44 protein-coding genes and 4 pseudogenes (2 of these 48 only partly in view) are annotated in these 57,671 nt (G+C 68.8%); 21 read left to right on the forward strand and 27 right to left on the reverse strand.

Annotated features, from left to right (window positions below):
- Nucleotides 1–160, forward strand: the end of a protein-coding gene (locus ACFWWR_RS14810; protein WP_384303495.1) for a TetR/AcrR family transcriptional regulator. 419 nt of this gene lie to the left of the window's left edge; the window shows 160 of its 579 coding nt (coding positions 420–579); the start codon falls outside the window, past its left edge; it ends in the stop codon at nt 158–160.
- Between the two features lie 17 nt (nt 161–177).
- Here ACFWWR_RS14810 and ACFWWR_RS14815 read toward each other — a convergent pair whose 3' ends face one another.
- The gene (locus ACFWWR_RS14815) at nt 178–1,878 is read right to left on the reverse strand and encodes an FAD-dependent monooxygenase (RefSeq protein WP_384303497.1); all 1,701 of its coding nucleotides are present in this window, start codon (nt 1,876–1,878) and stop codon (nt 178–180) included.
- Between the two features lie 173 nt (nt 1,879–2,051).
- Between ACFWWR_RS14815 and ACFWWR_RS14820 the strand changes: the two genes are divergently transcribed.
- Nucleotides 2,052–2,426 (forward strand): nuclear transport factor 2 family protein, encoded by a 375-nt coding sequence (locus tag ACFWWR_RS14820; RefSeq protein ID WP_383870998.1) that lies wholly within the window; start codon nt 2,052–2,054, stop codon nt 2,424–2,426.
- Nucleotides 2,427–2,538: 112 nt separating this feature from the next.
- Here ACFWWR_RS14820 and ACFWWR_RS14825 read toward each other — a convergent pair whose 3' ends face one another.
- The 4 genes from ACFWWR_RS14825 to ACFWWR_RS14840 all read right to left on the reverse strand — a co-directional run bounded on the left by ACFWWR_RS14825 (nt 2,539) and on the right by ACFWWR_RS14840 (nt 6,353).
- Nucleotides 2,539–3,204 (reverse strand): response regulator, encoded by a 666-nt coding sequence (locus tag ACFWWR_RS14825; RefSeq protein WP_383870995.1) that lies wholly within the window; start codon nt 3,202–3,204, stop codon nt 2,539–2,541.
- Complete coding sequence (locus tag ACFWWR_RS14830; protein ID WP_384303500.1) at nt 3,201–4,466, reverse strand: sensor histidine kinase; 1,266 nt, start codon at nt 4,464–4,466, stop codon at nt 3,201–3,203. Before ACFWWR_RS14830 ends, ACFWWR_RS14825 begins: the two co-directional genes overlap by 4 nt.
- A 109-nt stretch (nt 4,467–4,575) precedes the next feature.
- Nucleotides 4,576–5,421: an ABC transporter permease subunit gene (locus ACFWWR_RS14835; RefSeq protein WP_384303502.1), complete on the reverse strand. Its 846-nt coding sequence runs from the start codon at nt 5,419–5,421 to the stop codon at nt 4,576–4,578.
- Nucleotides 5,418–6,353 carry an ABC transporter ATP-binding protein gene (locus ACFWWR_RS14840; RefSeq protein WP_384303596.1) on the reverse strand — a complete coding sequence of 312 codons (936 nt, stop codon included), beginning with the start codon at nt 6,351–6,353 and terminating at the stop codon, nt 5,418–5,420. Before ACFWWR_RS14840 ends, ACFWWR_RS14835 begins: the two co-directional genes overlap by 4 nt.
- Nucleotides 6,354–6,935: 582 nt before the next feature.
- Here ACFWWR_RS14840 and ACFWWR_RS14845 point away from each other — a divergent pair.
- Nucleotides 6,936–9,425 carry an MFS transporter gene (locus tag ACFWWR_RS14845; RefSeq protein WP_383870983.1) on the forward strand — a complete coding sequence of 830 codons (2,490 nt, stop codon included), beginning with the start codon at nt 6,936–6,938 and terminating at the stop codon, nt 9,423–9,425.
- A 214-nt stretch (nt 9,426–9,639) separates the two neighbouring features.
- Here ACFWWR_RS14845 and ACFWWR_RS14850 read toward each other — a convergent pair whose 3' ends face one another.
- From ACFWWR_RS14850 to ACFWWR_RS14860, 3 genes are all read right to left on the reverse strand, one after another.
- Nucleotides 9,640–10,614: an Lrp/AsnC family transcriptional regulator gene (locus ACFWWR_RS14850; RefSeq protein ID WP_383870980.1), complete on the reverse strand. Its 975-nt coding sequence runs from the start codon at nt 10,612–10,614 to the stop codon at nt 9,640–9,642.
- 4 nt (nt 10,615–10,618) lie between these two features.
- Nucleotides 10,619–11,074, reverse strand: coding sequence for a MarR family winged helix-turn-helix transcriptional regulator (locus ACFWWR_RS14855; protein ID WP_384303504.1), 456 nt, complete (start codon nt 11,072–11,074; stop codon nt 10,619–10,621).
- A gap of 435 nt (nt 11,075–11,509) precedes the next feature.
- On the reverse strand, nt 11,510–11,998 hold the full coding sequence (locus tag ACFWWR_RS14860) for a MarR family winged helix-turn-helix transcriptional regulator (RefSeq protein WP_383870974.1): 489 nt from the start codon (nt 11,996–11,998) through the stop codon (nt 11,510–11,512).
- 72 nt (nt 11,999–12,070) lie between these two features.
- Between ACFWWR_RS14860 and ACFWWR_RS14865 the strand changes: the two genes are divergently transcribed.
- Nucleotides 12,071–12,862 (forward strand): SDR family NAD(P)-dependent oxidoreductase, encoded by a 792-nt coding sequence (locus tag ACFWWR_RS14865; RefSeq protein ID WP_384303506.1) that lies wholly within the window; start codon nt 12,071–12,073, stop codon nt 12,860–12,862.
- A 446-nt stretch (nt 12,863–13,308) separates the two neighbouring features.
- Here ACFWWR_RS14865 and grpE read toward each other — a convergent pair whose 3' ends face one another.
- The 3 genes from grpE to ACFWWR_RS14880 all read right to left on the reverse strand — a co-directional run bounded on the left by grpE (nt 13,309) and on the right by ACFWWR_RS14880 (nt 16,501).
- A complete protein-coding gene (gene grpE / locus ACFWWR_RS14870; RefSeq protein ID WP_384303508.1) occupies nt 13,309–13,893 on the reverse strand; it encodes a nucleotide exchange factor GrpE in 585 nt (194 codons plus the stop codon).
- The gene (gene dnaK / locus ACFWWR_RS14875) at nt 13,890–15,773 is read right to left on the reverse strand and encodes a molecular chaperone DnaK (RefSeq protein WP_383870965.1); all 1,884 of its coding nucleotides are present in this window, start codon (nt 15,771–15,773) and stop codon (nt 13,890–13,892) included. Before dnaK ends, grpE begins: the two co-directional genes overlap by 4 nt.
- 242 nt (nt 15,774–16,015) lie before the next feature.
- Nucleotides 16,016–16,501, reverse strand: a complete 486-nt coding sequence (locus tag ACFWWR_RS14880; RefSeq protein ID WP_384303510.1) for a J domain-containing protein — start codon at nt 16,499–16,501, stop codon at nt 16,016–16,018.
- Between the two features lie 145 nt (nt 16,502–16,646).
- Between ACFWWR_RS14880 and ACFWWR_RS14885 the strand changes: the two are divergent.
- Nucleotides 16,647–16,862 (forward strand): annotated as a pseudogene (locus ACFWWR_RS14885) (Hsp20/alpha crystallin family protein); the annotation flags it as partial.
- Between the two features lie 475 nt (nt 16,863–17,337).
- Here the strand turns inward: ACFWWR_RS14885 and ACFWWR_RS14890 are convergent.
- The 3 genes from ACFWWR_RS14890 to ACFWWR_RS14900 form a co-directional block, all read right to left on the reverse strand.
- Entirely contained in the window at nt 17,338–18,663 is a 1,326-nt protein-coding gene (locus ACFWWR_RS14890; protein WP_384303512.1) for an MFS transporter, read from the reverse strand.
- A gap of 680 nt (nt 18,664–19,343) precedes the next feature.
- Complete coding sequence (locus tag ACFWWR_RS14895) at nt 19,344–20,453, reverse strand: sugar ABC transporter substrate-binding protein (RefSeq protein ID WP_383870956.1); 1,110 nt, start codon at nt 20,451–20,453, stop codon at nt 19,344–19,346.
- 1,566 nt (nt 20,454–22,019) lie between these two features.
- Nucleotides 22,020–22,376: a DUF6817 domain-containing protein gene (locus tag ACFWWR_RS14900; RefSeq protein ID WP_384303514.1), complete on the reverse strand. Its 357-nt coding sequence runs from the start codon at nt 22,374–22,376 to the stop codon at nt 22,020–22,022.
- Between the two features lie 48 nt (nt 22,377–22,424).
- Between ACFWWR_RS14900 and ACFWWR_RS14905 the strand changes: the two are divergent.
- Nucleotides 22,425–22,628 (forward strand): annotated as a pseudogene (locus tag ACFWWR_RS14905) (LysR family transcriptional regulator); the annotation flags it as partial.
- Nucleotides 22,629–23,042: 414 nt separating this feature from the next.
- Here ACFWWR_RS14905 and ACFWWR_RS14910 read toward each other — a convergent pair.
- Nucleotides 23,043–24,308 (reverse strand): MFS transporter, encoded by a 1,266-nt coding sequence (locus tag ACFWWR_RS14910; protein ID WP_383870950.1) that lies wholly within the window; start codon nt 24,306–24,308, stop codon nt 23,043–23,045.
- A 97-nt stretch (nt 24,309–24,405) separates the two neighbouring features.
- Here ACFWWR_RS14910 and ACFWWR_RS14915 point away from each other — a divergent pair, with 97 nt between their 5' ends.
- The 3 genes and pseudogenes from ACFWWR_RS14915 to ACFWWR_RS14925 all read left to right on the forward strand — a co-directional run bounded on the left by ACFWWR_RS14915 (nt 24,406) and on the right by ACFWWR_RS14925 (nt 26,269).
- A complete protein-coding gene (locus tag ACFWWR_RS14915) occupies nt 24,406–24,786 on the forward strand; it encodes an ArsR/SmtB family transcription factor (RefSeq protein ID WP_383870947.1) in 381 nt (126 codons plus the stop codon).
- Nucleotides 24,787–25,080: 294 nt separating this feature from the next.
- Nucleotides 25,081–25,533 (forward strand): annotated as a pseudogene (locus ACFWWR_RS14920) (hypothetical protein); the annotation flags it as partial.
- A 61-nt stretch (nt 25,534–25,594) separates the two neighbouring features.
- Nucleotides 25,595–26,269 carry a hypothetical protein gene (locus tag ACFWWR_RS14925; protein WP_384303516.1) on the forward strand — a complete coding sequence of 225 codons (675 nt, stop codon included), beginning with the start codon at nt 25,595–25,597 and terminating at the stop codon, nt 26,267–26,269.
- A gap of 384 nt (nt 26,270–26,653) precedes the next feature.
- Here the strand turns inward: ACFWWR_RS14925 and ACFWWR_RS14930 are convergent, their stop codons facing one another.
- The 4 genes from ACFWWR_RS14930 to ACFWWR_RS14945 all read right to left on the reverse strand — a co-directional run bounded on the left by ACFWWR_RS14930 (nt 26,654) and on the right by ACFWWR_RS14945 (nt 34,267).
- A complete protein-coding gene (locus tag ACFWWR_RS14930) occupies nt 26,654–27,328 on the reverse strand; it encodes a hypothetical protein (RefSeq protein ID WP_384303518.1) in 675 nt (224 codons plus the stop codon).
- Nucleotides 27,329–27,812: 484 nt separating this feature from the next.
- Entirely contained in the window at nt 27,813–27,944 is a 132-nt protein-coding gene (locus ACFWWR_RS14935; RefSeq protein ID WP_383870941.1) for a hypothetical protein, read from the reverse strand.
- Nucleotides 27,945–29,096: 1,152 nt separating this feature from the next.
- On the reverse strand, nt 29,097–32,549 hold the full coding sequence (locus tag ACFWWR_RS14940; RefSeq protein WP_384303520.1) for a family 78 glycoside hydrolase catalytic domain: 3,453 nt from the start codon (nt 32,547–32,549) through the stop codon (nt 29,097–29,099).
- Nucleotides 32,550–33,292: 743 nt separating this feature from the next.
- The gene (locus ACFWWR_RS14945) at nt 33,293–34,267 is read right to left on the reverse strand and encodes a helix-turn-helix transcriptional regulator (protein WP_384303522.1); all 975 of its coding nucleotides are present in this window, start codon (nt 34,265–34,267) and stop codon (nt 33,293–33,295) included.
- Between the two features lie 136 nt (nt 34,268–34,403).
- Between ACFWWR_RS14945 and ACFWWR_RS14950 the strand changes: the two genes are divergently transcribed.
- Complete coding sequence (locus tag ACFWWR_RS14950) at nt 34,404–34,799, forward strand: RidA family protein (RefSeq protein ID WP_384303598.1); 396 nt, start codon at nt 34,404–34,406, stop codon at nt 34,797–34,799.
- Between the two features lie 149 nt (nt 34,800–34,948).
- Here ACFWWR_RS14950 and ACFWWR_RS14955 read toward each other — a convergent pair whose 3' ends face one another.
- The 4 genes from ACFWWR_RS14955 to ACFWWR_RS14970 form a co-directional block, all read right to left on the reverse strand.
- Nucleotides 34,949–37,141: a SpoIIE family protein phosphatase gene (locus ACFWWR_RS14955; protein ID WP_384303524.1), complete on the reverse strand. Its 2,193-nt coding sequence runs from the start codon at nt 37,139–37,141 to the stop codon at nt 34,949–34,951.
- A gap of 92 nt (nt 37,142–37,233) precedes the next feature.
- A complete protein-coding gene (locus ACFWWR_RS14960) occupies nt 37,234–39,123 on the reverse strand; it encodes a propionyl-CoA synthetase (protein ID WP_383875742.1) in 1,890 nt (629 codons plus the stop codon).
- 185 nt (nt 39,124–39,308) lie between these two features.
- Nucleotides 39,309–40,220 (reverse strand): alpha/beta hydrolase, encoded by a 912-nt coding sequence (locus ACFWWR_RS14965; RefSeq protein ID WP_383875740.1) that lies wholly within the window; start codon nt 40,218–40,220, stop codon nt 39,309–39,311.
- A gap of 701 nt (nt 40,221–40,921) precedes the next feature.
- On the reverse strand, nt 40,922–41,884 hold the full coding sequence (locus ACFWWR_RS14970; RefSeq protein WP_383875739.1) for a LysR family transcriptional regulator: 963 nt from the start codon (nt 41,882–41,884) through the stop codon (nt 40,922–40,924).
- A 128-nt stretch (nt 41,885–42,012) separates the two neighbouring features.
- Here ACFWWR_RS14970 and ACFWWR_RS14975 point away from each other — a divergent pair, with 128 nt between their 5' ends.
- Both ACFWWR_RS14975 and ACFWWR_RS14980 read left to right on the forward strand, forming a co-directional pair.
- The gene (locus ACFWWR_RS14975; protein WP_384303526.1) at nt 42,013–43,173 is read left to right on the forward strand and encodes an iron-containing alcohol dehydrogenase; all 1,161 of its coding nucleotides are present in this window, start codon (nt 42,013–42,015) and stop codon (nt 43,171–43,173) included.
- 65 nt (nt 43,174–43,238) lie between these two features.
- The gene (locus ACFWWR_RS14980; RefSeq protein WP_384303528.1) at nt 43,239–44,249 is read left to right on the forward strand and encodes an enoyl-CoA hydratase/isomerase family protein; all 1,011 of its coding nucleotides are present in this window, start codon (nt 43,239–43,241) and stop codon (nt 44,247–44,249) included.
- Between the two features lie 455 nt (nt 44,250–44,704).
- Here ACFWWR_RS14980 and ACFWWR_RS14985 read toward each other — a convergent pair whose 3' ends face one another.
- Nucleotides 44,705–45,718 (reverse strand): NADP-dependent oxidoreductase, encoded by a 1,014-nt coding sequence (locus ACFWWR_RS14985; RefSeq protein ID WP_383875735.1) that lies wholly within the window; start codon nt 45,716–45,718, stop codon nt 44,705–44,707.
- A 160-nt stretch (nt 45,719–45,878) separates the two neighbouring features.
- Here ACFWWR_RS14985 and ACFWWR_RS14990 point away from each other — a divergent pair, with 160 nt between their 5' ends.
- On the forward strand, nt 45,879–46,388 hold the full coding sequence (locus ACFWWR_RS14990) for a winged helix-turn-helix transcriptional regulator (RefSeq protein ID WP_384303530.1): 510 nt from the start codon (nt 45,879–45,881) through the stop codon (nt 46,386–46,388).
- 265 nt (nt 46,389–46,653) lie between these two features.
- On the opposite strand, the pseudogene ACFWWR_RS14995 reads toward ACFWWR_RS14990, so the two are convergent.
- Nucleotides 46,654–46,863: pseudogene (locus tag ACFWWR_RS14995) on the reverse strand (hypothetical protein); the annotation flags it as partial.
- A 120-nt stretch (nt 46,864–46,983) separates the two neighbouring features.
- A complete protein-coding gene (locus ACFWWR_RS15000; RefSeq protein ID WP_384303532.1) occupies nt 46,984–47,550 on the reverse strand; it encodes a TetR/AcrR family transcriptional regulator in 567 nt (188 codons plus the stop codon).
- Between the two features lie 698 nt (nt 47,551–48,248).
- Here ACFWWR_RS15000 and ACFWWR_RS15005 point away from each other — a divergent pair.
- From ACFWWR_RS15005 to ACFWWR_RS15020, 4 genes are all read left to right on the forward strand, one after another.
- Nucleotides 48,249–49,040 carry an SDR family NAD(P)-dependent oxidoreductase gene (locus ACFWWR_RS15005; protein ID WP_383875732.1) on the forward strand — a complete coding sequence of 264 codons (792 nt, stop codon included), beginning with the start codon at nt 48,249–48,251 and terminating at the stop codon, nt 49,038–49,040.
- Nucleotides 49,041–49,357: 317 nt separating this feature from the next.
- On the forward strand, nt 49,358–50,419 hold the full coding sequence (locus tag ACFWWR_RS15010; RefSeq protein ID WP_383875731.1) for an alkene reductase: 1,062 nt from the start codon (nt 49,358–49,360) through the stop codon (nt 50,417–50,419).
- A gap of 63 nt (nt 50,420–50,482) precedes the next feature.
- Nucleotides 50,483–51,400, forward strand: coding sequence for an alpha/beta hydrolase (locus ACFWWR_RS15015; RefSeq protein ID WP_383875730.1), 918 nt, complete (start codon nt 50,483–50,485; stop codon nt 51,398–51,400).
- 611 nt (nt 51,401–52,011) lie between these two features.
- Nucleotides 52,012–53,577 (forward strand): long-chain fatty acid--CoA ligase, encoded by a 1,566-nt coding sequence (locus ACFWWR_RS15020; RefSeq protein ID WP_383875729.1) that lies wholly within the window; start codon nt 52,012–52,014, stop codon nt 53,575–53,577.
- Between the two features lie 196 nt (nt 53,578–53,773).
- Here the strand turns inward: ACFWWR_RS15020 and ACFWWR_RS15025 are convergent, their stop codons facing one another.
- Nucleotides 53,774–54,241 (reverse strand): winged helix-turn-helix transcriptional regulator, encoded by a 468-nt coding sequence (locus ACFWWR_RS15025; protein ID WP_383875727.1) that lies wholly within the window; start codon nt 54,239–54,241, stop codon nt 53,774–53,776.
- 103 nt (nt 54,242–54,344) lie between these two features.
- On the opposite strand from ACFWWR_RS15025, the gene ACFWWR_RS15030 reads away from it, so the two are divergent.
- The 4 genes from ACFWWR_RS15030 to ACFWWR_RS15045 all read left to right on the forward strand — a co-directional run.
- Entirely contained in the window at nt 54,345–54,845 is a 501-nt protein-coding gene (locus tag ACFWWR_RS15030; protein WP_383875726.1) for a PaaI family thioesterase, read from the forward strand.
- A gap of 957 nt (nt 54,846–55,802) precedes the next feature.
- A complete protein-coding gene (locus ACFWWR_RS15035) occupies nt 55,803–56,396 on the forward strand; it encodes a TetR/AcrR family transcriptional regulator (RefSeq protein ID WP_383875724.1) in 594 nt (197 codons plus the stop codon).
- 442 nt (nt 56,397–56,838) lie between these two features.
- Entirely contained in the window at nt 56,839–57,261 is a 423-nt protein-coding gene (locus tag ACFWWR_RS15040; RefSeq protein ID WP_384303534.1) for a hypothetical protein, read from the forward strand.
- Nucleotides 57,262–57,402: 141 nt separating this feature from the next.
- Nucleotides 57,403–57,671, forward strand: the start of a protein-coding gene (locus ACFWWR_RS15045; RefSeq protein ID WP_384303536.1) for an alpha/beta fold hydrolase. Its footprint extends 1,753 nt past the window's final position; 269 of the gene's 2,022 nt are visible here — the first part of the coding sequence; its start codon is at nt 57,403–57,405; its stop codon lies beyond the right edge, outside the window.

A 57,671-nucleotide genomic window follows, 5' to 3' on the forward strand; every position in this document is an offset into this window, starting at 1 on the left:
CGGCGACCCCGACATCGATGCCGCGCTCCTCCGCGATGTCGCGGTCGCCGTGTTCGAAGGCGCGAACGTGCCCAACGACCGGAACAGACCGGCACACGACATGATCCGTTTCCTGATGGAGTCCATCCTGGCCGGGCATTCACCGATCAGGAGGGCATGACCGCTGATCGCTGCGGGTCAGAGTTGGCGAATACCGACTTCCGCCGCGACCGCCGGCGTCACCATGACCGAACCCGCGTCCGGATTCCCGGCCTCTGTCCCCCGCAGCCGGTCGAGCACCGCGGCCGGGTCGGCCGGAGTCTGCTCGCCCCGCCACCCGACGTGCCCGTCGGGGCGGACCAGCACCAACGGCCGTTCGTAGAGCCTCGCCGCGGCCGGATCGGTAAGGCGCAGCACCGTCAAGGGGAGCCCACGCTGCTGCGCGGCTTCCACCAGCGAAGACGGGTCTGACGCTCCCGAGACCACGAGCACGAAGCCGCGGCCGAAGTGGTCGAGCACCGAGCTGCCGTCGGGGAGCCAGGCGTGCGGTGCGCGGCAACCGGGCCAGGTCGACGGGACGTAGTCGTCCGGATCGTCGGGCGGTTCCGGGGTGCCGTCCGGCACGCAGACCGGGGAGCCGCTGTAGCGGTATCCGAGCTGCACTCCCGTGCAGAGGAACTCCCTGCCCCTCGCCCGGCGGATCATCTCTCCCATCTCGCTGCGGGCCCGGTCGCCCTCCGCGTCCGCGCGGGCGAGTACGGCGCCGGGGTCGAGCTGGGAGTCGGACTTCCAGTTGCTCGATGCCTCCGTGACGTTGCGGACTGCGATCGGCCGCCGCTCCAGTTCGTAGCTGTCGAGCAGCGCGGGGCCTCCCCAGCCCTGGAGGACCGCGGCGAGCTTCCAGCCGAGGTCGACGGCGTCGCCGATCCCGGTGTTGGCACCGAAGCCTCCCTTGGGCCACAAGAGGTGCGCCGCATCACCCGCGAGGAACACTCGTCCCGCACGGTAGTTGCGGGCCACGACGCAGTGCCCGCTCCAGGGCTGGGCGGTGAGTCTCTCCACACCGATCGGCGCACCGACGGCTTCATGCACCCAGGCGACCGCGTCCCCGGGCTCCGGCTCTTCGTCCAGGTAGACCGAGAGCCGCCACTCGTCCACGCCGTTGACGACCGTGATGTACGGCCTGCGCGCCGACGACAGCGTGTGGATCTGCACCGACTGGCCGCCCAACCGCTCCCGGAGCAGGTCCAGCAGTTGCGGCGCACGAAAATGCACCGCGAAGTTCTGGCCCTGCGCGAACATGCCCTCGAGCTCGATGCCCAGTGCTCGCCGAACGCTGCTGCGGCCACCGTCACAGGCCACGAGGTAGTCGCCGGCCAGTGTCTCGGAGGCGCCGCTCTCCAGGTCACGCACCACGGCGAGGACACCGTCGGAGTCCTGCCCGAACGACTCCAGGCGCGTGGCGAACCTGATCTCGACCGAGGGGAGACTGCGCGCCGTCCGTTCGAGCAACGGCAGGAACGAGAACTTCGAGAGGAACGCGGGGCCCTCCGGCGTCAGCGGGCCGTACGCGCCGGGGGAGCGGTTCGTGACCCCGAAGTCGAATTCGGCGAGTACGTGTCCCGTCACTGACGTGGCGAACACCGTACGGTGCGGATAGTCAGTGGGCGGTGCCGACTCCGCGCGTGCCTCTTCCGCACAGCCCCAGCGCCGAAGGTGTTCCATGGTGCGGGAAAAGATCGCCTCGCCCGCCGGAAAGGGCACGCAACCGTCGCCTTGGTCGATCACCGTCACCGGCACACCACGCCACCCCAGCTCGATCGCGAGCGAGAGACCCACGGGCCCCGCCCCAACGACCAGGACACGCCGAGATCCGGCTCTTTCGTTGCGGTCAGACACAGGTGACCTGCCTTCCTGAACACGGCTTGGATCAGTTGCGACCCAATCTCTTGAACCCGAGTCAGAGTCGCATGCTCGGGCCGTTCTGTGGAAGAGCCTAAGAAACGGGTGCCTATCGACAAGGTCGACACGGTGCTACGCTTGACCCGGGTTCAAGAGATAGGAGAAACGTCGTGGTCTCTCCGGCCGATCGAAGCGATGCTGTGGGCCACTGTCGTGCCCTGGTCGTCAGCTACCACCGCGACATCGACAGTGGCCGGGCCACCGCCGGGATCGGCGCGTTCGCCGACGACGCCGAGTTCGAGGCGCACGGCCGGGTCTTCCGCGGGCGTGACGAGATACTCGGGTTCCTCAAGGCGAGAGAGGCCAACTCCGGGCGGCAGACCGTCCATGTGCTGGCCAACGAGGTCGTCACCGGTCAGGACGATGGAAGTGACGACAAGCGGGTCGAGTTGCAGACGATGGTTCTGCTGCACGTCCGGCAGCCCGACGGCGCCTACGCCTTGGACCGTGTTCTCAATACCGGTGCGGGTTCCGGAGCGGCGTGAGCTGGGGGCGCTTTTGCAATGACGCTTGCCTGACGTAAATCGGGAGCGGCCCGGCTGGACCGTCCTCACGCGCAGGCAGTTGTACTTCGGCGTGGGCTACCGGCACGCATGGTCATGCGCCGGGGTGGGCGTAGCCGGTCTGGTAGGCGATCACGACGAGTTGGGCGCGGTCGCGGACGCCGAGCTTGGTCATGATGCGGTTCACGTGGGTCTTGGCGGTCCATGGCGAGACGTGGAGCTGTTCGGCGATGTCGTCGTTGGAGAGGCCTTCGGCCACGAGGAGAAGCACTTGGCGCTCGCGTTCGGTCAGCGTCGTCAGCTCCGGGGCCGGAGTGCTCCTCCTGTCGGGTGTGGCGAGGTAGTGGGCGATGAGCGCCCTGGTCGCCCTGGGGGACAGCAGTGCCTCTCCACGGGCGACCAGCCGGATGGCGTCGAGGAGATCGGAGAGCTCCACGCCTTTTCCGAGGAACCCGCTGGCCCCGGCACGCAGCGCCTGGAAGACGTGCTCGTCGGCTTCGAAGGTCGTCAGGATCAGCACCCGTACGCCCGCGAGGTCTTCGTCCGCCGAGATGGCGTGCGTGGCGGCCAGGCCGTCCATGTCGGGCATCCGGATGTCCATCAGCACGACATCGGCACGGGTGCTGCGGGCCAATCCGACCGCCTCTTCGCCCGTCGCCGCCTCTCCGACGACCTCCAGGTCCGGCTCCGACTCGATGAGCATGCGGAAGCTGGTGCGGACGAGGGCCTGGTCATCGGCGAGCAGAACGCGGATCGTCATCCCTGCCTCCCTTTGGCGGTGGTCGCGCGTAGGGCCGTGCCGGACCCATCTGACGTGCGGGTGTGGGGAGATGGTCCGGCTGCGGGCAGAGGTAGATGCACGGCGAGGCGAAAACGACCGTCGGCGTCTGCTCCGGCCTGGAGGCTGCCGCCGACCGCGTGGGCGCGCTCGCGCATGCCTGTCAGCCCGTGTCCGGTGCCCACGACCGACTCCGGGTCGGGGCCGAGGCGGAGAGGGTTGGTGATCCGCACGCGCAGTTCGTCCGTCCCGTAGTCGACGAGCAGGTCCGCCTCGGCGGTCGCGCCGTGCTTGTGTGCGTTGGTCAGCCCCTCCTGGATGACGCGGTAGGCGGCCAGGTCGATGGCGGTCGGCAGGGGGCGCGGGTGGCCGGCCTGTCGGTGGCGGATGCTCAGGCCGGCGGCGGTCAGCGATTCGAGGAGCCCTCCGAGGCGGAGCAGGCCGGGCACGGGTTCGGTCGGCTGTGCTTCGTCCGTATCGTCGTCGGACTGTCGTAGTACGTGCAGCAGTGGGCCCAGTTCGTCCAGGACCGTGCGGCCGGCGTCACGGATGTGACCGAGCGCCACCTCGGCCTGATCCGGTCGGCCTCGCAGGAAGTGACCGGCGACCCCTGCCTGGATGGTGATCAGGGCGATGTGGTGGGCGATCACGTCGTGGAGTTCCCGCGCGATGCGCAGCCGCTCTTCGGCGACTCGGCGGCGGGCTTCCTCTTCCTTGGTCGCCTCTGCCCGCAGCGCTCGCTCCTCCATCGCGGCGACGTAGTCCTGCCAGGTGCGTACGGTGGCCCCCACGGCGGCGAACATCCCGGTCCACGCGAACACGGCGCCGGCCTCCGGGCTGGAGGGCGAATCCGTCGCATGGGTGATGACGGCGTACAGGGCGACGGCCGTGCCCGATACGGCGATCAGGGCGATCCGCCGACGGACCGTTCGGGCCACGGTGTAGACCGCGATCAACGTGGCGATCTTCAGCACCCGCGACGGATACGACGCGAGGACGGTGAAGGCCACCTCCCCGAGCACAGTCAGCGCCAGGACGGGCAGCGGTGCCCTGCGGCGGGCCAGCAGAAGCAGGAACGCGGCCGCCGCGGCCACGGCGTCAGCGCCCGACGGACGTACGCCGTCAGGCCACCGTCCGAACAGCAGAGGCAGCAGGCCGGTACTGCCCACGACGGTGGCGAGGACGGCATCCAGCAGGCGCGGGTGCGCGCCGGTCACCCGTCGCAGCGACGCCGGTCCGATCACGGCTTCACCGTTCCTCAATACAGATCCTCGGTGTTGGACAGATGCGGCCGTCTGTCTTCACGCCTGAAGGCGTTCGAGCGGGTTGGCGGTGTGCCCGTGGCAACCGGGGTCACGCGTCGCGTCGCTTGAACAATACGGCCGCGCCGGCCAGGAGCACCACGATGTAACCGGTGAACACCGCGAGCCCGGACCCGGATGACAGCGAGTCACTGGCCGTCCGCACCGTCATGACCGCGTTCGCCGCGTTCGACGGCAGGTACGGGCCGATGGCGTCGTTCCAGCTGCTCGGCAGTAGCTGGATGAGGCCGGGCACCACGAACAGCGCGCCCACCACGAGGGTGATGGCACCGGCGGTGTTGCGCAGCAGGACGCCGACCGCCAGGCCGATCAACCCGGCACCGGTCAGGTAGACCGCGGCGCCGACAAGCGCCCGGAGCACCCCCGGATCGGACAGCGCGGTGGTGTCCAGACCGCGTGAGGACAGGACCGACTGACCGGACAGGAAGGCCCCCAGGACCGCGACCCACATGAGCACGAAGCACACCGTGGCAAAGACGATCACCTTGCCCCACAACACCGGCAGGCGTGAGGGGACCGCGGCGAGCGTGGCGCGGATGGACCCGGTGGCGTATTCCCCGGCACTCATCAGGACCCCGAGCACCGCGACGGCCAGCGCGGCGAGCATCACCCCGCCCAGGCTGATCGAGGTCGGGTCACCGAAATTATCCTCTCCGGGACCGTCTCCCGAGCCGACCACACTGCTGAACAGCAGTCCGAGGCCGATGACCAGGGCCACGGTGATCGCCAGCGTGTAGAGCGTCGAGCGCAGCGATCGCAGCTTGATCCATTCCATGTGGACGACCCGCGGAAAGGTCACCCGCTGACCGCCCGCATGCCGACCGGCGGTACCGGTCGTCTTCTGCGTGTCCTGACTGTCGAGGGCGGTGATGCTCATCGGTTCGTCCTTCCGGCGGCGAACTCGGCGGTGGTGGCGTGGTATTCGACGGCGTCGCGGGTCAGCTCCATGAACGCCTCCTCCAGTGACGCCTCCTGAACGAACAACTCGTGCAGCACCAGCCCGGCGGCCGCGGCGCGTTCGCCGATCTCGGGGGCATCCAGCCCCTGGACGTCCAGCACGCCGGGCCGGCTGTTGGTGACCGAGACGCCGTCGCCCACCAGCAGGTCACGCAGGGACGCGGCCTGCGGCGACTGCACCCGTACGCTCCGGCTGGAGGACTGGGCGACGAAGTCGGCGAGCGGGCCCGCGGACAGCAGCCGGCCGCGCCCGATCACGATGAGGTCCTCGGCGATCAACGCCATCTCGGTCATCAGGTGAGAGGACACGAAGACGGTCCGCCCCTGGTCCGCTAGATCCTTCAGGAGGTTGCGGATCCACAGCACGCCTTCGGGGTCGAGGCCGTTGACCGGCTCGTCCAGCATGACGATGTGCGGGTCGCCGAGCAGCGCCGAGGCGATGCCCAGCCGCTGCCCCATACCCAGCGAGAAGCCGCCCGCCCGTTTGCGGGCAACCTCCGTCAGGCCGACCATGTCGATCACTTCCAGCACCCGCTGTCTGCCGATGCCGTTGCTCGCGGCCAACGCGAGCAGGTGCTGATATGCCGACCGTCCTGGGTGGATCGCCTTCGCCTCCAGCAGCGCCCCGATCTCCTGCAGTGGGGCCCTGCGCTGCTCGTAGGGGAGGCCGTTGACGCGGACGGTCCCGGACGACGGCCGGTCCAGCCCCATGACCATCCGCATCGTCGTCGATTTGCCCGCCCCGTTGGGTCCGAGGAATCCCGTCACCACTCCAGGACGCACGGTGAAACTCAGCGCGTCGACCGCGAGCTTGTCGCCGTACCTCTTGCTGAGGTTGTTCACGTCGATCACCATCCACCTCCGGGTTGTTCGAGGCCTCAAGGTTCTTGCAACGCGGTCGGTTCCAGCGTCGCCCCAGGGCGCTCACTGTCCGTACCACGACGGCAGTACGCCGTTGCCCACGGCAGCGACCTTGGGGTGACGTTCGCCGTCGGTCGCCGTGATCGAACAAGGTTGACGATTGACGTGAGACGGCCGTGAGCTGCGGATTCGATGCCGTACCCGAAGGTCGTACGGTGGCCTGGCCCGCCGACTGTGACGGGTTGGGCGCGGGGACGCGTGGCCGGGGAGTACGCGCCCCTCCGCCTGGGGTGCGTCCCCAGGGACTTGCCGGCCGTGGGCTCGGGCGATGAGCGTCGTCGCTGAGCGTCTGCCCCCACCGGGTCCACCTGCCGGCCCACCCCACATGAAGGAGCGCGCCGAGTGCGACTGCACCGGACCAGCCGTTGGCCCGTCGGAAATCCCTCGCAGGACCGCGCCGGATGTCGGTTTTCCTGATTCCGGAGGCTGTGACTGGCTCGGGTGGCGGAAGCGGCCGGAAGGTATCGGCGTGTAAGCCGAGTGCGGCCTCGCCGCGCCACAAGGGAGAGTTTTGTGAACGTCGCCTCAACGGCGAACGAGCCGCGAGAACGGCAAGTGGCCACGCTGGTCATGGCCTGTCTCGGGATGTTCGTCGCCTATCTGCCAGTGACCACCGTCTCGGTGAGCCTGCCCGCCATTCAGGGCGCGTTGCACGCGTCGACCTCCCAACTGACCTGGGTCTCGTCCGCGTTCCAGCTCCCCATGGCCGCTTTCATCCTGACCGCCGGGGTCTTCGGTGACGTACACGGCCGCAAGAAGGTGTACCTGGCAGGCCTCGCGTTGGCCGGCGCGGGAGCCGCAACAGCACTGTCGGCACAGTCGGTCGAGGTCCTGTGGGTCGGTCAGGCGTGCGCCGGGTTGGGCGCGGCCGCGTTGCTGCCGTCGACGTTGGCCCTGATCAGTCATGCCGTGCCCGACCCCCGCAAACGCGGCACGTTCGTCGGGCTCTGGGCGGCGTCCCTGATGGCCGCGCTGGCCGTCGGCCCCATGGTCGCCGGTGTGATCCTCGACCACACGACCTGGCGCTGGATCTTCCTGCCGACCATACCGGTTGCGGTCATCACCCTGGCGGTCGCGGCACCCCTGGTGACCGACTCCCGCGCGCCCGGTGAGCGCCGGCTGGACTGGCCCGGCCAGATCACCGCGGCGGTGACCATCACGGCGCTGGTCTACGGTGTCATCGAGGGCGGTGCCGCGTCGTTCACCGAGGGCCGGGTGATCGTGGCCCTGTCGCTGGCGGCGGTCAGCGCCATCGCCTTCGTCCTGGCCGAGCGGCGCAGCCCCAGCCCGATGCTGGACCTGTCGCTCTTCCGCAGCGCGGCCTTCAGCGCGACGACCCTGATCGCCATGATCACGTTCCTGGGGCTGATCGGTTTCTTCTTCGTCCTCAGCCTGTACTTCGGTCTGGTGCAGCGCCTCGACACCCTGCACGCCGGTTACCGGCTGCTGGTCGTCTGTGTGGTCTCGTTGGTCGTGGGCGCGCTGGCAGGCCGCCTCATGCACCGGATCCCGCCTCGACGCATGATCACCACCGGGCTTCTGGTCACCGCGGGTTCGCTGGTGTCCTTGACCGCGATCGATGCCGGGACCGGCTTCGGTCCGCTGGCCTGGCGGCTGGCCCTGCTCGGCCTCGGTCTCGGTCTGGTGATCACCCCGATGACTGCCACGGCGGTCGCGGCGGTGCCGCACCACTTGGCCGGTATGGCGTCGGCGGGCAACAACGCCTTCCGGCAGGTCGGCGGCGTGCTCGGCCCGGCCGTGCTGGGCACCTTGCTGACGACGAAGAGCGCCGACACCCTGCCTGGCCACCTGCGCGACGCGGGCCTCACGGGACCTGTGGCCCACCGGATCACCGACGCCGTGGACGCCGGCGGCCTGGGAGCGGCGGCCCGGATGAACCTCGGCCAGGACACCGGCCGGGCCATGGGCGCGTTGGGTGAGGCCTTCCTCGACGGCCTCCACCTGTGCCTGATCGTGGCCGCATGCTTGGCCATGTTGGCCGCACTCGTCGGTGCGGTACTGCTGCGGACTCCGCGTCGCACCATGACACCTGTTGCCGGCTCTGCGGATCAGGTGGCATCCGAGGACGCCGATCCTTCCGTCGCGTTCGTGCCGGAGCGGGAGCCGGAGCAGGTGCTGGTCGGTGCCCATGCTCGAGGGTGGTCGGGCGAGCCTGGGCAGCGGCTGGGGGCAGTCGGCTCCGCAACCGGTGGTGACACGTTCGTCCCTGACGGTGGACGGGGTCCCGCCCTGTACGGCCGGACACTCGAGACGGGTGGAGAGGCGGTCGAGGGAGCCACACTGACGCTGATCTCATTGGGCGGGCGACAGCTGGGCCGGGCCGTGGCGCATTCCGGAGGGCGTTACCGTCTAGAAGCGCCGAGCGCGGGATCGTACGTTCTGATCGCGGCAGCGGAGGGCCACCAACCGCAGGCGTCCACCGTGGTGGTGGGGGAGGAGCCGCTGTCCCACGACATCCTCTTGTCCGCGAACAGCGGGCTGGTCGGCACGGTGGTCACCGCCGGGGACGGGGTGCCCGTGCAGGGGGCGACGGTGGCGGTGACGGACGTGCGGGGAGAGGCACTGGCCGCTGAAACGACCGACGCATCCGGCGCGTTCGCGTTCGGTGAGCTGCCGCAGGGTGATGTCACGGTGGTGGTGAACGCGGCGGGATTCCGGCCTGCCGCTCTCCCGGTGCGGGTATTTGGCCCTCAACTCGCCCGTCTGGACGTGGCGTTGTGGCCTGGCGCAGTACTGCGGGGCACCGTGCGGACGGGCGCCGATCGCCGGCCGTTGACCGACGCGCGGGTCACGCTCGTGGACAAGGTCGGCAACGTCATCGGCACGGCGACCACCGGGCCGGACGGCGGCTATGCCTTCACCGACCTGGACGCGGGGGACTACTCGGTGATCGCCAGTGGCTATCCGCCGGTTGCCGCGCCGGTATCCGTGGACGGGCCGGGACTTGAGTTCGACGTGGAACTTGCTCATTCGGAGCGGTGAACGGGCCGGGCGATGAGTAGCCCTCGGCTGAGAGCGAGGCAGTAACACGTACCGGTCCGGGCCCGACCGGGGCACGGAGGGTCCGGACCGGTATGGGGCGCGTCCGTGGGGACGGGAGAGCGCCCGCGCGCGTGGTCCGGGACCTCACTTCCCCCGGGTCCCGGACCACGACGTCACCACGACGTCACCACGGGGACAGGCTCCCGTGGTGTGGTCAGCGGTTCGGTTCGTAGGTGAGTTGCTTGACTTCGCGCAGAACAAGAGCCGACTCGACCGCCTGGATGCCGTCGAGGGCACCGATCTTCTCGCTCAGGTAGGTGTACAGCTCGTCGGAGCTTGTGAAGTGGGCGGAGACGACGATGTTCGCCTGGCCGGTGGTGGCGGACACGAAATCCACTTCCTGATGCGCAGCGATGCTGCGGCCCACGCCGGCCAGGGCACGGGGTGTCACGGTGAGCCAGAGCATGACGCTGACGTCCTGTCCGAGGGACCCGTGGTCGTACTGCACGTCGAAGTACAGCGCGCCGGTGGAGCGCAGGGTCTCGAGCCGCCGTTTGACCGCCGACTCCGACTGGCCGGTGGCCTTGTGCAGGTCGGCCAGGGTGGCCCGGCCGTCGTGGCGGAGTATCGCGAGCAGCGCCTCGTCGGCCGCGTCCGGAGTGACGGGGGCGTCGAGCCGCACCGGGTCCGGCAGGCGTAGAGCGGACTCCTGTTCGGGGGTGAGGGCGTTGGACTTGTTCAGCCAGCCGAGTGAGCCGCCGTAGAAGGAGTGCAGGAGGCCGTGGGCGGTCACCCTGACGATCTGCCGGGTGCGTTGGAGTCGACCGAAGAGCAGCTCGTCCCTCTCCTTTCGGCTGCGGGGCTTCATACCGCAGACGACCTCGGTGCCGCCTGAGGTGAGGTTCACGTAGAGGGTGTCGGGGCGTCTGGCGAGGGCGTCCGCGAGTTGCTCCGCCACGTCCGGAATGCAGTGCAGCCGTACGATCCAGCTCTGCCGGCCGAACCGGTTCTCGTCTGTCATGCCGAGAACGCGCACGTTGACGGTGTTGTGCAGCCTCCGGTACCGCCGGGCCACGGTCTGGTCGGAAACTCCGAGGACGGCCGCGATACGGCTGAACGCGGCGCGTCCGTCGAGTTGCAGCGCTTGCAGAATCTGGAGGTCGAGGGGATCGAGGGTCGGCGGGCTCACCGGCTCATGCCTCCCGGATCGCGTCGGCCGCCTCGTCGAGCAGTGTCCTCAGCTGTGCGGTCTTCTCGGGACCCAGCTTTTCGGCGATCTGCTGTTCGATCCCCACGATCACGGCATCGGCGTCGCGCAGGGCGTCGCGGCCGGCGTCGGTGAGGTGAAGCTCCTGCACGTGGCGGTGGCGTGAGTGCGGTCGGCGTTCCAGATGGCCTCGCTCCTCCAGGCGGGCCACCTGGGAGGCCACTGCCTGTGGGGTGACGTTCAGGCGGCGGGCCAGTTCCGCGCCGGTCAGGCCGGGATCGGCATGGACGCAGATCAGCAGGGTGTATTGCGCGGCCGCGAGACCCAGCGGTCGTAGCCGCTGATCCTTCCGGGCCTGCACTGCCCACTCCGCCCGCCGCAGTGCCCAGGTCACTCGGTCCAGTGCGTTGGCAGCGATCGGCCGCTCGTCATCGTGTGTCACGCCGCGAGAATACGGCACCTTGGTGCATATAAACTTAACTGATAGGAGTCAACCTAGTGAAGGTCGCGGTTTCGTCTCCGGGCAGGAGTTGGCGGAACGCTGATCGAGGTCGGAGATCTCTCTGCCTGCCGGGGTGCGAGAAGTCGAGGCGGAGTCGGCGGATGGGAGTGTTCGTCGTCTTCAGCCAAGAACCTCCCTCCGGCCGACCTCGTATGACCGAAGGGCTCTCCACGCGCAACTCGCCGACCGTTGGGGCCGGCCGGAGCGGCCGTGAAGACGCATCGGCGGAGAGCGCCGCGGCAGGTGTCGGCGGTGGGGAGCTCTGCACCTGCGGTGGCGCACGTGCGGTCGGCGGAGAGATGGTCTCCGGTCCTCCCGGTGGGGCACCTGGGAGGCCACCGCTTGCGGGTGACGTTCAGGCGACAGGCCGCTGGGTCAGTCCTCGCGAACCGTCTCGGCCACCCGGTCCAGCAGCGCCCGCAGCTGCGTGGTGTCCTCCGGGCCGAGACCACCGGTGATCTGCAGCTCGATGTCGGCGATCACTTTGTCGGCCGCGCGCAGCGCCTCCCGCCCGGCGTCGGTGAGGTGCAGCTCCTGCACGTGCCGGTGGCGCGGGTGCTCGCGTCTCTCCAACTGTCCGCGGCTTTCGAGGCGCGCCACCAGTGAGGCGACGGCCTGCGGGGTCACGTTGAGGCGGCGGGCCAGCTCGGCGCCGGTGAGCCCCGGGTCGGCGTGCACCGAGATCAGGAGTGTGTAGTGCGCGGCCGCCAGACCCAGCGGACGCAGCCGCTGCTCCTTGAGTGTCTGCACCGCCAGCTCCGCGCGGCGCAACGCCCACGTCACCCGGTCAAGGGCGTTGAGCCCGACGGGCTCCTCGTCGTCAAGAGCGTCAGGCCCGAGGGGCTCCTCGTTGTTTCGTATCACGCGAGAAGGATACGGCACTTCACAACCATCAAGCGTTTGACAGTAGCCCAGTGGTTGACGAACACTGGTCCCATGACTCGCCCCATTGCTCTGATCACTGGCGCCTCCTCCGGCATCGGCGCCTCTTACGCCCGACTCCTGGCAGACGACCACGACCTCATCCTCGTGGCACGACGCGCCGACCGGCTCGCCGACCTCGCCGAGGAACTCCGCGCCCATGGAGCGGCCGTCGAGGTACTGCCCGCCGACCTCATGGCCAACGACGGCATCGCCGCTGTCACCGACCGCCTGGCGGCCGGGGACGTACGCATGCTGATCAGTAACGCCGGCGCCGGCGGCTACGCCCCCCTCGCCGATGTCGAGTCGGCCGACATCGACCGTCTGCTCACTCTCAACGCCGTTGCCCCCATCCGGCTGGTCCACGCCGCGCTTCCCGCAATGCTCGCGGCAGGCGAGGGCACGATCGTCACCGTCGCCTCGCTCCTCGCCTTCAGCGCGGGCAGCACGGACCCGCGAGCGCCTCGGCGCACCCTGTATGTCGCCGCGAAGGCCGCCACCTTGGGCTTCACTCGCACCCTCGCCGGTGAACTCGCCGACACCCCGGTCCGCGTCCAGGTGGTGTGCCCCGGCGTCGTGGCAACGGACTGGAACAGTGGTGCCGGCCGCAGCATCCCCTGGGCGATGGCGCCCGAGGATGTGGCGTCGGCCAGCCTGGCCGGGTTGCGCCTCGGTGAGACCGTTTGCGCCCCCGGTCTGGAGGGGCAGGACTCCGCGCTGGACGACTTGCTCGCCGCGGAGGGCGCTTTTGTCGCGGGTGGCAGCCAGCCCGCGCTCGCGGCTCGCTATACGGATCCGCGAGCGTAGGGCAGTCATGGCCGGCGGGTAGGTGATCGTTTCCCGCCTGCCCGCCTGCCCGCCTGCCCGCCTGCCCGCCTGCCCGCCTGCCCGCCCTTTGGCGGCGGCGGCCCTTGGTCGAGAGGGCGGCCGGTTGCGTGGCCGTGGCGGGCGGTCCAGGTTGCGACACAACATCTCTTGGCTCTGAGTCATGAGATGCTTTCTGAAGATAACTCGTTTCCTTCTTGCTGTTGACCCGATCGGTACTCCAGACCTAGCTTGGCTCTAGTTCAAGAGTGGGAGAGCGGGCGGACCCACGGGCGTAGGCGACTTGCCGAGACAGCCTCCCGCCGTTCGGGCCCGTCCGCGGGCTGAAACGCGCTCCGCTTCCGCTTGCGTGGGGTACTCGCCGCGTCCCTGGACTGCGGACAGGAACGCGTCCCAGTCCGTGCGCATGGTGTCTTCCCTGAGGTGCGTTACGGTCCGGCTGGTGGTTCGGTGACCACCGCTTGAGCGGGCCGCAGGACGTGGTCACCGACGCGGTAGCCGGGGCGCAGGATGACGGCGCAGGTGGCCTGTTGGACATGGTCGGAGCGGGTACACGAGACGGCCTCGTGCCAGGCGGGGTCGAAAGGATCGCCTGCCGTTCCGAAAGACTCCAGCCCCAGGGCCACGAGTTCGGTTTCCAGCACTTCGGTGACGCGCTGGAAGCCTCCGGTGACTTCTCCCTGCCGGCGGGCCTGGTCGATGGCGTCGAGGACGGGGAGGAGACCGGTGAGCACGTTGGCCACGGCTGTCTCGCCCACCGCGCGGCGGTCGCGACTCACCCGCTTGCGGTAGTTGTCGTACTCGGACGTCACGCGCTGCAGGTCCGCTGTCCGCTCACGCAGCTGCGCCCGCAGGGCGTCGGCCTCGCCCACGGCCGCGTCGGCCTGTGGGGCGGGCTCGACGTCGCCGCGGCGACGTGGCTCCAGGCTGGTTCCCGGATCCCGCCTCCGGTTGTCCCGAACGATCGTCAGCGGGTGCTCGCCAGGACGGTGGGTGTCGCTCGGGCGGGTCATCCAGTGCCCTCCTGCCGCTTGTCGTCGTCGACGATTTCGGCGTCGACAACGTCCTCGTCCTGTCCGGCAGCGCCTGCCTCGCCACCGCCCGCGCCGCCGGCCGCGGCCTGCTGCCCTTGTGCCTGCGCATACATGGCGGTGCCGACCTTCTGAGCCGCCGCCATCACCTTCTCCGTGGCCTGCCGCAGGGCCACCGTGCTGTCGCTGTCGGCCGGCTGGGTCTTGAGGGTCTCCTTGAGTTCCGCGAGAGCGGCCTCCACTTCGTGCCTCACGTCCTGGGGGATCTTGTCGGCGTTGTCGGTGAGCAGCCGTTCGGTCTGGTAGGCGGCCTGCTCGGCCTGGTTGCGGGTCTCTGCCGCCTCGCGGCGGAGCCGGTCCTCCTCGGCGTGCTGTTCGGCCTCGCGCATCATGCGGTCGATGTCGTTCTTCGGCAGCGAGGAGCCGCCGGTGACCGTCATGCGCTGCTCCCTGCCGGTTCCGAGATCCTTCGCGGAGACGTGCATGATGCCGTTGGCGTCGATGTCGAAGGTCACCTCGATCTGCGGGATGCCTCGCGGAGCCGGCGGCAGACCGGTCAGCTCGAACATCCCGAGCTTCTTGTTGTACGCCGCGATCTCACGTTCGCCCTGGAACACCTGGATCTGCACGGACGGCTGGTTGTCCTCGGCCGTGGTGAAGACCTCCGACCGCTTCGTCGGGATGGTCGTGTTGCGCTCGATCAGCTTGGTCATGATGCCGCCCTTGGTCTCGATTCCCAGCGAGAGCGGCGTGACGTCCAGCAGCAGGACATCCTTGACCTCACCCTTGAGAACACCGGCCTGCAGCGCGGCGCCCACGGCCACGACCTCATCCGGGTTGACGCCCTTGTGCGGGTCCTTGCCGGTCAGCTCCCGCACCAGGTCGGTCACCGCCGGCATCCTCGTCGAGCCGCCGACCAGGATGACGTGATCGATGTCGGACACCTTGATCCCGGCGTCCTTGATGGCGTTGTGGAACGGGCCCTTGCACCGCTCCAGCAGGTCTGCGGTCATCTGCTGGAACTGGGCGCGGGTGAGCTTCTCGTCCAGGTGCAGCGGCCCTTCGGCGGACGCGGTGATGTACGGCAGGTTGATCGTCGTCTCGGACGACGACGACAGCTCGATCTTCGCCCGCTCGGCGGCCTCGCGCAGCCGCTGGACTGCCATCTTGTCCTTGGCCAGGTCGACGCCGTAATTGTTCTTGAACTGCGTGGCCAGGTGGTCGACCAGCCGCTGGTCCCAGTCGTCGCCGCCCAGGTGTGTATCGCCGTTGGTGGCCTTGACCTCGACCACCCCCTCTCCGATCTCCAGCAAAGAGACGTCGAACGTGCCGCCGCCCAGGTCGAAGACCAGGACGGTCTGGTCGCCCTCCTTGTCGAGGCCGTACGCCAGCGCGGCGGCCGTGGGTTCGTTGATGATCCGCAGGACCTTCAGCCCGGCGATCTCACCGGCCTCCTTGGTCGCGGTGCGCTGGGAGTCGTTGAAGTACGCCGGCACGGTGATCACCGCGTCCGTGACGTCCTCACCCAGGTACGCCTCCGCATCCCGCTTCAATTTCTGCAGCACCCGCGCAGAGATCTCCTGCGGCGTGTACCGCTTGCCGTCGATGCTCCCGCTCTCCGGGAACCGCCACTGCGCGTCACCCATGTGGCGCTTGACGGAGCGCACAGTGCGCTCCACGTTGGTGACGGCCTGGCGCTTGGCTACCTCACCGACCAGCACCTCACCACTCTTGGCGAAGGCCACAACCGACGGAGTGGTCCGTGCCCCTTCCGTATTGGTGACAACCGTGGCCTCTCCGGCCTCCAGCACGCTGACCACCGAGTTCGTAGTGCCGAGGTCGATTCCCACTGCTCGCGTCATGGTCCTCTCCTCCATCTGTGTCCCTCAGCCGGCGCCTGCAAGGGGACCACCCCTGGCCGTCCAAGGGCCGGGGCGCGTCCGCCCCGACACGCAGACGCACGCAGCGAACTCTTGTGAGTCCGGCCGTCCGCACCGGCCCGTGCGCCCCGGCGCAGGACCCGCGCGGGAATGCGAGAGGGCCGGTGGCGCCCCCGGCCCTCTCGGGTCTCCAGGCAGCGATGCCTGTGCAGTGGACCCGGCCGTCAACGCAGCCACGAATCCGCCTGCCGCAGCCACTGCTGCAGGACTCGCGTGACGAAGCCCTGGTCGTCCCACCTCGGCGGAAGAACCGTGAACCGGACCCCGACGCGCGCCGGCGCGGAAGAGAACAGCCCTCCCGAGGCGACCAGCGGGCTGGACCGCTGCTGCCCTGCCCGGCTGGGGGGTGCCGGTGGAGAGGTCCGCAGCCTTCGGGTGACACGGACGGTAACCGGGTGACCAGCGCCCGTACGCGGAGTAGGGCCGACCCGCCCGGTGTCGTATGCCGCGCGCCGGTTGGGATCGCCCAGCGTGTCGTAGGCGGCGAGGACGTCGGCGAGGTGATCCGCTGCTGCCGGGTCCGCCGGCCGGGCGTCCGGGTGCAGCAACCGCACGAGCCTGCGGTAGGCGGCTGTGATCTCCACGGCGGAGGCATCACGTGGGACGTCGAGGACCGCGTAGTGGTCGCGCCGCGGCCGCTGCCTGGGCATTGTCCTCACCTCCCCAGGCCACTTGAACCGCGTAAATCCTGGAAATCTCCTACCAAGAAGACATATAGTCTTGCCCGCATATTGTCAATATGCTCCGTTCGAGGTATATGGGTGATGGGAGAGGCTCGTAGAGGCGGCCGTGCGCCCCGCGCCAGAGGTGTCCCACTCGGAACTGGTCGCGGCCGAGCGGCCGTACGGGGTGTTCCGGCGGCAGCTGTTCCTCGGCGAGACCCTGGACGTGGAGCACATCGAGGCCAGTTACGACGCCGGGGTGCTGACGGTCAAGATCCCGGTTGCCGAGGAGGCGAAGCCCCGCAAGATCGAGATCAGTCACGCCGAGGAGAAGAGGCAACTCGACGGCTGCCGGCCAGGCGTCCGGCCCGTGGTCGGCCGGCATCGGTTGGCCACGGGCTTTCGATACACCGACGCCGTTCCTGTTCGCCGTTGCTTTCCTCGCCGCTGGCTGGCAACCGGGCAGCCGGTGCGGCCTGCGTGCGGGGAGCGAGCTGATACGCGCCCTCTGACCTGCTGTGTCAGGCCGGTCAGCTATCTGGATCGGTGTCACCCTGAACCCGCCGGTCACAACGGCGCGTATGCCCGCCAGATCCCCCGAACGGCGCAGAGAGTCGCTTGTGCTGAGCCCCGTGATGTCATGGCAGATCCACCGGGACCCGCGACCTGGCCGCACATCACAAGACGTCCGGAAAGCGCAACGCCACGGGGCCTCCTGCGAGACGGCCCGCCGCGTCCCGTGCGAGCAGTTCGCCGTCTGTACGAGCAGTCGTATCTGTCTCTTGAACGGGTTGCTGGGAGGGCGGGCCTCGGGTCTCAAGGGCCTACTTGCGACGGGGGAAGAGCGGGCCGGGCTTCGGCGGTGTGTCCTGCATGGCCGGAAGCGTCTTTCCAAGCCTCGAGAGCGGGGACAGAGCCATCACGACGGGGGACAGCATCATGCCTGCGGCCGTTGCCCAGAGACTGGTGCGCGGCCCCCACTCCTCGGCGAGGAATCCGCCGAGCAGGGAACCGAGTGGGGACATGCCCATGCCGACAAACGTGATCGTCGCGGCCGCGCGGCCTTGCATCGCGTCCGGAGTGACAGTCTGTCGGACGGCCATGACCGCCACATTCACCAACTGGCCGCCGGCCCCGAAGACGAAATTGACAGCAAGGAGCGCGAGAACGGTCACCGCAGAGGAGCCGTGCAGCGCGGGTACACACAAGAACGCGCCGTCGCCGAGCGCCGCCGCGGCCACGAGTACCGAGCCGTACTCGAACCGGTTCGGCAGGCGGGCGGCCAGCATGGAGCCCAGGAGCGCGCCCGGTCCCGTCGCCGCGAGTGCCAGCCCGACGGCGGTGCCGGACAGGTGCAGTTCCCGCGGCAGGAAGAGCAGATAGACGGTCATCACGGCCGCGAAGGAGAACTGGAAGGCGGCCGAGGCCAGGCACACGGCCCGCAGCGCGGTGTCGCTGACAACAAAACGGAGACCTTCGTGGATCCGCCGCCAGACCCGAGGGGGACGTTCCAGGCGCCCCGGGGTCGATTCGCTCCGACGGATTTGTCGGATTGACAGGAACGACAGCGCGAAGAACAGCGCGCTGGACGCGGCAGCGATCGGTGCCGACAGCAGCGACACCAACGCACCGCCGAGGGCGGGGCCGCCGATCTGAGCCGCGGACCGGCTGCTCTCCAGCGCGCTGTTGCCCCGCATCAGCTGATCGCGTTGCACCAGCCGTACGAGAGACGCCTGGTATGCCACGTCGAACAACACGGAAAGGGCCCCGACGACGAAGGCGATCATGAAAAGCCCGGACAGGCCGAGCCAGCCGAAGAGGCCGGCCACGGCGGCGGCACCCAGGGCGAGGGTCCGGCCGACGTCAGTCAGCACCATCACGGTGCGGGTCCGCCACCTGTCCACCCACGCGCCGACGAGGAGCGAGAGCAAAAGGATCGGCGCCTGACCCACGGCGCGCAGGACGCCCAGTTGGTCAGCACTGGCGTTGAGCGTCAGGACGGCGAAGAGTGGAAGAACCACCAGGCTTGTATGTTCGCCGAGTTGGGAGACTGTCTGCCCCACCCAGAGTCTGCGGAAGTCACCGTCCCGCCACAGACTTGACGGAACAGGCCGACCGGAGTCGGGTACAGCGGAGGAAGCGGACGGCACAGGGATCCCTTGAGTTGCCGACAACGAGGCCCGCTACCAGGCACACGCCAGGTGCGCCGACAGTTCAGGCAGGAGAAGGCTCGCTGTGCCGCAACATCAAGGGCAGCACGCGATGACTGGCCGATCACGGCCTACGACGTCAACGCGCGCTCGGGCGACCGACCATGTCTCCAACTCCTCGTGAACATTTGTTGGGGTCCTCGCTGCACCCGAACTTTAGCCAATGGTGACTCAACGAGAAAGGCAATTGTGGAGGCCCCTGGACAGGCGGTCAGATCCGTTTCGTCCGGACGGAACCCCCTCTGTCGTGTTCGACGATCCACTCCGGTGACTTGGGTGGACCGTGGCGACCGTGCTCCGCTTTCTTGGCCTGACGTTGCCGCACGGCTGCGATCGTCGCGTCGATGTGCCGCGAACCCCATGGCGTGCCATACCCGCGAGCTGTGCCGGAGAGCTCCACGACCAACGCGGCGCACGGCCCGAACGCAACGGCGGCGTACGTCGCATCCGTCAGGACATGGTGGCCACGCTGACGAACAGTCGGCAGAAGCCCTTCGAGGAGAACACGGTGGTCGGGATGGTCGACGCCGCCCCCGCGCCTGGCTGCCAGACGCATGACAGCTCGATGCGAGCAGCGTGCCGCTTCCACTGTCCCGGAGAGAATCCCTCGCCCCTGGGGACTACTTCTTCAGGCCCGCAGCCGCGCAGTCGGCCGCGAGTTCGGGCGTGCAGATGTCGGACAGTTTGTACATGCCGTCCCTGATGACCGTGTCCTTGATGTTGTCCTTGGTCAGGGCGACGACGGGCACGAGCTGTGCGGGGATGCCTTTTTGGGTGGGGCTGTCGACTCTGTCGCCTGTGAGGGCGTCGAACTGGATGTCCTTGCCCTGAGCCTTTGCCACGGCCATCTCCGCGCCGTTCTCGGCCTCCTGCGGGTACGGCTTGTACACGCTCATGTACTGCTCGCCGGTGACGATCCGCTGCACCGCCGAAAGCTCCGCGTCCTGCCCGGTGATCGGCGGCAGGTCGGTCACGCCTGCGGCCTTCAGCGCCTTGACGATGCTGCCCGCCAAGCCGTCGTTGGCGGCGTAGACGGCCTTGATGTTGTTCTTGCCGATCGCGTTGATCGCCTCGGTCATGTTCTTCTCGGCGTTCTGCGGCTTCCAGTCCTTGGTGTCGAACGACTTGGCGATCGTCACGTTGCCCTCGAGCACGAGCAGCGCGCCCGCTTTGAACTGCTGGGCGTTCGGGTCGGTGGGCGAGCCGTTCATCATGACGATCTTGTCGGAGGTGCCGGCGTCCTCGCCGAGAGCCTCCAGCAGCGAGCGGCCCTGCACCTCGCCGACGAGTTCGTTGTCGAAGGTGATGTACGCGTCGATCGGACCCTCGGCCAGCCGGTCGTAGGCGATGACCGGTACGCCGGCCTCCTTGGCCTTCCTCACCCCGCTGGCGATGGAGTGCGCGTCGACGGGGTCCAGCAGGATCACATCGACGCGCTCGTCGATCATCCGCTGCAGCTGTCGGGCTTGCTTGCCCGCGTCTGCCTCGGCGTTGGCGTACTCGACCCGGCCCTGGCCGTGCGTGAGGGACTCGACCTTCGCCTTGATGATGGGGAAGTGGAATTGCTCGTACTGGGGGTTCGACCTTTCCGGCAGCAGGAGCCCCACGGTGATGTCGTTGCCCTTGGTCGGGCTCGCGTCGTTGCTGCTCCCCGTCGCGTTGAGCGCGCCGCAGCCGACGAGCGAGACGGAGACCGCTGTGGCGGCCACGGATATGGCGATACGACGCATCGGGAAGCCCACTTCAGGTGCGATCCGGCGTGGGCACTGCTGTGCGGCCCACCTGACTGAACGGCCGGCGCGGAGGCGACCCTCAGCGTCGAGCGGAACTACCTTACGATATGAGAGATGGCATCTCGTATTCTGGTGCCCGAATCGCTCCGACTGCGACATCCCGACCAAGAACATCAGCAGGGACACTCCTGCCAGGCCCACGGCACGGCTGCGGTCAGCCGCAGCGTGACCGCAGCATCTGTCGACCGCGAGGGCCGGCGCCTCCTGTCCCCGGTGTCCTCGCTTGCGCTGTGACACCTGCGCAATCGTCGAGGCTTGCGGACGTTGTTGTCCCCTGCTCGCCTGCATGGTGCGCGCCTTGGGCGACGACGCGATTTTGTTCACCGAGCCCAACGCCTGTTGCGCCGCCCGTCTCGCGTCAGAGCGTGCACCGTCCTGCTGGCCAGGGGCCGGTGGAGGCGGCCGATTCGGGAGACGCACACGGAGTTGTCGGCGCGGGAGGGGCGGCCGGTGCGCGGGCAGTCGGCTTGGCACCCAGAGGGCGCGACGCGCTGACGTACGCTCGTGCCCCCCAAGCCCAGCGTCCGCCAAAGACGGACCGGGGCAGCGGCTGGCTTGGTGGAGTTGCTGCGGTCGCAACGGGTCGCTCTGCGCGCGTTCGCGGGCCCACCGACCAGTTGAAGTGCCGCCCGCGCAAGTACCGACCGAACGGATCCGTACGGTGGTCCACGATCACGGAGTCGGGCCGGTGGCGGCTGCATCTGACCCAGCAGCAGACGGAGCCGCTCGTGTACGGGTTCTGGCGGCACCGGCTCACCGGCTCACCGGGTCGGCGGGTGAGGCCAACCGCTTCGCCCGCGAGTCCGGCATCATCCACCGCCCGGCCGTCGCGGATGCCAGCCGGCCCACTCCCACTTGATCGTGAGCAGCGCGGCCCCGGTAGTGCGGCCCGCGCCGCACCACCGGGGCCGCTGTGCAGCCGGGGATTGCAAACGGCTACCACGAGGAGCGGATCCAGCACCGCGTAAGCACCTGGGCCAGCTCCAGCACCGAGCGGATAGCGGATAGTGGTGGCCGCATCGTCGGCGGGCCGCTTCTCGGCGGAGTTCTGTACACGGGCGGGGACTTGGCGTACCGCAGGGTCCGCTATGATTGATCTTGAGCTGGCCGCCAGGACTCCTGGTGGCCGTCGATGCGTCGGTGGTCCAAGGAAAGACGTCCCGCTTCCTGCGGGGAGATGCAGGTGCAAGGCCTGCCCGGCGCTCTGGCAGGAGCCCCATCCCGCGTTGTACGGGGTGGGGCTCCGGCGTTTGCGGGGGTCAGCACCCTGTTCGTGACGTCATGCGCAAGGGTTCTGCGGCCTGCTCGGTCACGCGGGCCGCGATCCATGGATCTTCCCAGCGGCCGTCCCCAGAGAGGCCGGGGATGCAACCATTCCTTTCAGAGCTGGCCCCCCGGAAGCCGACCGCGCGCTTGAGGCCATGGCCGCAGGCACTGACCACGGATCTGCCAGTGATCAATCGTCAGGGGGTTGCCAGTTGGGTCGGTCCTCCTTGGATCTGCTCAGTCCTGCGGAGCCGCGGCAAGCACCGTGTGGCAGTCCGACCAGGCGGGTTGGCTCAGCAGGGGTCGGAATCGGGTGAACAGGGCGAGGAGTTCGGCTCCCCACTTCTCGCGGAAGGTGGGGTCTGTGCGGGCAAGGTCGAGTTCGTTGGCCGCGGACAGTTCGGCGAAGTCTCGTCGAAGTTGCGGCCCTGGAGTGTGGAGACAGGCGGTGAACCGATTCCGGAAGAGCCCGTCGGCCTCCGCGAGCGTCGGATAGGTGGCCTTCCGGTCACAGGATGCGTAGAGATACACGATGGCTTCAGGCTCAGCACCGATCATGTCTGCGAGTTCGGTGCGGCTGTCCGCGGTCAGCAAGGCGGTGGGGGAAGCCGTCGGTGCCGTAGAAGGCGTGACACAGGCCCGCGACACGCCGTCGTGCCGGTCCTGCCTGGCTGGGAGGTACCCGGCGATGGTCCTCTCCGCCTCGTTGCTGTCCCCGGTCTGCCCCCGCTCGCGGTCGGCTGGGCTGTCCGCCGCTGGGACGCTCTCACCCCACTCGCCCGGGCCTTCGCCGACACCGTCGCCCGCAGTTGTAAGGAGAAGGCCGCCCACACACAGCCCACGTAGCACGTCTCCCGGGCAGCGCTGATCAGCAGGCTCGACCATGAGCCTGTGCGCAACCCTGCCTCTGTCCGGCGGTTGGGGGAGAGGCGGCACCGCTCCCCGGCGAACCCTCGTGCGACGTGCGGGTGGTGTCCCGGCGAGCACTCCGGTGCTGTTCTGCGGCCTGGACGGGGAGCGAGCACGTCGAATGTCGGACCAGTGCCGGATCAGCTTCACCGTCAATCCGGGCTTGCGGGCCGCCTCTCCGATACCTCAGAACGTGTCGTGACCTCCGTGCAGGCGCTCCACCCTCGGGTCTCCCACCGGGGGAGAGTTCAACAGGCCGTTGCCTTCGGTCTGGTTGTAGGTGTAACCATCATGCGCGGGTACGGCCGCCGGGCCGGACTCCCGGAGTGCCGCATCCGGCGCCGGGCCGCGTCAGGCGGGCTCCGGCACCCGGCGCCGACTGGCGACGACCACGAGGCCGCCGATGACCGCGAGGCTCATGAGGGCGGTGGCGAAGATGGTCGCTCCTGTGGTCAGTCCGACGGCGTCGCTGAGGTAGCCGGCCGACACCGGCAGGATGCCCGCCGGGACGTAACCGCCCACGTTGAGCGCCGCGTTGGCCTCGGCCAGCTGCTGCGGTGGGACGGTGGAGTTGAGTAGTGACAAGCCGCCGAGCTGGCCCATGCCCTGTCCGGCACCGGCCAGCAGCGTGGAGACGATGAGCACCGGAACCGACGACATGTGCACGGCGATGATGAGCGTCACCATGCTGACGGTGGTGCTGACCGCCCCAGCGGTCAGGATGGTGCGCCGGCCCAGTTTCTGGACCGCGAACTGCACGCCGGTGGCGGCGAGGAACATGACGAACGCCATGGCGCCTGCGACGATCCGGCTGGTGGTGCCGAGCAGGCCGGACAGCAGAGAGGGGCCGAGCGAGAGCACGAACGAGGTCGCGGTGATGCCGGGCGCGAACACGGCGATGCCCAGGACCAGTTGCCTGCCGGTGCCGTGCGGTACACCGGGTACGCGCACCCAGGCACCGTTCGGGCGCGCGGCGGGACGCCGTACGGGCATGCGCAGCACGATGAGGATCGCGGTGGCCAGCAGAACGATCTCGACGACGAAGACGCCGACGGTCGGCGCGGGCAGGGTCTCGGAGAGGATGCCCGCGAGCAGCGGGCCCAGCCCGGCACCGAAGACCATCGCGCACGAGGCGAGCAGGGCGGCGAGCCGCCTGCGGTGCCGGCCTGCCACGTCTGTCACGGCCGCCATGCCCGCTGAGACGACGGCGCCGACCGCGATACCGGTGAAGAGCCGGGCCACGACGAGCGCGGCCACCGTTGACGCGGTCGCGAAGATCACGCACGCCGCCACGGCGAGGGCGAGCGCGGGCAGCAGGACGGGCTTGCGCCCCAGCCGGTCGGACACGACGCCGGAGACGAGCAGGGAGCCGAGCAGCCCGACGATGTAGCTGGCGAAGATCACGGTCAGGGTGCCCCTGGAGAACCCGATGTCGCGCTGCCACAGCACATACAGGGGGGTTGCCGCGTTGGACAGGATGAAGACCGCGGTCACCGGCCACGCGGCCAGCCACACCCACCAGGTGGGAGTCAGGGAGGCGCTCACCTCCGCCCGTTCGCTCGCTGCGGGCCGCTGCTGTTCGCTCACCGCCTTCGGCACCGTTCGGCTCTCCGACATGGCCGCTCCTTCCGGGACGCTCAGTACGAGTTGAGTCGAACTTAACATGCAGTACGATTGAAGTCGTACATAGGATTTGGGTTATGGGGAGCTGCTCATGTCTTCGACGGTGAGTCCGATGCCGGTCATCAAGGTGCTGCCGGAGCCCGTGGGGTTGCCCGAGCCGCTGCCCGAGCCGGCAGTCGAGAACCTGCGCCTGGAGACGGTGCTGGGTGCGCTGAGCGATCCGCTGCGCCTGCGCATCGTGCGCAAACTCCTCCTGGAATCGGAGCGGTTCGACCATCCCTGCGGCTGGTTCGGCCTCGACCGCCCCAAGTCCTCCCTCACCCACCACTTCAAGGCCCTGCGCGAGGCGGGCATCACCCGCCAGCGCCAGTACGGCCTGGAACGCCGCAGCCACGTCCGGGTCGGCGACCTCAACGCCCGTTTTCCCGGCCTCCTGGACCTGGTGGCCGCATGGACTCCGGACTCACAGTGAGCTGACGCGGAGGGGGTGCGGGCGTGGGCACGGTCCGCGACGCCGTACCAGGGCGCCCGTGTCTGTCCTCCCGTCGAGCTTGTGACACGATCTTGTGAGGTGGGCTGGTCAGGCGTGAGGTGTGACCATTCCCCCCGTCCGGGAGGGCGTGAGTGCTCGGCCGTTGATACGGGCATCCGGGACGCGGCGCGCGGCTCCGGTGCCGGGTCCAGGGTCGACCACCTGCTGCCTATCGCCACGGCGCACCCTCTCGACCGTCACCTGCTGGTCTGACAGAAGAGCTTCGACCGGTTCGGTGCCGAGCGCGTCGCGGGGACCGGGATGCCGGAGACCCACCGCGCCCGCCACGTCCTGCGGGACACCGGACGTGCCCCGGACATTGCACCGTACGAAGTGGACCGCGTCGTGAAGTCGGTTCCGCACATCCGTGCCTGCGGCATCCGGGCCGCACGCGCCGAGCTGCCCGAGCTGAAGCAACCGGCCACCGGGCCGGTTCGGGTTGATGTCCGAACGTGCCGTGGGCCTGGACGCACTGCCCCGGAGCATGGCCCCGCCCCGTGCGGCGTCAGCCTCAGCCACACCACTCCGCTCGACCGGCTGGGCACGAGCCGGCGACCGAGCCGTACTCCGCTGCAGGCGCCGGAGGCGTTGCAGCAGGTTCAGGAAGCCGACCGGGTTTGGCTGCAACGAAGTTGCGCTGCGGTATGTGTGCCTTCGCACGCCCCGCGTCATCCGTACCCCGCGTGATGAGCCGCCGGACCGGTGGGGCAGCATCGGCTCAGCCGATTCCCGAACGTGAGGAGCCGTCATGAGCTCAACCCGCGGTACCACTGCTTGCCTGGTGCTCGCCTGCCTGCTGCTGGCGGGTTGCTCGCCGGCCGCGCTCGGCGGCTCGGTCGTGTCCGGGACCGGGAGACCGGCGGGGGGTCCCTCGGAGGTGGCGGCATCGGGCGCAACCACCGGATCACACATCGCGGTTGGAGCCGGCCCGCAGAAGACGTACACGGTGCAGCAGCAACCGGCCGCGGGCAGCTGCCACTACCGCTACGAGCACGGGGAGCCGTTGGAGGATGTGACGTGCACGCCCGGCGCGATCTCCCCTGCGGTCACCCAGTCGAACCTCGCGTCGACGATCTGCCGTAAGGGCGGCTACACCTCCGGCATCCGCCCGTCCACCTCGGTCACCGGCAAGGAGAAAAAACTCAACGCCGCCTCCTACGGCTACACCGGCCGCATGGGGGATGCCGAGTACGACCACTTGATCAGCCTGCAGCTCGGCGGCGACCCCAACGACTACCGCAACCTGTGGGTGGAGCCCGCCGACCCCGGCCACCGGTCAGGGGCCGGCGTCAACAACAAGAAGGACCCGGTGGAGACGAAGCTGCACACCGCGGTCTGCAAAGGCACCGTCTCCCTCGCCGCCGCGCAGAAGACCATCGTCACCGACTGGACCACGGCCCTGAGTGTCCTCCACCTCGCCTGAAAGGAATGGCCGGGGACTGCCGACAGCCGCGCAACGGCCGGCGCGTTCTGGCGGGCCCTCGCTCCTCGCCACCGCGCAAAAGAGGCGCCGGCCGCCCGATACGCAGCGGCCACCCGCGCCTGGAAAGCCGGTGGCGCGGGCGGCCGGTGCCGGCATCACAGCATCGACCCTGTACGACGGAGCAGCGCTGGTGACGTACGACGACGTGCCCTTCTATGGCGAGGAAGCCGTTCACGGAGAACGACGGGTTGCGCACGCCCAAGACGGCGTTGGCGCTCGCTGCTGACTTCTTCGGAGTGTTGTCCGGGGTGACGTGGGTGCTCCCTGCGGTCGGCCGGTGGTATGCGGTACGCGCAGGGTGGCGGAATGACCGCGGGGGTCGGCTCAGTCGGTGGTGGCGGAGGGCAGGTCCCAGCCTTCCCAGCGCAGGAGCCGGCCGGTGCCGGCCTTGGCCTCGACACCGTGGTCGGTCATCTCGAACTCACCGAAGTCCAGGACGAACAGGGCCGGATCACCGGGCGCGAACCCGACATCGATCGGCCGGTGCAGGTCGGGCTCGGACGGCAGGCTACGGGTGGACCAGCCGTCCGGGTCGACCATCAGCAGGTGTCGGCCGAGTTTCGGTCCGCCCGGCGGGAGAGTCATCGGGGCCTCGTCGCCGAACAGCGTGATCACCAGCTGTCCGGCGAGCGGGGAGCTCGGTGGGGCTACGGCGAACTTGGTCGCCGCGACGTGTGCCTCGAAGTCGAGCACAGCTCGCTCCGGGGGCGGCAGCTGGTCGTGGTTGGCGAGCAGGAACGTCGGCTGGGGGCCGCGCTGTGGCTTGAACTTGGGGTCGGTCACTGGGATCCCGCCGATGAAGTCCGGCCAGCCGTACCATGCTCCCTCGCGGACTTCGAACAGCAGGTCGGGCGCGTCGCCGATGGGGCGACTGCCCCGGTCGTCCGCTCCCTGGTCCACCGCGAGGGGCCGGCCGTCCGGCAGGAATCCGAGCCCGAAGGCGTTGCGCATACCCCAGGCCACCAGTTCCAGGTTGGCGCCATCGAGGTCGCAGCGCATGACGGCCGCAGAGCAGGGCAGTTCGGCTCCGATCTGCTGACCGGGGCGGGTGGCGGTGCCGGAAGGGGACGAATGCGCCGGTGACAGCCTGCGCGCCGGGTGGGCTGGTCAGCGGGTCGCGGGTGGTGACGTTGACGCCGGTCAGCTCTATGTCGAGACCGGGAATGTCGTACGAATGCGGGAGCCGGCCCAGCCAGCCGAGTTCGTAGGCGTCCAGTCCGATGATCCCCAGGTTGGACATCGCTCCCTGAGCGAAGTACAGCTTGTCGTCGGGGCCCGCCACCGCCATGTCGACGTGATAGTTGCCGGGCCTGGGCAGGCCGTCGACTATGACGGTGCGCTGCCCGTCGGGACCGATACGGGTGATCTGGCCGGCACCGCCCTCGGACACGTACAGGCAGCCCTGGTGCCACAGAAGCCCGGTCACCGGCGGGGCCAACTGGTCGGCGATGAGCCGACGGTCGGCGCCGTCCTTGCCGAGATATCAGATCCGGCCGCCCGGTGCGGCACCGCCGAACGGCAGGCCCGACTCGGCCAGATACACCCCGTGGTCGTCGTCGAAGGCCAGGCTGGTCGGGAAATCCAGCCCGTCGGCCACTGCGGAGGGTGAAGACATGAAGGCTCCTCAAAGGCGGGTCGTTAAACGAACGGTGTAACGGGGCGGTTGATGGTTCCTTGCGGGCTGCGGAGAGACGGCCGGTCGAAGGTGAAGTCAAAGGCGTTCAGGGCCTCTATGGACAGAACAACCAGCTCCCGGACCCATGGCAGCCGGATTGATTCGGCTACTGCTCCAGGTGTCCAGCAACTTCAGTTGCAGCATGCATCGCCGTGCCGTGCCAGCAGCACTGCGAGGAAGGCGAAGAAATGGCCAGGTCCGCCCACCGGGAGAGCAGGCCCGCGACGGGAGACATGTCATGAAGTCGGTGTCGGCGTTGGAGCGGAGTGTATTGGGGGAAGCGTGGTGGCACGCGGGCGGTGGTACCAGCGAAGAGGTCTCGGAGCTCGTGGCTTGAGCTCCGGACCGACTGCGAGCCGGGGTTTGCCTTTGAGTCGGTCGCCGGTCCAGTCCCGGCCACGAACCCCATGCGACTTCGTGCTGTTGAGAGTCGTACGTGGTTGAGTGATGCGCCGCGCTTCACCGTTCCTCTGCCGCGTCAGTCGTCCGCCGGGCAGAGGTCAGCTTGCGTTGATACGCCAGGAGTCCGAACAATTCGCCCGTCGGCGGCAGATGCGTCGCACAGCCAGGGCGCGGAAGGGGACCTCGAAGCCGTCTCCGTTCTGGCGGAACCCGTAGAAGACTCGCCCGGCGGATCGGCCGCGCCGAACGTGGACTCCCTGCTCGCCGCGCTCGAAGCGCCTTGGGGAGTCACCCCCACTCAAGTTCTCCTGGGCCGGTGGGTCAGGTGTGGGGGCACGGCTTGGTGATGACGGGTCAGGTCGCGGCATGCTCCTGACCGTCCGCAGCGGCGCCGCCCCGGCCACCGGTCGTCCGAGTTCAAGGACCTGATCCCTGCCAGCCGCCATGTGAGGCCTGAGAGGCTCTGGCAAAGGGTTGGTGTGGCTGGTGCGGTGCCAAGTCTCCGGTGGACGTCTCGCCGGCTGCCGTGTCGCAGCAGGGCAGGCAGGCCTCTTCGGATCGCGCCCAGATCTCGTGAAGCCGCACTCTCCTGCCGGCCGGGACCAGAGCCGGCAGGAGAGCGATGTCAGCGACAGCAGCCGCTGTACCGGCTGCGATCGTGGTTCAGCATGCAGAGCAAGGCGGACGCATTCACAGGCCCTGTTCGATGCGGCCGATGAGCGCTTGCACCGCCGCTCCCTGGGCGGCTGTCAGTGTTCCCTTGTCCACCTGCTGAGCGGACCAGTCACCGATGTCGCTCAGACGTGCCCGCGCCCGGTTCAGGTGTTCGTCGATGCTCCTCGCACCACCCGCCACGTAAGTGGTCCGAGCGGCGTTGACGGAGGTCTGTACCTGCCGGGCCTTCTCGCGTGGCGTCGGCGCACCCGGAGCGTCAAGGCTCGTCACCAGAGCACGCAGCTCTCCTGCCGCCACAGTGGCCTCGCCGAGGCCGCCGAGGACAGTGTCGACGCCGAAGCTGTACGACCCCGACCCGACCTCGAACACGGCCGCCCCGTCCTCCATCCGGAGGAATCGAACACCCTTGGCGCCGTCAGCTGGTCGGCCGCCCTCGGTGACCGCCCAACGCGTCGTCGCCGGGACGTGGACCTCCGCGACGGTGTTGACCGGGACCGTCACCTTCAGGTCGAGAGCGCCGTTGTCGGTGCTCCACCGCGACGACAGAAGCCCGTACACGGTCTTGAGACTGCCCGAGCCTTCCGTCAGGGTTCCGCCAGGCACCGGCGCGATCCGGGAGCGCTTGTAGCCGGGTTCGATCGCGGAGAGGCCGCCGATGTTCTGGAACATCCAGTCACCCACGGCGCCGTAGGCGTAGTGGTTGAAGGAGTTCATGTCGACGGGGCCGAAACTGCCGTCAGGCATGATCGAGTTCCAGCGCTCCCAGACGGTGGTGGCGCCGCTGACGACCTCGTAGCCCCAGGACGGGTAGTCCTTGTGCAGCAGCATCTTGTAGGCCAGGTCGTCCCGGCCGATCTTGCTCAAGGCGGGCAGCAGCAGCGGCGTGCCGATGAAGCCGGTCCTGAGGTGGTAGTCGGTGAGCGCCAGTTTGGCCACGAACTTCTCGCCGACCTTCTCGACCAGTGCCGGGTCGGAGACGAGGTCCATGCCGAGGGCCATCGCGTATCCGGTCTGCGAGTTGCGCTTGACGGTGCCGTCAGCCGCGACGTAGGCCTTGGTGAAGGCGGTGCGGATGTCGGCGGAGAGCTTGCCGTACTCGGACGCCGCCGCGTCGTCGCCGAGGGCCTTGGCCACCTCGGCCATCATGCGGGCGTTCTCGGCGTAGTAGGCCGTGCCCAGGATGCCCTGCTCGGTCGGGTCGTCCAGATGCAGCCAGTCGTCGGTGAAGAAGGTGGTGCGGCCGGGCTCGAGAAGGTCCGGTCCGGCGCTGTCGCGCACGAACTGGAAGAACTTCTGCATCGCGGCGTAGTTCTCCCGCAGGATGCGGGTGTCGTCGTAGGAGCGCCACACGGAATACGGCACGGTGATCAACACGTCCGACCACCCGACACCGCTGTCGCCGAACTGCCCCTGCGGGGTCGGTACGACCGCGGGCAGGTCACCGTTGGCGTACTGGGAGTTGCGCACGTCCGCCATCCAGTGGGACAGGAACGCCCGGGTGTCGACGAGGTAGTTGGCCGTCGGCGCGAACAGGCTGATGTCGCCCGTCCACCCCAGGCGCTCGTCGCGGGCGGGGGTGTCGGTGGGAATGGAGAGGAAGTTGCCGCGCTGGCTCCAGGAGATGTTGCTCGCCAGTTGGTTGAGCATGGTGTCCGAGGTCTTCAGCGTGCCGGTGGACGGGAGGTCGGAACCCCACACGACACCCTTGACGTCGGACAGGGCGGGAGGTTCGTTCAGTCCGGTGATCTCGATGTAGCGGAACCCGTGCTGGGTGAAGGTGGGCTCGTAGGTCACCGTTCCGGTCTCGGCGAACACGTAGCGGTCGGTGACCTTGGCACTGCGGAAGTTGTCGGTGTAGAGGGTGCCGTCATTGTTGAGCACCTCCGCGTAGCGGATCTTGGCAGTCTGGCCGGCGGAGCCGGTCAGTGTCAGCCGGGGCACGCCGACCATGTTCTGGCCGAGGTCGTAGACGTAGGTCCCGGTGGTGGGCTCGGTCATCTTCTGTGCCTCGAGCACCTGGGTCCGGCGCACGGGCTCGTCGCTCTGCGGGACCAGGAGGGCGGTCCGGGACTCCACGCTCGTGGTGGGCTCCCACGTCGCGTCGTCGAATCCCGGCCGGCTCCAGCCCGACGGCTTCAGACGGGCGTCGTAGGTCTCGCCGTCCTGAAGGTCGGCCTTGACGTAGGGGCCGTCCGCCGCCTTCCACGAACCGTCCGTGGCGATCCAGTCGACCGACCCGTCGGTGTAGGTGATGCGCATCCTGGCCACGAGAGCGGGGGTGTCCCCGTACTGGCGGGTCCAGCCGATTCCGACCTTGCCGGCCCACCAGCCGTCCGCCAGGGATGCGCCGATCGCGTTGTCGCCGCCCTGGAGCAGCTTCGTCACGTCGTAAGTCTGGGACTGGATGCGCTTGTGGTAGTTCGTCCAGCCCGGGGCAAGTACCTGGTCGCCGACGGGCTTTCCGTTGATCTCCAGCTGGTAGATGCCGAGTGCCGACGCGTAGACCCGCGCCGAGGCGACCTTCTTGCCGGCCTTGGTCGCGAAGTCCTTGCGCAGCAACGGCATCGGCCGGGTCGCGGGTGCGTACAGGGCATCCGTGGTGCCGGACACCGCGAGGGCGGAGTCGGTGATCTCACCGCCGGTGAAGGGGTTTCGCCCGGATGCGAAGTCGGTGTCGAGGAGAGTGTCGCCATCGGTGTTCGTCACGACGGCGTCGTAGACCGTTCCCCGTTCGCCGCAGCAAGCGTGCGTGCGGAAGCCGACGTAGCCCTTGGAGAACGTGGAGTCCGTGAAGGTGTTGACCAGCTTGCCGTCGAGGGTCGTGGTGATGGTGGTGCCCGCCACGTCGTAGCGGACGGTGTGCCGGCCGGCGAGGAGATCTGCCTTGGTGAAGCCGTAGGGCGCGAGATCCACCCGCTGCACCACGGTGTAGTTGCCCTTGACCTGCTTGTGCAGGTTCAGCATCGGGGTCGAGTCCGTGACGCTGAACTGCCACATGTACCCGTTGCTCACGTCGGAGGCACGCAGGAACATGCCGAAGGCGGCGCTGTCGAGCTTGAACTCGACCGTGGCGGTGTAGTCGGTCCACCTGTCCAGCTCACTGGCCCCCTCGGGACGAGCGATCCACTCTGCACCGTCCCAGTCGCCGGCAGCCAGCAGACCTGTCTCGAAGTACGCGTCCGCGCTCCACGGACTTGCGACTCCCTTGTCGTCCCAGGCCCGAACGCGCCAGGAGTAACGGGTGGCCGACTCCAGGCCGGGACCGCCGTACTTGACGTCGACCTGGCGGCCGGAAGCCACCTTCCCGGACGACCACACGTCGGCAGCCCTCGGCGTGCGTCCCACCTGGATCTCGTAGGCCTTCTGCGATGTCGCCCGGCGGTTCGACGCCAACTGCCAGCCGAAGGCCGGATCCTCACCACCGATGCCCAGCGGGTTCACCCGGCCATTGGTGGTCAGAGCCTTCACGGTGAACGGCGCGTCCGAAACCGACGCTGCGGGGGACAGGGACGCCGGCCGGACAGTCAGGCTTCCGAGTACGGCACACATGACGAAGCCTCTGAGGAGCGGGAACCAAAGCGTGCGTTTGCGGAGCACGGCATCTCCAGGTATTGAATCGTTTCAAAGCGTGGGGTTACCGGACACTCCCATGTGGCGAGCGACACGTCAATAAGCGGAACGCAGGCTCTTGGGTAGTTCTGCGGTCGCTGAGACGGCGTCAGAGGGTGCTCTGCTCAGGTGAGTTGCGGCTGACAGATTGTGCTTGGTCGGGAAGTTTCTGACGATTACCTAGTCGCTTCGCGAGGTTCGAGATCATCGCGAGACGGATCATGCTCTTGCGCGACAAAGCGCGCTGCACACGGGCTGCGCACGCACGATGTCGGCAGGGCCTAAAAGAAGCGGCCCTGGGTAGGCGGAGACGGCTGGCAGGGAAGCGGCGTAGCGCCTGGGGAGGTCAACGCCGCTTTCCTGCTGCTTACTGGAAGGGATCGCGTGCTCGCTGAGAAGGGATCGCGGTCGTCATCGTCGCGAAGAAGAACCGCCACGTCGCCTACGAGGTGCAGTCGTAGATCGGACAGAGCGTTCCGGACACGCGTGAGCTGCCCCCAGCCCCGTCCATGCCGCTCCATCAGTACCGGTACCGGTAGCGGTTCAGTTCGTCCATGCGGACGGACGTGGTGAACTCGCGACCGGTCAGATCGCCCCGGGTCTCAGGACGAGTCTTCGTAGCGGGTGGCAATCGCGGCGGCGCGGTTGCGTAGGAAGGTGCGCAACGACTGTGGGGCCAGGGCTTCCGCGTCCGTGCTGAGCTGCCACAGCGCCCATTCGGCGTGTCGTGAATCCTGAAAGGTCACCTTCAGCCGCAGCCAGCCGTCTGCGTCGGGCTCTTCCGCGCGGACGGCCAGCGCGGTGTCCAGCAGGTCCTCCCGCCGCGCCGGGTTCACCCGTACCAGCACGGTGATGTGGTCGCTGTCGGAGAGAAACTGCGCGGAGCGTTCCCTCCAGATCCGGTCCAGATCGACCCGGTTCGGTCGCTGTGCCGTTTCGGGGAGTTCCTCGGCGGCCAATACCCGCGACAGCCGGTAGGTGCGGTCCGCGCCGGATCTCGTGGCCAGCAGGTAGCCCCGGTCGCGGACGGTGACCAGGCCGATCGGGTCCACCGTGCGCCACCGCGGCGTCTGTCCTGTGGCCACGTAGTGGATGCGCAGCTTGTGTCCGGCGAGCACCGCGCGCCGGACCTCGATCATTGTGGTGTCGGGTACCTCCTCAGTGGGCAGCCGACGTGCGAGCAGGTCGGTCTCCGGGTCGACGAGAAATCGCTGGGCCGCGTCGCTCGCGGTGGCACGGTGGCTTTCGGGCAGCGCGTCGACCACCTTCCGCATGGCCGAGGCGAGCGCCGAGCCGAGGCCGAATACCTGCTCGCCGCGCCCCGACCCGGCGGTCAGCAGTGCAAGAGCCTCGTCGTGGTTCAGTCCGGTGAGCTCGGTCCGGAAACCTGGCGACAACGCGAAACCGCCGTGCCGACCGCGTTCGGCGTAGACCGGGACGCCGGCCGCCGACAGCGCCTCGATGTCGCGCAGCACGGTACGGGTGGATACCTCCAGCTCCCGGGCCAGCGTGTCCGCAGTCAGCCGACCGCGCTGACGCAGCAGCAGCACCAGCGAGACCAACCGGTCGGCGCGCATACGAGAACTTTATCGGAATACGTGACTAAGGGTGTCGTGATTTGTTGCGAGGCTCGTTGACACGACGTCGAAGCCGACGGCTACCGAGCCGATGGCCGTACCAACTCTCAGTGAATCGAATGGAGCTGACGTGGCAATGGAACGAACGGCGGTCAACCCGGTGACGTGGTCGGTGGAGATGGGATTCAACCAGGGTGAGGTCGTCTCCGGGCACACCCGGACCCTGTACATCTCGGGGCAGACCGCGATGAGCGACGACGGCAAGCCCCAGCATGACGGCGACCTGGCGAAGCAGTTGGCGCTGAGTATCGACAACCTGGAGGCCGTACTCGGCGAGGCCGGTATGTCTCTCGCGAACGTCGTCCGGCTCAACGTCTACACGACCGACGTCGATCTGCTCTTCCAGCACTACGGCGTGCTGGCAGCGCGGTTGGGCGCCGCCGGGGTGGCGCCGGCCACCACGATGCTCGGGGTGACGCGGCTGGCGATCCCCGGCCAGATGGTCGAGCTTGAGGGGACCGCCGTCGCGTGAAGCTACCTCGCCGCCTCTGTCACTCGTGCCGGTCGCACCGGCACGAGTGGCAGGCAGAGGGGTGCTTTTCATGGCCCGCCGGCGCCGCTCTCGCGACAAGCGCCGACAGACCCATCGGGGCCGACTTCCCCCGTCTATCGCGCAGAACCTCACGCCACAGCTGACGAGACTTCGGCAAGAGGGGCTGGAATCAGCTGCTCCGCCCAGATGACCTTGCCTTCGCGGTAGTGCCGGGTGCCCCAGTGTTCGGTGAGTTGGGCGACGAGAAGCAGGCCGCGGCCACCCTCGTCGAAGACCCGGGCGCGGCGCAGGTGTGGGGCCGTGCTGCTGGCGTCGGAGACTTCGCATGTCAGAGCGGATTGAAGGATCATCCGCAGTTGGATGGGGCTCTTGCCGTAGCGGATGGCGTTCGTCACCAGTTCGCTGACCACGAGCTCGGTGGTGAAGACCAGTTTTTCCAGACCCCAGGCGGTCAGCTGATCGGATGCGTGGGCGCGGGCCTCCGAGACGACTGCGGGGTCGCAGGGGAGATCCCATGTGGCGACGTGATCGGCGTCAAGAGCTGCGGTTCGTGCCACGAGGAGGGCGACGTCGTCAGCCGGGCGGCTGGGCAGCAGTGCGGCGAGCAGTTCGTCGCAGGTCTCCTCGAGCGACGCCGGTGTTCGGGCCAGAACGTCGCGCAGCAGTGCGAGGGCGGTCTCGAGGTCACGAGAGCGGCTTTTGACGAGGCCGTCGGTGTACAGAACCAGCCGACTGCCTGGGGACAGTTCCAACTGGGCGGTCTCGAAGGGGAGGCCGCCCAGGCCCAGGGGCGGGCCGATCGGCAGCTCCGGGAAGTCGACCGCGAGGGATGCGCGGGCATCGTCGTCAGCGGTCGGGGGAGTCACCACGGCCAGCGGAAGGTGTCCGGCGCTGGCCAGGGAGCACGTGCGGGAGACGGGGTCGTAGACCGCGTACAGGCAGGTGGCGCTGATCTCGTCCGTGCCCCGTTCCTCCTCGCGCTGCAGGCGGATGACCACGTCGTCGAGGTGGGTCAGCAGTTCGTCGGGTGTCAGATCGATGTCCGCCAGAGTGCGGACCGCCGTCCGCAACCGGCCCATGGTCGCCGCGGCATGCAGGCCGTGACCGATCACGTCGCCCACGACGAGTGCGACGCGGGCTCCGGACAGCGGTATCACGTCGAACCAGTCGCCTCCCACGCCCGCCCGCGAGCCGCTGGGCAGGTAGCGCGATGCCGTCTCGACTGCGGACTCGTCCGGCGCGTGGTGCGGCAGCAGGCTGCGTTGGAGGGTGAGTGCGGTGGAACGCTCCTGGGTGTAGCGACGGGCGTTGTCGATGTTCACCGCCGCTCTGGACGCGATTTCCTGGGCCAGCAGCAGCTCGTCGTCGTCGAAGGGCTCTGCCGTTTGACGGCGGACGAACTGTGCGAGTCCCAGTGGGCTTCCGCGGGCCCACAGCGGGACCAGGAGCATGGAGCGCAGGCCCAGGGCGCGCAGGGCGAGTTCGTGGTCCGCCGACATCGCCAGCCATGGGGGGACGTCGTCGGCGGTGATGCGGAGCCGGAACGGTTGTCCGGTGGCCAGTACGCGAGCCGGCTCCGAGTCTTCCGGGTAGGTGTGCGTCTGTCCTGTGACGACTGCCGGGTCCGGGCAGCTGTCCGAGACGGCCTGGGCGATGCGGCGGAGCGTCGCAGGACCGGCCACCGGGTACGTCCCCTCCTCTTGGAGGGCGGAGGAAAGGAGGTCGACGGTGACGAGGTCGGCGAGGTGGTCGGCACCGACGTCAGCCAGCTCCTGCGCGGTGCGGGCGGTGTCCAGGGTGGTCCCGATCCGTGTCCCGGCCTCGTTGATCACGATCAGCCGCCGCTGCAGTCGGCGGTCGCGTTCCCTCTGGTAGGCCGCGACAGCCTGTTCCGCCGTGCGATCGGCGTACTCGAAGGCCATCGCGCTCAGCGTGAGCGTCGTCGCGTTGATCAGCTCCTGGGACCCGGCGACACGGGCCGTTTCCGTGTAGAGCTGATCAAGCAGACTCGCGTGGACGATCCGATGGACGCGAAGGAGCTCGCTGATCGGCACTCCGTGCTGAGCGAGTCGGCAGGCGAACTCGATGGCGGCGGGCGGCGTCCTGACCTCGGTCACGGCAAGGCCGCGCTCGAGAAAGTCCAGAATGGCGGCGATGTGTTCGGACAACGCCACTGGCGCCACGGAGGCGATGTCCTCGTACTTCCACACCTCGGGGAGCTCGTCGAGCAGGTGGTGCAGCACTACGTCGGTCAATTGATCCGCTCGGGGTGCGAGGCCCCGAGCGAGATCGCTGAGAAAGACATGGGCGTGGGTTCCCATAGTCAAACGGTACCTCCGCCCTGGCCGACGGGCGTGCCGCGCGAGTCCCGTGGACGCGCTCGCCCACCGTCGGCCCGGGCGCTGTCAGCCGTTCACGGGGTGTGACCGGCGCGGCGGAGGACGGGGCGCAGGACCTCGATGACACCTGGGTCGTCCACCGTGGACGGGATGGGTTCGTCGCGGCCGTCGGCGATGCCGCGCATGGTCTTGCGCAGGATCTTCCCCGAGCGGGTCTTGGGCAGGGCGGCCACGACCGTGACGTCCTTGAGGGAGGCGACGGCGCCGATGCGCTCGCGTACGAGTTGGACGAGTTCGGCCTCGACCTCGCCCGGTTCGCGGTTGCTGCCTGCTTTCAGGACGACGAAGCCGCGCGGGATCTGTCCCTTGAGTTCGTCGGCGACGCCGATGACGGCGCACTCGGCGACGTCGGGGTGGGCGGCCAGGGCCTCTTCCATGCTGCCGGTGGACAGCCGGTGGCCGGCGACGTTGATGACGTCGTCGGTTCGGCCCATGACGAAGACGTAGCCGTCGTCGTCGATGTGGCCGCTGTCGCCGGTGAGGTAGTAGCCGTCATAGGCGGAGAGATAGGAGGCGACGTAGCGGTCGTCGTCCCTCCAGAGCGTGGGTAGTGCGCCGGGCGGCAGGGGAAGCCTCACGACGATCGCGCCGTCGACGCCCGCGGGCACCGGCTCGCCCGAGGGGTCGAGGACGCGGACGTCCCAGCCCGGCAGCGGACGGGTCGGGGAGCCGGGCTTGAGGGGAGCGGCTTCGATGCCCACGGGATTGGCGACGATGGGCCAGCCGGTCTCGGTCTGCCACCAGTGGTCGATCACCGGGACGCCCAGCAGGGCGCTCGCCCAGTGATACGTCTCGGGGTCGAGGCGCTCACCGGCCAGGAAGAGATAGCGCAGGTGGGAGAGGTCGTGGTCCGCGGTGAGCGCCCCCGTCGGGTCCTCCTTCCTGATCGCGCGGAAGGCGGTGGGTGCCGTGAACATGGTCTTGACCCGGTACTCGGCGGCGACGCGCCAGAACTGGCCCGCGTCCGGGGTGCCGACCGGCTTGCCCTCGTACAGGACCGTCGTCGCGCCGGCCAGCAGGGGAGCGTAGACGATGTACGAGTGCCCGACGACCCAGCCGACGTCGGAGCCGGTGAACATCGTCTCGCCCGGGCCCACGTCGTACACGGCGCCCATCGACCAGTGCAGGGCGACCGCGTAGCCGCCGCAGTCACGCACGACTCCCTTGGGTTTTCCGGTGGTTCCGGACGTGTAGAGGATGTACAGGGGATCTGTGGCGGCGACGGGAACGCAGTCGGCAGGCTGTGCGGCGGCGACCAGGTCGGCCCAGTCGAGGTCGTCCGGCCCCAGCGCGGCCGGTTCCTGCGGGCGTTGCAGGATCACGCTCTTCTCCGGCTTGTGGACGGCGAGTTCGATGGCCCGGTCCAGCAGCGGCTTGTAGGGGATGACCCGCTTGCCCTCGATGCCGCAGGAGGCGGAGACGACCACCTTGGGGGCCGCGTCGTCGATGCGGAGGGCGAGTTCGCGCGGGGCGAACCCGCCGAAGACGACCGAGTGGACCGCACCGATGCGCGCACAGGCCAGCATCGCGACGGCGGCCTCGGGGACCATCGGCATGTAGATCACCACCCGGTCGCCTTGTCCCACGCCGAGCTGCACGAGCGCTCCGGCGAAGGCCGCCACCTCGTTCCTCAGCTGCGCGTAGGTGTAGGTGCGGCGAGTGTCGGTCACCGGGGAGTCATAAACGAGCGCGGGTTGTTCGCCTCGGCCCGCTTCCACATGCCGGTCGAGCGCGTTGAAACAGACGTTGAGCCGCCCGTCGGGAAACCAGCGGTAGAACGGTGCGCCCGAGGAGTCCAGGGCGCGTTGCGGAGTGACATCCCAGTCGATGCCCTCTGCCGCCCTCAGCCAGAAGCTCTCCGGGTCCTCGGTACTCGCGCGGAAGACATCCTCGTACGTTCCCATCGCGCACTCCTTTGTGGCATCGAGGGACGGTGGTGGGACTGCGTGCGGAACGGTGTCGGATACAAGTACCGCATGCCGGCCGGCATGGTCGAGCAGTATGCCGAAGACAGGCGGACCGGTCACCGGCATCGCATTGGTGCGGCGGACCGGCCGCAACAGGGCCCGCCGTCAGGTGCAGCTTCTGCTCACGCGCCGAGGTGCTTGCGGAGCCACTGGCCCATCTGCCCGATGGCCTGGTCCACCTCGGGTACCCGTCCCGCGCCCAGGACGAACGAGTGCTGCCCTTCGGGCAGCGAATGGACCTCGGTGGTGACCTTGAAGTCCGCGAGGCGGCGGCCGAGCTGGGCACCGTCGTCGGCGAGGGTCTCGTATTCGCCGTAGTAGACGATCGTGGGCGGAAGGCCGGCCAGATCGGCGTTCACGAGACTGATCTCGGGGGCGGTGAAGTCCACCGCGGGGTCCTGCAGCCAGGCTCCCCGGAAGAGCTCCAGCGTGCCACGGCTGAGCATCTTGTCGTTTGCCTCATTGGCGTCCACTGCCAGGTTCTGCAGGGTGAGGTCGGTCCAGGGGGAGACGCTGACGATCGCACCCGGGGTCGCCTCGCCCTTGGCGAGCAGACGCAGCGGAAGCATCACCGCGAGCGTGCCGCCGATCGAGTGGCCCGTGCTGCCGATGTTCCGCGGCTCGTAGCCCTGTGAGAGCAGCCACCGGTAGGCCGTCTCGGCGTCGTCCAGCTGCGCGGGGTAGGGATGTTCGGGCGCCAGGCGGAAGTCCACGACGAGGGAGCGGGCTCCGGCCGCCTTCGCGATGTGGCCGGCGGCCTTGCGGTCGGAGTGCATCGAAGCGGTGACGGATCCACCGAAGTGGAAGTGGAGCAGCGCCTTGTCGGGGTCGGCGCCCTCGGGGATGGCCCACAGCGCGGGGACGCCGCCCGCGTCCACCTCGGCGTAGGTGACACCTTCCGGCTCGGTCGACGCCTTGTGGTTCGAGTCGACGATGTCGCGGATCACGGCCAGGTCGAGGCCGGGTGTCGACGACTTCGCGCTCACGCTCGCGAGGAACTCCGCGAACTCGTGTGCCTCAGGGCTTACTCCCATGGTGGTGCTCCTTCTCAGGCGGGCGCCGCGCCGGGTTCCCCCGCGGCAGCCGGGTCGATGTGCAGGTCATGACGCTACTTTCTGAGTATAGGAAAGTAAACTCAGGTGAGGTGGGAATCACCCCATGGCTGCGAGGAGGCCCTTCGGGGGCATCGGTGGGCTTGATGTGGGCGATCCCGATCCCGATCCCGATCCCGATCCTGGGCCAGGGCCAGGGCTGGTGCGGCTGGTCTGCGGTCGGCTCGTGAGCAGCCTGAAACGATGCTGCGCACCTGCGGTCACGTACCAGTGCTCGGACGGCTTCGGCGCGCCGGATTCTCGTTTGCGGATCGCCTCCGGGTCGCCGTCGGGCTCGCACCGCTGGCGTACTGTGCGCCGAGCCCGCCGAGCCCGCCGAGCCCGCCGAGCCCGCCGAGCCCGCCGAGCCCGCCGAGCCGCAGGACGCACCGGACGGCACCGACGTTGCCCCCTGTGAACTCGCCGCGTCGAGCTGACCGGGGCCGACGATGCGCGCACGGCCGCCGACGACGCTCATGGGGGAGGCGTGTACCGACCACGAAGACGGCACTACTGCGGTGCCGATGACCTGACCGACGAACGGGGTCCGAGCGTGCCTCAACTCCCAACGCAGCGCCGTCACTTGACTCGCCGGACGGGAGGGTGAGATCGGCGGGCGTTCACCGCACCGGAAACTCCTCGGTTCATTCCGGCATCAGTTCGGCCGCCCGTTCGGCGACCTCATGTCGTAGAGCGGTCCAGACGACGCGTACGGCGGGGTGCGTCACGGCCTCGCGGCGGACGGCCAGGGTGATGGGGAGCCGGATGTCGATCTCCTCGGCGAGCAGTCGTCGCAGTTGCGTCCGCCGGGTCAGGAAGGCGGGCAGGACGCCGATGCCGGCCCCCTGCCGGGTGGCTTCGAGTTGGGCGAAGACGTTCGTCGAGGAGAATGCCGGGGTCATTCCGGGAAGGTGGCGTTCGATGTCGAGGTCGCCGACCTGCAGCATCGACTCGATGTAGAAGATGAGCGGGTGCTCGCGCAGCTCGGCCACCGTCTCCGGGCGGCCGTTCTTGGTGAGGTAGTCGTCACAGGCGTAGAGCCCCAGCGTGTAGTCGGTGAGGTGCTCGGTCACCAGGCGGCTGCTGGAGGGAACGCCGATGACGAGAGCGAGATCGAAACCGGACGGGCGGAGGGCGAGCTGCCGTGTCGCGGTGATGAGTTCGACCTGGAGCCGGGGATGCCGGCGGCGCACCCGTACGAGGGCGGGCGTGGCGAAGAGGGTGCCGAAACCGTCGGGCGCGCTGACGCGCACCGTACCGTGCAGGGACGGCGAGTCCTGGCCCGCCACGGTGTCGACGACGCGGTCGATGGCCTCCTCGATGGCGCGCGCGTTCTCCGAGACGGCTCGTCCGATGTCCGTCAGCGTCCATCCCTCAGCGCCCCGTTCGATGAGGCGCAGGCCGATGCTCTTCTCCAAAGCGGCGATACGGCGCGACACGGTGGTGTGGTCCACGCCGAGTGCGTCGGCGGCGGTCACCAGACGTCCGGTACGGGACAGCGCGAGCAGGTAGCGCAGATCGTCCGCCCGAAGTTTGCGCGGATCGACGGAGCGATGGGACCCCACCGGCTGCGGGGCGGGGTTCTCGTCCGGGGACTGGGGGTGCACGGCCTGACCCTATCTGCACTTCTGCACAGTGGGTGTGCGCCATTGGTGGTTGTTTGCACACGGTGCGGGGCCGCACAGTCAGGGCGGTGGGCGCGACATGCCCCACCGTCCTTGCCGAAAGGGCCGCCATGGTTGCCAGCCTTTCCCTCCCGCGGATCCTGCGTGTCGGCGGCGGTGCCGTCGGCGAGCTGGGCGACGTCGTGGCAGGGCTGGGCCTGCGACGCCCGCTGCTGGTGACGGACGCGTTCCTCGCCGGGACCGGTGCGGCGGAACGACTGATGGTGACGCTCAGGGATGCGGGGCTGCAGCCGCGCTTGTTCGCCGGCACCGTCCCGGATCCGACGACCGACTCGCTCGACGCGGGCCTGACCGTGCTGCGCGAGCACAGGTCGGACTCGGTGATCGGATTCGGCGGCGGCAGCCCGATGGACACCGCAAAGGCACTCGGCCTGCTGGGCGTCCAGGGCGGCCGGATGCGGGACTACAAGGCCCCGCACACCAACCTCGGCCCGGCGCTTCCGGTGATCGCGGTCCCGACGACCGCGGGCAGTGGCTCCGAGGCCACCCAGTTCACGATCATCACCGACAGCGCCACGGACGAGAAGATGCTCTGTCCGGGGCCGGCGTTCCTGCCGGTCGCCGCCGTCGTCGACTTCGAACTGACCTTGTCGATGCCGGCTCGGCTGACCGCCGACACCGGCGTCGACGCGCTCACCCATGCCGTCGAGGCGTACGTGAGCCGCAAGGCCAATCCGTTCTCCGACGGACTCGCCCTGAACGCGATCCGGACCATCGGCCACCACCTCCGCCGCGTCTACGCCGACGGGGCAGACCTCGAGGCTCGCGAGGCGATGATGCTCGCCGCGACCCAGGCCGGCATCGCCTTCTCGAACGCCAGCGTGGCGCTGGTGCACGGCATGAGCCGCCCGATCGGCGCTCACTTCCACGTCGCCCACGGTCTGTCGAACGCGATGCTCTTCCCCGCGGTGACAGCGTTCTCCGTGCCCGCCGCCGAGAGCCGGTACGCCGACTGCGCCCGCGCCCTCGGAGCCGCCACCGCGGGCGACGGTGACGCCTTGGCCGCCGATAAGCTCGTGGAGGCGCTCCGAGCCCTGTGCCAGGATCTTGCGGTGCCCACCCCCCAAGCCCACGGCATCGACAAGGACGAGTGGTTCCGCCTGTTGCCCCTCATGGCCGAGCAGGCGCTCGCGTCCGGATCCCCCGCCAACAACCCCGTCGTACCCACCGTGGACGAGATCCAGGATCTCTACGCGCAGATCTACGCCTGACACCCGGCGAGTGAGGAATGTGATGGCCACGACAGCCCGGTCCGCGGGAGACGAGATGACGACCGATGACTGACACCGCTGCGGTCGAGATTCTCGCCGACGTCCACCGGGGCGTCGGCCGCATCCTTCTGAACCGGCCCAAGGCGCTCAACGCCCTGACGACAGGCATGGTCGGCGCCATCGACCGTGTGCTCGCCGGGTGGGAGCACACACCGCTGTCCGCTGTGGTGCTCGCCAGTACCAATACGAAGGCGTTCTGTGCCGGTGGAGACATCCGCACGATCCGCGAGCACAGCCTCGCCGGGGATGCCGAGGCCAGTGAGCGGTTCTTCGCCTCCGAGTACCGGCTCAACGCCCGGATCGCCGAGTATCCCGTGCCGGTCGTGTCGCTCGTCGACGGCGTGTGCATGGGCGGCGGCCTCGGTCTGTCCGTCCACGGCAGCTTCCGCGTCGTCACCGAGCGCTCGGTGCTGGCGATGCCCGAGACCGGGATCGGGTTCTTCCCGGACATAGGTGCCAGCTACTTCCTGCCGAGACTGCCCGGCGCGATCGGCATGTACCTGGGACTGACCGGGCACCGGCTCGACGCGGCCGACGCCCTGTACACGGGGCTGGCCACGCACTTCGTCCCCGCGGACGGGCTCGACGCGGTCGGCGATGCCCTGGCCGACAGTCCCGGCGACCCGGTGGACGTGGTCCTGAACCGCCTCGCCGGCCGCTCCCCGGTGGCGGGCAGCAGGCTGGCGGAGGTGCGCGGAGATGTGGACTGGGCGTTCGGCGCGCCGACCCTCGGCGAGATCGAGAAACGCCTGCGCCACCTCGACACCCCGTGGGCGGCATCCGCGCTGGCCGCCCTGGAGTCCGCCTCGCCGCAGAGCCTGGAGATCACTCACGCTCTGCTGACCGGGGGCAGGCAGCGCACGTTGCGCGAGTGCCTCGGCGCCGAACTCGCCCTCACGCGTACGACCATCCGCACGCCGGACTTCCTGGAGGGCGTCCGTGCGGCCCTGGTCGACAAGGACCGCGCTCCCAACTGGCAACGTGCGTCGTTCGGCGGACGGACGCGGCCGTCCTGAGCATGTCCGCCGTGAGCAGGACATCGCCTTGCGCAAGGGGCAGGTCGTGCAGGAGGGGCTCGCTTCAACGAGACAAGCGGGAGCGCGCCCCCGCCGACCAGGTTGTCGCGGGAGCGGGAGCGGGAGCGGGAGCGGAAGCGGAAGCGGAATGCGCTATGAGTCAGTCACGCGTCCGTCATGAGCGTCGAGAGCTGCGAGCCGTCGCTGCGCCTCGTCCGACCCGGGAAGTCCTCGTTTCTCTGCCTGGGCGAGCTCACGCAGGCGTGGCGGTTCGTCCGCCGTGATCACACTCCCGCCACGCAACGGGTGCGGGGGTCTGGCCACGGCTCGGGTCGGCACACAGCCGCGTGGCGCGCTGTGTCGCGAGCCATAGGGCGTGCGGAATGGCACCGAGACCGCCTTCAGCAGTGGCTATCCGCGACCGTAATCGCCCTTCAGAGTCGCCCTTCACGGGCTCAGTCGTTGTCGGGCACCATCGAGACCACGACCTTGCCGGCCTTGGTGCGGCCCTGCTCGACATGCGCCATCGCCTCGAGCGTCTGGTCGAACGGGAAGGTGCTGTCGATGACCGGGCGGAGCTTCCCGCTGTCGTAGAGGGCACCGAGCTTGCGGAGCTGGGAGCCGTTGGCCTGCATGAAGAAGAACTCGTAGCGCACGCCCAGTGCCTTGGCCTTCTTGCGCACCTTGCGACTGAGCGCGCTCATGGCCAGGCCCATGAACGAAGGGGCGCCGAGCTGCTTGGCGAAGCCGGCGTCCGGCGGACCGACGACACTGATGGCCAGGCCGCCGGGCTTCAGCACGGTCAGCGACTTCTCGAGGTTCGCTCCGCCCAGGGAGTCCAGCACCAGGTCGTAGCCGGACAGTACCTTCGAGAAGTCTTCCTTGGTGTAGTCGACGACGACGTCGGCGCCGAGGCTCTTGACCAACTTCTCGGTCTTGGTGCCCGTGGTCGTCGCCACTGTGGCGCCGAGGTGTTTGGCGAGCTGGATGACTGTCGAGCCGAGGCCACCGGCACCGGCGTGGATGAGCACCTTCTGCCCCGGCTTCACGTGGGCACGGTCGACGAGAGTCTGCCAGGCGGCCAGGGCCACCAGCGGCACTGCGGCTGCCTCTTGGAGGGAGAGGGAGGCCGGCTTGGGCGCGACATCGTCCATGTCGATCGCGATGAACTCCGCGAAGCCTCCGATCCGCAGGTCGCGCGGACGGGCGTAGACCTCGTCGCCGACTTCGAGGCCGTGTACGGCGGAGCCGACCCGCGTCACGACGCCGGCCACGTCGTGGCCGAGCACGAACGGAAGCTTGTACTTCAGGAGCTGCTTGAACTCTCCGTTGCGGACCATTTTGTCCAGCGGGTTGATACTGGCGGCGCTCACTCTGACCAGGACGTCGCGGTCTCCGACCGTGGGCTCGGGGACTTCTGCGGCGCGTGCGCCGTCCTTGCCGTACTTCTCGACGACGAAGGCCTTCATGCCGACCGCCTTTCTGCGTGGGATTCCGGTGGTCGATGTAATTCTTCGCGCAGGTCCCCCTGCGTGCCCGTCTACTCGCGTGCGGCCGGGTTGATGTGCTGGTCACGACGCTACCGTCTGGGTATAGAAAAGTAAACTCAGGAGGGTTGGGATCACCTGCATGGATGCGAGGACCGAAGCGCTTCAGGACGCCGCCACGGACCCCCGTCTCAACCGGGACATGTCAAACTGCTCGATTGCCCGGACCCTTGAGGTCGTGGGTGAGAAGTGGACGATCCTGATCCTGCGCGAGGTCTGGTACGGCTCCTCCCGCTTCAGCGACCTCGAACGCATCCTCGGCTGTCCTCGCAACCTCCTGGCGGCGCGGCTTCGGATGCTGGTGGAGGAAGGGATCCTGGCCACCGAGACCTACAAGGAACCGGGCTCGCGGAGTCGGCCGAAGTATGTGATCACGCCCAAGGGCGTGGATCTGGTCCCGGCCGTGATGGGGCTCCTGCAGTGGGGCGACCGCTACCGCGCCGACCCGGAGGGCCCGGCCGTACTGGCGCGACACCGCGGATGCGGCGCTCACGTCGACGCCCAGATCCGCTGCGAACGGGGCCACGCCGTGCAGGTGGAAGACGTCGAGAGCGTCCCCGGCCCTGCGTTTCGCATGAGGCCCGCAGGGTGAGCTGACCGCGGTTGCGCCAGGAGCTCGTGGTGGCTCAGTCTGCCTGGGCGTGCCCACTCTCCGTCTGGCCCGGGCCTGGTCGAGGCGGGCCTCGGTGCGCTTGCCGCAACGGGACATGGAGCACCAGTGGCGGTTGTGGGCGGGGGAGTGGCTCAGGAAGCGCAGGGCGCACGTCCGCGCCGCAGACGCCTACGCGCCGGATCTCGGACAGGAGTAGATCGACGGCGTCCTGGGCGATCAGTGCCGGCGCGGCTGCGGGATCGGTGGCTGTGCTCGTAGTGCCAGCAGGCTCCAGGCGTCCGTCCGTGATGGCTGTGTGCAGGGGTGGGTCGGGGGCCACGGCTGCTGCTCGGTCGAGTGTGGTGGTGTCGCTGGAGGCGGGTGGCCGGCTGTCGGCGGCCGCGAGTGCAACTCGGTCGACCGTCTCGCGCAGTCGTCGGCCCGATGTCAGGACGGTGGCGGCGGGGCTGCGCAAGATCGGCTACGGGAAGCGTCCTTGTCGAGGTATGGAAGCCAGCTCTTTCGCGGGCCCAACAGCCCCTCAACCGCGCGGCGTTGGGCCCCCTTCCGCATAGCCCGTGTCCAGGATTCCGCGTCAAGACCCGTGTGGCGAGGTCAGGGCCTTGTGGGTCGACTCCAGGATCTTCTCCGACAGTTCTGTGCCCGCTGTGGCCCGGGCAAGCAGGATCGCTCCGACCAGAGTGGCCACCATGGGAAGGCCGTCTTTGGCGTCGGTGGACATCCACGCGGCGAATTCCTCGACTCCGCCTGCGTACGTTTCCCGCACCTCCCCGGCTACGGGCTCGCGAGCCATGTCCCCTGCGAATCCCGCGGTGGGACAACCGGTGCTGGGCTGGTCACGGTGTTCGGTCGACAGGTAGAAGTCGACGAGGGCGCCGCGCGCCGTGTCGTGATCGCCGTGGGCCGTGTCGAACGACGCCAGGAGTAGGTCAAGGTCCCCGAAAGCGGCTTGAGCCGCCTCGGCCACCAGGGCCTCCTTGGAGGGGAACTGCTTGTAGAAGCCGCCAGTGGTCAGCCCGATGGACTTCATCAGGTCGGCGACGCTGATGCCGTTCACGCCGCGCTCCCGGAAGAGCTGGGAGGCCGCGGCGACCGCGCGCCTGCGGTTCTCGAGCGCTTGTGCTTGCGAAACGCGACTCATCACTCACCGGCCCACGTTAGATAGTAGAGGGCATCTATCATACGCGAAGTGCCGGGCGGTCGGCCGCGGGGCCGTTTTTCCGTACGGCTCTCTCGTGGCCGCAAGGCGAGAAGCTCGTGAGCCCGCATCCGCACCGGAAGCGGCTTCCGGCCGTGCGAGGCCTCCGTTCCGGAGTGCGGTTGCGAGCAGGCGCCGATGCGAAATCTCGTGGAGCGCATGCAGGGTGGCTGAGGGCTCTTGGTCAACCTCTTTGGCGGCAAGTGGGCCCATCTCTGAGCGCCTGGGCCCATACGCGGCAAGCCGAGGGGCTGCCGAGCCGGAGACTGTGCTGCTCGCCCAAGTGGCCGGGGGTCATCCAGCGCCGGTAGAAGCGGCTCGCGTTGTGGTCGGCGTGTGTGCGGCGTGCGGGTCTCCGCAGGCAATGTCTTTCGCCGTGCCCGCGTGGTCGTCGTGAGGGCACTGCACGACCCCGTCCATGGCGACCATGCGCCGAGGAGTTCCCATCCGCACCTGGTCGGCTGCCGACCTGGCAGCCCCGCCTGCATGTCGAGCGGTCTCCGGACGTGGGCGGTGACGGACGGCGTCGGGGGACCGTTGACTGGACTGCTTTAGATATCTACCGTAATCTAAAGCGAACCGAAGCCGAGGCCGAGGCATTGGGCCCCCTCATCCGCCGGACCAGAAATGAGACCCACCTGATGACCACGCAGAACAAGACCGCTGTCGTCACCGGCGCGTCCGCCGGCCTGGGCACCGCCTACGCACAGCGGCTTGCCGACCGGGGCTACGACCTGATCCTGGTGGCGCGGAACACTGCGCGGCTGGAAACGCTGGCGTCGGACATCCGCAGCCGCACCGGCCGCGCGGTGGACGTCGTCACCGCCGACCTCACCGATGCGGCACAGATCTCCGTCGTCGAGGAGCGTCTGCGGACCGACGAGAGCATCGAGGTACTGATCAACAACGCCGGCGGGGCGCTGCTCACCCCGCTGACCACCTCCGACGCGGCAGCCTACGAGGCGCTGATCAACCTCAATGTGACAGCGTTGACCAGGCTGACCATCGCGGTCCTGCCGGGGCTGACGGCCCGCGGACACGGCACCGTCGTGAACATCTCCTCTGCCATGGCTCTCAACATCCTGCCCGTCAGCGCCGTCTACAGCGGCACCAAGAGCTACGTGCTGACGTTCACCCAGGCCCTGCAGCAGGAACTCGCCGAGAGCCCCGTCGTGGTGCAGGCCGTGCTGCCGGGCGCTGTCCGCACGGAGCTCTGGGACGGCTCAGGCGTCGACCTCGAGGCGTTTCCCGACGAGTGGATCATGAGCGTGGACGACGCCGTCGACGCGGCGCTCGCCGGCCTCGACGCCGGAGAGCCCGTCACCATCCCGTCACTGCCGGAGATCAGCGACTGGGAGTCGTTCGAGAAGGCGCGTCAGACGCTCGTCCCGAACCTGTCGCAGAAGGTCCCGGCCGATCGCTACCGCGGCTGACCGCCGCTCCGACTCCGGTACCGGAGTCCCTTTCTGACAACGGCACGGCCGCTGCCGCACACGACCGATGCGTCCTACGGCTCTCGGGGAAGACCGATGCGCTCGGCGTCCTCACTCCTGTACGAACAGCCGGGGCCCCGCACCGCAATGGCGGCGGTCATGTGTGCGGCAGCCCGTCCGCACCGTCGGCTGTCCTCCACGCAGTCGCCTTCCACGGTGGGAAGGTCACCAGGCCCATCCGGCCGGTCACCGCCTACGCGCTACTCGCGGCAGCCCGCCACTCAGCTCTCTCTCACCCTTAACCGAAGGAAACATCCATGTTGAACGCCCTGTGGAACCCGATCGTCGTCGGGGAGCTCTCCCTGCCGCACCGGCTGGCGATGGCCCCCATGACGCGGGACCGGTCCACCCCGGAAGGCACACCCACGGAGCTGAACGCCGAGTACTACACCCAGCGCGCCTCGCACGCCCTCATCATCACCGAGGGCACCCAGCCCAACGCCGACGGCCAGGGCTACCTGCTCACCCCCGGCATCTACTCCGAGGAGCACATCGCCGGCTGGCGCAAGGTCACCGACGCGGTACACAAGGCCGACGGCCGCATCGTCATCCAGCTCATGCACGCCGGACGGATGTCCCACCCGGACAACACCCCCCACCACCGGCAGCCGGTCGCCCCCTCCCCGGTCCAGCCGGCGGGCGAAATGTTCACCCTGTCCGGCCCGCAGGAGATGCCAGTTCCGCGCGAACTGTCCACCGAGGAGGTCGCCGCCACGGTCGACGACTTCCGCCGCGCCGCCGCGGCCGCCATCGCGGCTGGCGCCGACGGCGTCGAGATCCACGGCGCCAACGGCTACCTCGTGCACCAGTTCCTCGCCAACAACACCAACCAGCGCACCGACCGCTACGGCGGCTCCATCGACAACCGCATCCGCTTCGCCGTCGAGGTCGCCACGGCCGTGGCCGAGGAGATCGGCGCCGGCCGCACCGGCTTCCGGATCTCTCCCGGCAACCCGTTCAACGACATCGCGGAGGGCGACACCCACGAGCTGCACCCGGCACTCGTGCGCGCCCTCGCCCCGCTCGACCTCGCCTACCTGCACATCGGCCACGGCGGCGACGACGAACTCCTGCACACCCTCCGCAAGCTGTGGCCGAACACCTTGGTTCTCAACCGGGCCGGCACCGACGTCGCCACCCGCGCGAAGGACATCGAAGACGGCCTGGCCGACGTCGTCACCGTCGGCGTGATGGCACTCGCCAACCCCGACCTGGTCGAGCGCGTACGCACCGGCGCGCCATTGAACACCCCCGATCTCGCCACCTTCTACGGCGGCGGCGAGGCCGGTTACACCGACTACCCCACCCTCTCCGCCTGACAAAAACCGGCCATACCGGTCCTGGCGGGCCGGTATGCCCAGATGGCCCCATGGAGGTGCCCCGTGTCTGATCACGCCGCTGTTGAACTCAGCCCGGAAGCGATCGAGTTCGAGAACTTCATGGCCGGACTGGTGATTCCCGAGTCCGAGGTGGATGCGATTCGCACGCGGTCGGAGCTCGTCCATCTCACGACCCGGGAGCCGGAAGGCGTCACCTATCGGGAGGTGGACGCGGGTGGCGTGCTGGGAATCTGGTGCGAACCGCTCGACGCCAACGCCGACTACGTCCTCCTGCACAGTCATGCCGGGGGCTCCGTTGTGTCGTCGGCATACGTCGACCGAAAGCTCGCAGGCCATATCGCCAAGGCCGTTGGGGCCCCCGTACTGGTGCTGGACTTCCGGCGGGCACCGGAACACAAGTACCCGGCTCAGGTGGACGACGCGGAGGCGGCCTTCACCTGGCTGCTGTCCGAAGGGTATGAGCCGGGAAACATCATCACGATCGGCCACTCGATCGGCGGGTTCATCGCCGTCGCCCTGGCGCTTCGCCTCCGCGACAAGAAGCAGCCCCTGCCCGGCGCCATCGTGTCGATCTCCCCCTGGTGCGACCTCGAGATCGCCAACGAGACCATGGTGTCCAAGGCCGAGACGGACAAGATTCTCAGCAAGGAACTGCTGGAGTTCTTCCGGGATGCCTGGATCGGCGGCACGGGCATCGAGTTCACGGACACCCGGATCAATCTGAACCGGGCGGACCTGAGCGGTCTCCCCCCGACCCTCGTCTCCTGGGGAACGTACGAGGTCCTGGCCGGCGAGGACGAGGAGTTCGCCGCCCGCGTCAAGGACGCCGGAATCGACACGGCGACCGTTGTCGTCCCGGGAGGCCAGCACTCGTACGTCTACGGTGCCGGCCGGATTCCGGAGGTCGACGCCGCCATCGCACAGATCGGCGCGTGGGTCCGGGAGAAGACGAAGATCTGACCGAGCGGTCCGGCTCGGCAGTTGCAGGATCCGCGCGCCTGCCGGATCGGGACGGTGGACGGACGCCGACAGGGCCCGCGGCGGCGCGCGGTTCCGCGAGGCACGCGACCTCGTCCCAGTCCCGCAGGCGGCGGTCGGGACGGTCGACCACGACGGCGGCTTCAGCCAAGCGCGTGCACCGCCGCGCGCGACCAGGCTCGCCGACTCAGGTGGCCGTCCTGGCCGAGGATCCGTCGTGTCCGGTCGACAGCGGCGCCGCCGCGGCCGTCGAGGACGTACTCACCGTGCTGCGGGTGACCGGCGCCAAGGTCGCAGTCCAGCCGACGTGCCCGGCTCGTCCAGCGCCCGCCCGGCGACGCGGGTCCAGCCTCGCGGGAAACCTTCGGTCTGGGACGGCCATCCCGGAACGCAGAGGCAGGAGCGGACTGCCCATCGCTCTGCAGGCATGGGCCCGAGCGGGGGTGATCTGACCACCATCGAGTTCGCCGCGCTGCTGGATCGGGAAGCCGCGCTGCTGGGCCGGAAAGTCGACGCCTTCGTGCCGCCTCCGGACTTCGTCCAGACGCGACCTACCCCGCCTTCGTCCCACCCCGAGAATGAGGAGAACGACGATGCACAGCCCGACCCGCAACCTGTCACGTGTACTGACGGATTCCGTGTCCCGGTACCCGGAGCGCACCGCGATCGTCTTCGGTGACGACCGCATCACGTACGGAGCTCTCGACGCAGCGGCCAACCGGGTCGCGAACCTGCTCGTCTCGCGCGGCATCCAGCCGGGTGACAAGGTCGCACTGTCCTGTCCCAACCTGCCCCACTTCACCAGCGTCTACTTCGGCATCCTCAAGGCCGGGGCGGCGGTCGTGCCGCTGAATGTGCTGTTGAAGGCTCGCGAGGTCGCCTACCACCTCACCGACTCCGACGCGAAGGCGTACTTCGCGTTCGAAGGCACGGCGGAGCTGCCGATCGGGCAGATGGCGTGGGAGGGATTCCAGGCCACCGAGGGCTGTACCGAGTTCTTCCTGATCGGGGGCGGTGGCGCGCCGTGGGCCGGGGACGGGGCGCCGGAGTCGTACGCCGCGGTCGTCGCCGAGCAGCCGGTGCTGTTCCGGACGGTCGAGCGAGACGAGGACGACACCGCGGTGGTCCTCTACACCTCCGGCACGACCGGCCGGCCCAAGGGCGCGGAGCTGCGCCACCGCAACGTGTACGACAACGCGCTCGCCGGCACCGACCTGTTCGCCGCCGACCCCGAGCGCCCCGACACCTACCTGTGCGCCTTGCCGCTGTTCCATGCCTTCGGCCAGTCCGTGAGCCAGAACGGCGCCCTCGCCTTCGGCGGCACGATCGTGATGCAGCCGAGGTTCGAGGCGCGGTCCACCCTGCGTCTCATGCTCGACCACGACGTGACGCTCTTCGCCGGCGTCCCGACCATGTACTGGGCTCTTCTCGCCGCACTCGACGACACGGTCGACGTCGCCCGCCTGGCCGCGAATCTTCGCGTGGCGGTGGCCGGTGGCTCAGCTATGCCCGCCGAGATCCACAAGCAGTTCCAGGACCGCTTCGGCGTCACGATCCTCGAGGGATACGGACTGTCCGAGACCTCCCCGGCCGCCTCCTTCTCCCGGTTCGGAGAGGAGCCCCGCGTCGGGTCGATCGGCGTGCCGATCCCAGGCGTGGAAATGAAGCTGATCCGCGACGACTGGTCCGAAATCGAGGGCGGCCCCGACGAGATCGGGGAGATCGCGATCAAGGGGCACAACGTCATGAAGGGCTACTACAAACGGCCCGAGGCGACGGCGGAGGCGATCAGGGAGGGCTGGTTCCGCTCCGGCGACCTCGCCCGCAGGGACGCGGACGGCTTCTACTACATCGTCGACCGATCCAAAGACATGATCATCCGCGGCGGCTTCAACGTCTACCCGCGCGAGATCGAGGAAGTGCTCATGGAGCACCCCGCCGTCTCACTGGTCGCCGTCATCGGTGTAGCGCACGAATCCCACGGTCAGGAGATCAAGGCCATCGTGGTGAGGAACGCCGGCAGCGGCACGAGTGAGGAGGAGCTCGCCGCTTGGGCGAAGGAGCGGCTCGCCGCGTACAAATACCCGCGCGTCGTCCAGTTCGTCGACGAGCTGCCCTTGACCCCCACCGGCAAGATCCTCAAGCGCGAACTCGCCTGAGCACCTCAACCGCTTCGCGGCTGAGGTGGTGCCGGCGGGGGCGGGGGTGGCGAAGGCGCTGAACCCTGCAACCCGAGCGCCCATCGAGTTCGGTTCGGCGGCGCGCGATCGTGCGCTGAGGGGCAACGGCGGCGGAGTGCACGGCACTCAGCTGATGTCTCACCGCAGTCTGGCCCACGACCGCGAGGTCGATGGCTCACGACCGGAGGCGGGCGCCTGTTCCCAGCCGGGCGGTGACTTCACGGGGAGTCAGGGTCGAGTGTTCCGCGGAGCACTCGACGACGACGCGGACCGGGGCGTCGCACTCGGTGTGGCGTACGTCCAGTAGAGGACCCTCGGAGCCGAGGGTGTATGCCTCGCCCCACTGGCTCAGCGCCATCAGAACGGGCCACAGGTCCCAGCCCTTGCGGGTCAGGCGGTATTCGTTGCGGGAGCGGGTACCGGGCTCCTGGTAGGGGACGGTCTTCAGGATGCCGGCCGAGGTCAGCTTGCGGAGGCGGTCGCTGAGGACGGCTTCCGACAGTCCGATGTGGCGGTGGAAGTCGTCGAAGCGGCGGACGCCGTTGACGGCGTCACGCAGGATCAGCAGCGTCCATTTCTCCCCGATCACGTCGAGCGTGCGCTGGACGGGACAGTTCTCCGTGCTCGCCTCAAGCCACTCCATCCCGCCATCGTAAGGGCCTGCCTTCGCCATTGACAGTCAGGTGAACCAAAGTCTAGCTTCACTTGAAAAAGTCAGCCGACAGTCAGAAGGAAGGCGCTGGACCGTGGGGCGAACGCGTACGTATCACTGGGACGATCCCGCGATCTCGGCGGAGGCCGCCGGGCGCATGGCCGGCATCGACTTCCTCCGCGAGGTGCGTGCGGGGCGGCTGCCGAGGGCGCCGATCAGCCACACGGTCGACTTCGACCTGGAAGAGGTGGAGCCCGGCAGGGCGGTCTTCTCCCTGACGCCGGGGGAGGAGCACTACAACCCGATCGGCAGCCTGCACGGCGGCGTCTTCGCCACCCTGCTCGACTCGGCGGCGGGCTGCGCCGTCCAGTCCACCCTCCCGCAGGGCACGGCGTACACCTCGCTCGACCTGACGGTGAAGTTCCTGCGGCGGGTCACCGTGGACACGGGCCCGGTGCGCGCCATCGGCACGGTCATCAGTAAGGGCCGCCAAACCGCCCTCGCCCAGGCCCAGTTGGTCGACGCGAACGATCGTCTTCTCGCTCACGCCACCAGCAGCTGCATGCTCTTCCCGGTACCCGCCCCTCGGGTGTGACTCCGTAGGCAGGGCCCTCGGTCCCTGGGGCAGCCGGGACAGCAGGGAGTGCATCGGTATTCCACTCGGAGGCGGCCCGCTCCCCCTTGGTGACTCGTCGATTGTGAGGCTGGTGTGTCACAGCCATGCCTGGGCGCCCGGGGAGACATTTTCCGCCTGGCGGCCCGGGTGCTCTGCTCAGGCGGCGTGCACGGGACAGTCGGTGCGGCCGGCAGCGCCGCCGCCGCAGAAGGTATGGGGGTCGAGGGTGTTGCGGGGGCGTTGGAGGGGGCCATGGTGCCGACGGTGATGACGCAAGCCTGTCTGGACGGAACGCGGGGACGAGCGATCGGTGGGGACCCCGACTCCTGCCTCGCGGGCAGGGCCGAACAGCGGCAGGTCACCGTCGGCCGATCGCGGCGGCGGTCGGGGGCGGCGACGACCGTGCCTCGTCGGTCGCAGTGATCGGCGTGGCGGGGTGGCCGACTCGGAGCTGAAGCCGCGGTACGCCCGTCACCCGGCGTGGTTCCTCGACCGGCTCGCTCCCCGTCAAGGCGACCTTCCTGCGACTGCCGCGGCGGGACATGGGCCACCACCAGCGGCGGTAGTGAGCGGGGGAGCGTCCAAGGAGCGCAGGGCGCAGCCGCCCGCTCCACATACACGTACGCGTCAGATCTCGGTGGACAGGAGCAGATCGACGGCGTCCAGGCGATGAGCGCCAGCGCGCACTGCGAGGCTCCGTGGTGACGGCCGTCACCACGGAGCCTCGCCGACGAGGGGGAGTTCGGGCGCTGGGCCCGTGCCTGCCTGCACGAATGGAAGCTCTACGCTCGTCCGTCGTCCTTGCCGCAGAGGGCAACTGGCGACGGGGCGACGGACCGTCGCCGCTGTCGGCTCTTTGGATTACGTTCGCCATACCATAGACTGGTGAAGTCGGTGTAGGACAGCCGGCCTTTCTGGCGCGAAGGAGCGTGTGCTGTGGTGCGGTACGGAAAAGAGCACAAGTCGGAGACGAGGCGGCGGATCATCGAGGTGGCGGGCCGCCGGTTCAAGCAGGACGGTATCGACGGGTCCGGGGTCTCGACGCTCATGCAGGACGCGGGGCTGACCAATGGGGCCTTCTACGCTCACTTCAAATCCAAGGATGACCTCGTCACCACGGCAATCGCCGAACAGTTGAAAGTGCAGGCCGAGAGTGTCGTCGCGCGGGCCGCGCCTGGCCGTGCCGGACTCGAGCAGATTGTGCGCGGGTACCTGTCGCCCCAGCACCGCGGCAGCCTTGGTGACGGCTGTCCCAACGCCGCTCTGCTCGACGAGATCGGGCGCTGCACCGACACGACCAGGCAGGCGTACACCGACGGCGTGCTGATCCTCATCGACGGCATTGCCGCCCGCATGGCGCCCGAGGACCCGTCCTCCGCACGTGTGAAGGCGCTCAGCCTCCTCGGCCTGATGGCCGGCACACTGCAGCTTTCCCGCGCCTTGACGGACAGCCAACTCGCGAACGAGCTCCTCGATCAGGGGGTGAGCAACGCCCTCGCCCTGCTGGACGCCGAGCAGCAGCGAGTCTGACGCACCACATCCTCAGCGCCAGGCTGTGGCTCTCGGGGAACAGCCCGACGCCGCCGGTTCTCTCCAGCTGAGACTCGGCGGCAGCCACCGGGTATCACCTCCTGCGCCGCGCAGAGTTGCTGGACGACCCGCGTGTGGTTCTTCGCCGGACCCAAGCTGTTGATCATCGACGAGCTCGGCTGCTTCCCGCCGCCGAGGACGTCGCTTCTGCCCTTTCCAAGTGATCGTCCAGCGGCATATGGAGTCTCCATGACCTGCCCGGCGTCGGGATCGCTGATGGGGCCGGCGCCTTCGGAATGCCGCCGTCGCCGCGGGGATGCTCGACCGGTTCCTGCGCCGGGCCGCAGTCGTCGGCATCGACGGCCCCTCCCGTGGGCTCGGCAATGCGGCTCCGCAATCACCGGAACCAGGCCGAGATGATTCTGGGGTGAAGGGGGCGCCCGTGTCGGACGCACGGCAGGCCGGAGTAGACCGAGCCTTCCTCTGCCGCCACAAGGACCTGCTCGCCCAAGTCCACGCAGCCAGTGCCGAACCACCCAGCGACGACGTCGGCGCGCCCGTCAGCCGGGCCTCACTCCAGGCCGACCTGGCGCACGCCCTGGACCGCGGCAACCGGCTCGGCGCCCGCGTGCGACACCTGGAGACCAAACTCTCGGAACTCCTTGGTGAGCAGGCATGGCGGGAATGCGGGCTCGGCGCCCCCGACGACATCGAACAGCTCAAGAGCCGGATCACCGCACTGGAACAACAAGTCGTCGACCAGGCCGGACAGCTCGAAGAACGGGACCAGGAACTCCAGGCCGCACGAGCCGCCGACCGGCAGCTGATCAGCCGACTCAACACCACGCGACCCACAGACGCGTGACCGTACTCCGATAGCGGCCTGGCCCGGGAACGCAAGCGCGTCTGTCGAGGACGGCAGCACCGCGCGCCGATCATCTCGGCTTCGGTGCCCTTTGATTCAAGAGCCTGGTGCAGTCCGAGCGGGGCGGGCAGGATGATCGACATGGCTTGCATCTCGAGCGATTCGTCCGACCTCTACGACGTACTCGCCGGCCGGCCGCGCCTGACCGGGCTGGCCCTCGCGCCCAGCGACGACCGTCTGATCGCCTCCGTTCAGGTGATCAACGGTGAGGGGAACGCGTTCGTCCCGGGGCTGTGGGAGGTGGACCCGGCGGGTGAGTGGGAGGCCCGCCGGGTCACTCGCTCCCTCCAGGGCGAGTACGCGCCGGCGTTCGCACCCGATGGGAGGCTGATGTTCCTCTCCAGCCGCGA

It is taken from the genome of Streptomyces sp. NPDC058678 (assembly GCF_042714835.1).
Classification (GTDB): Bacteria; Actinomycetota; Actinomycetes; order Streptomycetales; family Streptomycetaceae; genus Streptomyces.

Coding starts and splice junctions, on each gene's coding strand:
- ACFWWR_RS14915 (WP_383870947.1), top strand. CDS start 24,406: ATGTCTTCGACGGTGAGTCCGATGCCGGTCATCAAGGTGCTGCCGGAG.
- ACFWWR_RS15010 (WP_383875731.1), top strand. CDS start 49,358: ATGTTGAACGCCCTGTGGAACCCGATCGTCGTCGGGGAGCTCTCCCTG.
- ACFWWR_RS15020 (WP_383875729.1), top strand. CDS start 52,012: ATGCACAGCCCGACCCGCAACCTGTCACGTGTACTGACGGATTCCGTG.
- ACFWWR_RS14865 (WP_384303506.1), top strand. CDS start 12,071: ATGACTCGCCCCATTGCTCTGATCACTGGCGCCTCCTCCGGCATCGGC.
- ACFWWR_RS14895 (WP_383870956.1), bottom strand. CDS start 20,453: ATGCGTCGTATCGCCATATCCGTGGCCGCCACAGCGGTCTCCGTCTCG.
- ACFWWR_RS14960 (WP_383875742.1), bottom strand. CDS start 39,123: ATGGGAACGTACGAGGATGTCTTCCGCGCGAGTACCGAGGACCCGGAG.
- ACFWWR_RS14880 (WP_384303510.1), bottom strand. CDS start 16,501: ATGCCCAGGCAGCGGCCGCGGCGCGACCACTACGCGGTCCTCGACGTC.
- ACFWWR_RS15025 (WP_383875727.1), bottom strand. CDS start 54,241: ATGGAGTGGCTTGAGGCGAGCACGGAGAACTGTCCCGTCCAGCGCACG.
- ACFWWR_RS14910 (WP_383870950.1), bottom strand. CDS start 24,308: ATGTCGGAGAGCCGAACGGTGCCGAAGGCGGTGAGCGAACAGCAGCGG.
- ACFWWR_RS14835 (WP_384303502.1), bottom strand. CDS start 5,421: ATGAGCATCACCGCCCTCGACAGTCAGGACACGCAGAAGACGACCGGT.
- ACFWWR_RS14965 (WP_383875740.1), bottom strand. CDS start 40,220: ATGGGAGTAAGCCCTGAGGCACACGAGTTCGCGGAGTTCCTCGCGAGC.
- dnaK (WP_383870965.1), bottom strand. CDS start 15,773: ATGACGCGAGCAGTGGGAATCGACCTCGGCACTACGAACTCGGTGGTC.
- grpE (WP_384303508.1), bottom strand. CDS start 13,893: ATGACCCGCCCGAGCGACACCCACCGTCCTGGCGAGCACCCGCTGACG.
- ACFWWR_RS14935 (WP_383870941.1), bottom strand. CDS start 27,944: ATGTCTTCACCCTCCGCAGTGGCCGACGGGCTGGATTTCCCGACCAGC.
- ACFWWR_RS15005 (WP_383875732.1), top strand. CDS start 48,249: ATGACCACGCAGAACAAGACCGCTGTCGTCACCGGCGCGTCCGCCGGC.
- ACFWWR_RS14945 (WP_384303522.1), bottom strand. CDS start 34,267: ATGCGCGCCGACCGGTTGGTCTCGCTGGTGCTGCTGCTGCGTCAGCGC.
- ACFWWR_RS14950 (WP_384303598.1), top strand. CDS start 34,404: ATGGAACGAACGGCGGTCAACCCGGTGACGTGGTCGGTGGAGATGGGA.
- ACFWWR_RS14955 (WP_384303524.1), bottom strand. CDS start 37,141: ATGGGAACCCACGCCCATGTCTTTCTCAGCGATCTCGCTCGGGGCCTC.
- ACFWWR_RS14825 (WP_383870995.1), bottom strand. CDS start 3,204: ATGACGATCCGCGTTCTGCTCGCCGATGACCAGGCCCTCGTCCGCACC.
- ACFWWR_RS14980 (WP_384303528.1), top strand. CDS start 43,239: ATGACTGACACCGCTGCGGTCGAGATTCTCGCCGACGTCCACCGGGGC.
- ACFWWR_RS14975 (WP_384303526.1), top strand. CDS start 42,013: ATGGTTGCCAGCCTTTCCCTCCCGCGGATCCTGCGTGTCGGCGGCGGT.
- ACFWWR_RS15000 (WP_384303532.1), bottom strand. CDS start 47,550: ATGAGTCGCGTTTCGCAAGCACAAGCGCTCGAGAACCGCAGGCGCGCG.
- ACFWWR_RS14985 (WP_383875735.1), bottom strand. CDS start 45,718: ATGAAGGCCTTCGTCGTCGAGAAGTACGGCAAGGACGGCGCACGCGCC.
- ACFWWR_RS14990 (WP_384303530.1), top strand. CDS start 45,879: ATGGATGCGAGGACCGAAGCGCTTCAGGACGCCGCCACGGACCCCCGT.
- ACFWWR_RS14930 (WP_384303518.1), bottom strand. CDS start 27,328: ATGCGCTGCGACCTCGATGGCGCCAACCTGGAACTGGTGGCCTGGGGT.
- ACFWWR_RS14925 (WP_384303516.1), top strand. CDS start 25,595: ATGAGCTCAACCCGCGGTACCACTGCTTGCCTGGTGCTCGCCTGCCTG.